Source organism: Pseudomonas sp. NFR02, from assembly GCF_900119375.1.
In the GTDB taxonomy this organism is placed as follows: Bacteria; Pseudomonadota; Gammaproteobacteria; order Pseudomonadales; family Pseudomonadaceae; genus Aquipseudomonas; species Aquipseudomonas paracarnis.
This window is the reverse complement of sequence record NZ_FPJJ01000006.1, coordinates 343846-387166: the sequence shown is the minus strand read 5'-3', so window position 1 is coordinate 387166 and position 43321 is coordinate 343846. Positions and strand designations below refer to the sequence as shown.

At 59.8% G+C, this 43321-nt stretch carries 39 protein-coding genes and 1 pseudogene (1 of these 40 cut by a window edge); 25 read left to right on the top strand and 15 right to left on the bottom strand.

All coding sequences use genetic code 11. The features are described from left to right. Positions 1 to 167 precede the first annotated feature (167 nt). Complete coding sequence (locus BT199_RS19870; protein WP_014716358.1) at positions 168 to 1388, bottom strand: CaiB/BaiF CoA transferase family protein; 1221 nt, start codon at positions 1386 to 1388, stop codon at positions 168 to 170. Positions 1389 to 1401: 13 nt separating this feature from the next. Then, on the bottom strand, positions 1402 to 2583 hold the full coding sequence (locus tag BT199_RS19865) for an acyl-CoA dehydrogenase (protein WP_072435331.1): 1182 nt from the start codon (positions 2581 to 2583) through the stop codon (positions 1402 to 1404). Between the two features lie 157 nt (positions 2584 to 2740). Here BT199_RS19865 and BT199_RS19860 point away from each other — a divergent pair, with 157 nt between their 5' ends. From BT199_RS19860 to lptE, 19 genes are all read left to right on the top strand, one after another. After that, a complete protein-coding gene (locus BT199_RS19860) occupies positions 2741 to 3640 on the top strand; it encodes a LysR family transcriptional regulator (RefSeq protein WP_032903964.1) in 900 nt (299 codons plus the stop codon). A 452-nt stretch (positions 3641 to 4092) separates the two neighbouring features. Beyond that, the gene (locus BT199_RS19855) at positions 4093 to 5214 is read left to right on the top strand and encodes a Re/Si-specific NAD(P)(+) transhydrogenase subunit alpha (protein ID WP_003187419.1); all 1122 of its coding nucleotides are present in this window, start codon (positions 4093 to 4095) and stop codon (positions 5212 to 5214) included. Positions 5215 to 5229: 15 nt separating this feature from the next. Beyond that, on the top strand, positions 5230 to 5550 hold the full coding sequence (locus BT199_RS19850) for an NAD(P) transhydrogenase subunit alpha part 2 (RefSeq protein ID WP_003187417.1): 321 nt from the start codon (positions 5230 to 5232) through the stop codon (positions 5548 to 5550). Next, complete coding sequence (locus BT199_RS19845; RefSeq protein ID WP_014716357.1) at positions 5550 to 6986, top strand: NAD(P)(+) transhydrogenase (Re/Si-specific) subunit beta; 1437 nt, start codon at positions 5550 to 5552, stop codon at positions 6984 to 6986. The genes BT199_RS19850 and BT199_RS19845 overlap by 1 nt, the downstream gene beginning before the upstream one ends. 236 nt (positions 6987 to 7222) lie before the next feature. Next, a complete protein-coding gene (locus tag BT199_RS19840) occupies positions 7223 to 8716 on the top strand; it encodes an acetyl-CoA hydrolase/transferase family protein (RefSeq protein WP_003187414.1) in 1494 nt (497 codons plus the stop codon). 318 nt (positions 8717 to 9034) lie between these two features. After that, complete coding sequence (locus BT199_RS19835; protein WP_003187413.1) at positions 9035 to 9250, top strand: DUF1127 domain-containing protein; 216 nt, start codon at positions 9035 to 9037, stop codon at positions 9248 to 9250. A gap of 330 nt (positions 9251 to 9580) precedes the next feature. After that, a complete protein-coding gene (locus BT199_RS19830; protein WP_020301396.1) occupies positions 9581 to 9901 on the top strand; it encodes a DUF2388 domain-containing protein in 321 nt (106 codons plus the stop codon). Between the two features lie 106 nt (positions 9902 to 10007). Beyond that, complete coding sequence (locus BT199_RS19825; protein ID WP_014716356.1) at positions 10008 to 10316, top strand: DUF2388 domain-containing protein; 309 nt, start codon at positions 10008 to 10010, stop codon at positions 10314 to 10316. A 39-nt stretch (positions 10317 to 10355) separates the two neighbouring features. Beyond that, positions 10356 to 10676 (top strand): DUF2388 domain-containing protein, encoded by a 321-nt coding sequence (locus BT199_RS19820; protein ID WP_072435330.1) that lies wholly within the window; start codon positions 10356 to 10358, stop codon positions 10674 to 10676. Further along, a complete protein-coding gene (locus BT199_RS19815; RefSeq protein WP_072435329.1) occupies positions 10673 to 12634 on the top strand; it encodes a DUF7844 domain-containing protein in 1962 nt (653 codons plus the stop codon). The genes BT199_RS19820 and BT199_RS19815 overlap by 4 nt, the downstream gene beginning before the upstream one ends. Positions 12635 to 13014: 380 nt before the next feature. Continuing rightward, on the top strand, positions 13015 to 14322 hold the full coding sequence (locus tag BT199_RS19810; RefSeq protein WP_003187405.1) for a CitMHS family transporter: 1308 nt from the start codon (positions 13015 to 13017) through the stop codon (positions 14320 to 14322). 67 nt (positions 14323 to 14389) lie between these two features. Next, the gene (locus tag BT199_RS19805; protein WP_014716354.1) at positions 14390 to 15157 is read left to right on the top strand and encodes a TerC family protein; all 768 of its coding nucleotides are present in this window, start codon (positions 14390 to 14392) and stop codon (positions 15155 to 15157) included. A 272-nt stretch (positions 15158 to 15429) separates the two neighbouring features. Continuing rightward, positions 15430 to 17088 carry a Na/Pi cotransporter family protein gene (locus BT199_RS19800; protein WP_003187402.1) on the top strand — a complete coding sequence of 553 codons (1659 nt, stop codon included), beginning with the start codon at positions 15430 to 15432 and terminating at the stop codon, positions 17086 to 17088. 58 nt (positions 17089 to 17146) lie between these two features. Further along, on the top strand, positions 17147 to 18529 hold the full coding sequence (locus tag BT199_RS19795) for a M16 family metallopeptidase (protein ID WP_072435328.1): 1383 nt from the start codon (positions 17147 to 17149) through the stop codon (positions 18527 to 18529). Between the two features lie 68 nt (positions 18530 to 18597). Beyond that, positions 18598 to 19629: a DUF5924 family protein gene (locus BT199_RS19790; protein WP_020301398.1), complete on the top strand. Its 1032-nt coding sequence runs from the start codon at positions 18598 to 18600 to the stop codon at positions 19627 to 19629. A gap of 54 nt (positions 19630 to 19683) precedes the next feature. Beyond that, entirely contained in the window at positions 19684 to 20832 is a 1149-nt protein-coding gene (locus BT199_RS19785) for an ABC transporter permease (RefSeq protein ID WP_014716352.1), read from the top strand. Further along, positions 20829 to 21632 (top strand): ABC transporter ATP-binding protein, encoded by an 804-nt coding sequence (locus BT199_RS19780; protein ID WP_014716351.1) that lies wholly within the window; start codon positions 20829 to 20831, stop codon positions 21630 to 21632. The genes BT199_RS19785 and BT199_RS19780 overlap by 4 nt, the downstream gene beginning before the upstream one ends. Before the next feature lies 1 nt (position 21633). Then, positions 21634 to 22572 (top strand): MlaD family protein, encoded by a 939-nt coding sequence (locus BT199_RS19775; RefSeq protein ID WP_003187394.1) that lies wholly within the window; start codon positions 21634 to 21636, stop codon positions 22570 to 22572. Beyond that, a complete protein-coding gene (gene lptE, locus BT199_RS19770; RefSeq protein ID WP_072435327.1) occupies positions 22569 to 23180 on the top strand; it encodes an ABC-type transport auxiliary lipoprotein family protein in 612 nt (203 codons plus the stop codon). The genes BT199_RS19775 and lptE overlap by 4 nt, the downstream gene beginning before the upstream one ends. A gap of 126 nt (positions 23181 to 23306) precedes the next feature. Here the strand turns inward: lptE and BT199_RS19760 are convergent, their stop codons facing one another. The 5 genes from BT199_RS19760 to BT199_RS19740 form a co-directional block, all read right to left on the bottom strand. Then, positions 23307 to 24536 carry a nucleoside recognition domain-containing protein gene (locus BT199_RS19760; RefSeq protein ID WP_014716349.1) on the bottom strand — a complete coding sequence of 410 codons (1230 nt, stop codon included), beginning with the start codon at positions 24534 to 24536 and terminating at the stop codon, positions 23307 to 23309. Between the two features lie 97 nt (positions 24537 to 24633). Next, positions 24634 to 25965 carry a glutamate/aspartate:proton symporter GltP gene (gltP, locus tag BT199_RS19755; protein ID WP_003187390.1) on the bottom strand — a complete coding sequence of 444 codons (1332 nt, stop codon included), beginning with the start codon at positions 25963 to 25965 and terminating at the stop codon, positions 24634 to 24636. Between the two features lie 712 nt (positions 25966 to 26677). Then, positions 26678 to 27145, bottom strand: coding sequence for an inhibitor of vertebrate lysozyme family protein (locus BT199_RS19750; RefSeq protein WP_072435325.1), 468 nt, complete (start codon positions 27143 to 27145; stop codon positions 26678 to 26680). Positions 27146 to 27147: 2 nt separating this feature from the next. Next, positions 27148 to 27312 carry a DUF1328 domain-containing protein gene (locus BT199_RS19745; RefSeq protein WP_003187386.1) on the bottom strand — a complete coding sequence of 55 codons (165 nt, stop codon included), beginning with the start codon at positions 27310 to 27312 and terminating at the stop codon, positions 27148 to 27150. A 77-nt stretch (positions 27313 to 27389) separates the two neighbouring features. After that, positions 27390 to 27674, bottom strand: coding sequence for a hypothetical protein (locus BT199_RS19740; RefSeq protein ID WP_072435324.1), 285 nt, complete (start codon positions 27672 to 27674; stop codon positions 27390 to 27392). A 389-nt stretch (positions 27675 to 28063) separates the two neighbouring features. Between BT199_RS19740 and algB the strand changes: the two genes are divergently transcribed. Continuing rightward, positions 28064 to 29410, top strand: a complete 1347-nt coding sequence (gene algB, locus BT199_RS19735; RefSeq protein ID WP_014716346.1) for a sigma-54-dependent response regulator transcription factor AlgB — start codon at positions 28064 to 28066, stop codon at positions 29408 to 29410. A gap of 10 nt (positions 29411 to 29420) precedes the next feature. After that, a complete protein-coding gene (locus tag BT199_RS19730; protein WP_020301401.1) occupies positions 29421 to 31208 on the top strand; it encodes a KinB sensor domain-containing domain in 1788 nt (595 codons plus the stop codon). Positions 31209 to 31321: 113 nt separating this feature from the next. Here BT199_RS19730 and BT199_RS19725 read toward each other — a convergent pair whose 3' ends face one another. From BT199_RS19725 to BT199_RS27545, 6 genes and pseudogenes are all read right to left on the bottom strand, one after another. Further along, entirely contained in the window at positions 31322 to 32098 is a 777-nt protein-coding gene (locus BT199_RS19725) for an N-acetylmuramoyl-L-alanine amidase (RefSeq protein ID WP_014716344.1), read from the bottom strand. Positions 32099 to 32187: 89 nt separating this feature from the next. Next, positions 32188 to 34248, bottom strand: coding sequence for a GGDEF domain-containing protein (locus BT199_RS19720; RefSeq protein WP_072435323.1), 2061 nt, complete (start codon positions 34246 to 34248; stop codon positions 32188 to 32190). Beyond that, positions 34245 to 35123: an endonuclease/exonuclease/phosphatase family protein gene (locus BT199_RS19715; protein WP_003187377.1), complete on the bottom strand. Its 879-nt coding sequence runs from the start codon at positions 35121 to 35123 to the stop codon at positions 34245 to 34247. The genes BT199_RS19720 and BT199_RS19715 overlap by 4 nt, the downstream gene beginning before the upstream one ends. 10 nt (positions 35124 to 35133) lie before the next feature. Further along, positions 35134 to 35769 (bottom strand): thiol:disulfide interchange protein DsbA, encoded by a 636-nt coding sequence (gene dsbA / locus BT199_RS19710; RefSeq protein WP_014716341.1) that lies wholly within the window; start codon positions 35767 to 35769, stop codon positions 35134 to 35136. 167 nt (positions 35770 to 35936) lie between these two features. Then, entirely contained in the window at positions 35937 to 36563 is a 627-nt protein-coding gene (locus BT199_RS19705; protein WP_014716340.1) for a c-type cytochrome, read from the bottom strand. Positions 36564 to 36596: 33 nt separating this feature from the next. Next, positions 36597 to 36804 (bottom strand): annotated as a pseudogene (locus tag BT199_RS27545) (cytochrome). Positions 36805 to 36996: 192 nt separating this feature from the next. On the opposite strand from BT199_RS27545, the gene yihA reads away from it, so the two are divergent. Then, a complete protein-coding gene (gene yihA / locus BT199_RS19695; RefSeq protein ID WP_003187369.1) occupies positions 36997 to 37638 on the top strand; it encodes a ribosome biogenesis GTP-binding protein YihA/YsxC in 642 nt (213 codons plus the stop codon). A gap of 271 nt (positions 37639 to 37909) precedes the next feature. Here yihA and polA read toward each other — a convergent pair whose 3' ends face one another. Beyond that, positions 37910 to 40705, bottom strand: coding sequence for a DNA polymerase I (gene polA / locus BT199_RS19690; RefSeq protein ID WP_038448371.1), 2796 nt, complete (start codon positions 40703 to 40705; stop codon positions 37910 to 37912). 74 nt (positions 40706 to 40779) lie between these two features. Here polA and BT199_RS19685 point away from each other — a divergent pair, with 74 nt between their 5' ends. Continuing rightward, positions 40780 to 41070, top strand: coding sequence for a DUF2782 domain-containing protein (locus BT199_RS19685; RefSeq protein WP_014716338.1), 291 nt, complete (start codon positions 40780 to 40782; stop codon positions 41068 to 41070). A gap of 56 nt (positions 41071 to 41126) precedes the next feature. Next, complete coding sequence (locus tag BT199_RS19680) at positions 41127 to 42080, top strand: homoserine kinase (RefSeq protein WP_014716337.1); 954 nt, start codon at positions 41127 to 41129, stop codon at positions 42078 to 42080. A 107-nt stretch (positions 42081 to 42187) separates the two neighbouring features. Here BT199_RS19680 and BT199_RS19675 read toward each other — a convergent pair whose 3' ends face one another. After that, positions 42188 to 43117 carry a zinc ABC transporter substrate-binding protein gene (locus BT199_RS19675; RefSeq protein ID WP_072435322.1) on the bottom strand — a complete coding sequence of 310 codons (930 nt, stop codon included), beginning with the start codon at positions 43115 to 43117 and terminating at the stop codon, positions 42188 to 42190. Between the two features lie 58 nt (positions 43118 to 43175). On the opposite strand from BT199_RS19675, the gene zur reads away from it, so the two are divergent. Next, positions 43176 to 43321, top strand: the beginning of a protein-coding gene (gene zur, locus BT199_RS19670) for a zinc uptake transcriptional repressor Zur (protein ID WP_014716336.1). The gene runs 337 nt beyond the window's last position; only the first 146 of its 483 coding nucleotides appear in the window; the start codon lies at positions 43176 to 43178; its stop codon lies off the right edge, out of view.

The window sequence follows — 43321 nt, the reverse complement described above, 5'->3', positions numbered from 1 at the left end:
TAACTCATTGTTTACCAAGGAGTTTTCCGTTTCGACTGCGCCGGAAGTGGGGCGAATTATAGACAGATATAATTCGCCGTCAACTCTTAATTTTGCTTTTCTATCAATAAGTTAGCTTCGGTTAAAAAACAGCCGGCATCCACTGCGCGTCTATATAGAAGGGAAGTTCAAATAACGCCCGCCTCCTTCAGTGCGGCCACATGAGCAGCTCCCAACCCCAAAACCCCCTGCAGCACCTCAAGCGTATGCTCCCCCAATAGAGGAGGCGCACTCCGGTACTCCACAGGCGTCTTGGATAAGCGTATCGGGCTCGCAACCTGGGGCACCGTCCCCGCCAATGCGTGAGGCAACTCAATCGCCAAACCCCGCGCCTGGACCTGAGGATCGGAGAACACCTGCGCCAGATCATTGATGGGCCCACACGGCACGCCCACTTGCTCCAGCTGCGACACCCACTCAGCGGTCGTCTTGAAGACCGTCGCCTGGCGAATCAAAGGAATCAGCTCCGCACGATTAGCTACCCGTGCGCGATTGGTGGCGAAACGCACGTCATCCGCCCATTGCGGTTGCCCAGCGACTTCAGCGAATTTACGGAACTGCCCGTCATTGCCTACGGTGAGGATGAAATCTCCATCGGCCGTAGGAAAATCCTGATAAGGCACGATATTAGGGTGAGCATTCCCCAGGCGCTTGGGCGGCGCCCCGGTTGTCAGGTAATTCATCGCCTGATTCGCCAGGCAAGCCACCTGCACATCCAGTAACGCCATATCGATATGCTGCCCACCACCATCGTGATCGCGATGAGCTAGCGCAGCCAGGATCGCGACGGTCGAATAAAGCCCGGTCAAGATGTCGGTCAAGGCTACGCCAACCTTTACCGGCCCGGCGCCTTCATCCCCTTCAGGCCGCCCGGTCAGGCTCATGAGCCCGCCCAGACCCTGGATCATGAAATCGTAGCCGGCACGCATCGCATAGGGGCCCGTCTGACCAAACCCCGTGATGGAACAGTAAATCAGCTCCGGGTTGACCTCTTTGAGGGATTCATAGTCCAGCCCATACGCTGCAAGGCCGCCCACCTTGAAGTTTTCGATCAGGATGTCCGACTTGGCGGCCAGATCACGCACCAGCTTCTGGCCTTCCGGCCGCGTAAAGTCGATGGTCACCGACTCTTTATTACGGTTGGCCGACAGGTAATACGCCGCCTCACTGGTATTTTCGCCATCCGCATCCTTAAGGAAGGGCGGCCCCCAAGCGCGCGTGTCATCGCCGCTGCTCGGCCTTTCGACCTTGATCACCTCAGCCCCAAGGTCTGCAAGAATCTGCCCGGACCAGGGGCCCGCGAGTACTCGCGACAAATCCAGCACTCGCAGATGCGAAAGCGCGCCCATGCCCATGCTCCTATTAATAGAACGCTTGAAGACCGGTTTGCGCGCGCCCCAGGATCAAGGCATGCACGTCATGGGTCCCTTCATAGGTGTTGACCACCTCAAGGTTGACCAAGTGGCGCGCCACTCCGAATTCGTCGGAGATACCGTTGCCGCCCAGCATGTCCCGGGCCATGCGCGCGATATCCAATGACTTGCCACACGAGTTACGCTTCATGATCGAAGTGATCTCAACCGCCGCCGTCCCCTCATCCTTCATCCGACCCAGGCGCAGGCAACCTTGCAGGGCCAAGGTAATCTCGGTCTGCATGTCTGCCAGCTTCTTCTGGATCAGCTGAGTGGCAGCCAGTGGGCGACCAAACTGCTGGCGGTCGAGTGTGTACTGGCGTGCGGTATGCCAGCAGAACTCAGCAGCCCCCAGCGCCCCCCAGGAAATCCCGTACCGTGCCGAGTTGAGGCAGGTAAACGGCCCTTTCAAACCCCGTACATCCGGGAAGATATTTTCTTCCGGCACAAATACGTTATCCATGACGATTTCACCGGTGATGGAGGCCCGCAGCCCCACCTTGCCGTGGATTGCCGGAGCACTCAGACCTTTCCAGCCTTTTTCCAGGACAAAGCCACGGATATCCCCAGCATCGTCTTTGCCCCACACCACAAACACATCCGCAATCGGACTGTTGGTGATCCACATCTTCGCGCCGGTCAGGCTGTAGCCGCCATCCACTTTGCGTGCACGAGTAATCATCGCACCTGGGTCGGAACCATGGTTGGGCTCGGTCAGCCCGAAGCAACCGACCCATTCACCAGAGGCCAGTTTGGGCAAGTACTTCTGTTTTTGCGCCTCGGTACCAAACTCATTGATCGGCACCATGACGAGGGAAGACTGCACACTCATCATCGAGCGATAGCCGGAGTCGACACGCTCCACCTCCCGAGCAATCAAACCGTAGCTGACATAGTTCAAGCCACTGCCACCGTACTGCTCAGGGATCATCGCCCCCAGCAAACCGGTCTCGCCCATCTCGCGGAAAATAGCAGGGTCTGTCTTTTCGTGGCGAAAGGCTTCGAGCACGCGGGGAGCCAGCTTGTCCTGAGCAAATTGCTCGGCGCTGTCACGCACCATGCGCTCTTCTTCGGTGAGCTGTTGATCCAGCAGCAGTGGATCGATCCAGTTGAAGCTTGCCTTGCCAGCCATGAATAAGTCCTCGCGGAAAAAATCAGAAGTCGTGGAACCAGACTAGGCGCGGTCAGCGCAGAGGGCAAACGAGGTTTTTGCATAGGCTTGTGCTAATTTCTCACTTCGTAACACTAAAAAAGCCCAGAAATGCGCTTTATCTGTGAGGGCAACGTACATGCGCAGGAAAATCCCCAGTACCACCGCGCTCATCAGCTTTGAGGCAGCAGCCCGGCACGAGAGCTTCACCAAGGCAGCCTTGGAGCTTTCCATCACCCAAGGCGCGATTTGCCGACAGATCGCCAGCCTGGAGGAGTTTTTGAGTGTCGAGCTGTTTCGCCGCTCACGCCGTGGGGTGAAGCTGACGGAGGCGGGGCTGTCTTATAGCCGCAGGGTTGCAACGCAACTGGACGCCGTAGAGCGCGACACCTTGTCGGTGATGGGCCAGCAGGGCGCCAATGTGATCGAACTGGCGGTGGTACCTACCTTCGGCACGCAGTGGCTGATCCCACGCCTGAAAGACTTTCAACATCAGCACCCGGAAGTCACGGTGAACCTGACGAACCGCACACGCCCCTTCCTGTTCGCCGATACTGAGTTCGATGCGGCGATCTACTTCGGGGATGCCGATTGGTCGGGTACGCAATCCCACAGGTTAATGGGCGAAAACCCGGTACCGGTATGCAGCCCGCGCTTACTCGGCGACCGCACGCACTTCACCCCTCAACAGATCGCCGAGCTGCCCCTGTTGCAGCAGACCACACGCCCCTACGCCTGGCGCCAATGGTTCAACGCCCAACACCTGAGCATCCCTCGCGACATGACAGGCCCTCGATACGAGCTATTCTCGATGCTGTCTCAAGCGGCCATGCATGACATGGGCATCGCACTGATTCCTCCCTTCCTCATACAGCGGGAGCTGAAGGAGCAACAACTGGTAATCGCGAGCACCGAAGCACTGACCAGCGAAAAGGCTTATTACCTGATGATTCCTGACAAAAAGGTCGAATCCGCCTCACTGCATGCATTCAGGGACTGGCTGCTCGACCAGTCAAGACGCTACAACCCATGTAAATAAAGGACAAATCGCAATTGCTGACTTTGTAGTCAGATAAATTAAGATCCTACAGATGTACGTATATGTCGCATTTAAACAGACTGTACTTGTCAGCCCAAAATAAGGCTAAAAGGCATGTATCTCATGGCTCGTAGCGACTCTTACCGGCCAATGCACGACTATTCACACTGGCAATGGAAAAACGGAGCGAAAACGCCTGAACACCTTTAAAGACCTGTATTTAAAGAGGTTATTTCAGCTTGTTGCGACAATCAGTCACAGGGTGACTTGTAGTTAATTTTTCGTCACCCGTCATAATCCCTTGATGGCCGTAAAGTTCGCCTGCAAAATGCCGCGCCCCGCTGTCATTTCAGCGGGATCGTGCTGATCGGCCGCCCCAGTTGCGCCACTCGCGGTGCACTGGCCTTTTTACAAAAAGATCAAAAGCAAAAAGATCATGCAGGAGATTTGACGTGCACATTGGTGTTCCTCTCGAAACCCAGACCGGTGAAACGCGGGTGGCTGCCACCCCGGAAACCATCAAGAAGCTGATCGGCCAGGGCCATAAGGTCACTGTACAAAGCGGCGCAGGCATCAATGCCAGCATCGTCGACAGTGCCTATGAAACGGCAGGCGCCACCATTGGCAGTGCCAACGACGCGTTTGGCGCCGAGCTGATTCTCAAAGTGGTTGCCCCAAGCGACAGCGAACTTGCGCTGATCAAAAGTGGCACCGTGTTGGTGGGCATGCTCAACCCGTTCAGCAACGAAACCATCGCCAAGCTCGCCGAGCGCGGCATCACCGCCTTCGCCCTGGAAGCCGCGCCGCGCACTTCACGCGCTCAAAGCCTTGATGTGCTGTCTTCGCAAGCCAACATCGCCGGTTACAAGGCCGTGTTGCTCGCCGCTCATCACTACCCGCGTTTCATGCCGATGCTGATGACTGCTGCCGGCACCGTAAAAGCCGCGCGCGTACTGATCCTCGGCGCCGGTGTGGCGGGCCTGCAAGCCATCGCCACGGCCAAGCGCCTGGGCGCGGTGATCGAAGCGTCCGACGTACGCCCGGCGGTTAAGGAGCAGATCGAATCCCTGGGCGCCAAGTTTGTCGACGTACCGTACGAAACCGATGAAGAGCGTGAATGCGCCGTCGGTGTCGGTGGCTACGCGCGCCCGATGCCCAGCAGTTGGATGCAACGCCAGGCCCTGGCCGTGCACGAACGCGCCAAACAGGCCGATATCGTTATCACCACTGCCCTCATCCCGGGCCGCAAGGCGCCGACCCTGCTCAGCGCCGATACCGTGGCGCAGATGAAACCCGGCTCGGTGGTCATCGACCTCGCTGCAGCCCAAGGTGGCAACTGCCCGCTGACCGTGGCCGACCAGGTCGTGGTGGAAAACGGCGTGATCATCTGCGGCCCGACCAACCTGGCGGGCGCTGTCGCCGCCGATGCGTCGGCCTTGTATGCGCGCAACCTGCTGGACTTCCTGAAGCTGGTCTTCACCAAGGAAGGGCAGTTTGAAATCAACCTCGAAGACGACATCGTCGCCGCGTGCCTGATGTGCCGCGACGGCCAAGTCATCCGCAAAAACGCCTAAGCAGGGATTCAGACGATGGAAGAGCTTATCTCCCCCGGTATCTACAACCTGATCATCTTTGTGCTGGCGATTTATGTCGGTTATCACGTGGTCTGGAACGTAACACCTGCATTGCACACGCCACTGATGGCCGTGACCAACGCCATTTCCGCGATTGTCATCGTCGGCGCCATGCTGGCTGCCGCGCTGACCGTCACCCCGTTGGGCAAGACTATGGGCACACTGGCCGTGGCCCTGGCGGCGGTAAATGTCTTCGGTGGCTTCCTGGTCACCCGCAGAATGCTTGAGATGTTCAAGAAGAAAGCCCCGAAAGTAAAAGAAGAGGCGCCCAAGTAATGAGCATGAATCTCGTGACGACGCTCTACCTGATCGCGTCGATCTGCTTCATCCAGGCCCTTAAAGGCCTCTCGCACCCGACCACTTCGCGGCGCGGCAACCTGTTCGGCATGCTCGGCATGGCGCTGGCGGTGCTCACCACCGTCGGCCTCATTTATAAGCTGGGGGCTGAACTGGCGACTGCCGGTATCGGCTACGTCATCGTTGGCCTACTGGTTGGCGGTACCGCCGGTTCGATCATGGCCAAGCGTGTTGAAATGACCAAGATGCCCGAGCTGGTCGCCTTCATGCACAGCATGATCGGCCTGGCAGCGGTGTTCATCGCCATTGCCGCCGTGGTCGAGCCGCAGTCCCTGGGCATCGTCAAGCACTTGGGCGATTCGATACCGGCCGGTAACCGCCTGGAACTGTTCCTCGGTGCCGCTATCGGTGCAATCACCTTCTCCGGCTCGGTGATCGCATTCGGCAAGCTGTCGGGCAAGTACAAGTTCCGCCTGTTCCAGGGCGCACCGGTACAGTTCGGCGGCCAACACAAACTGAACCTGGTGCTCGGTCTCGCAACCCTGGGCCTGGGCCTGGCGTTCATGTTCACCGGCAATCTCAGCGCATTTGCACTGATGCTGGCCCTGGCCTTCGTGCTGGGTGTGCTGATCATCATCCCGATTGGCGGCGCCGACATGCCCGTGGTGGTGTCGATGCTCAATAGCTATTCCGGCTGGGCAGCGGCGGGCATCGGTTTCTCGCTGAACAACTCGATGCTGATCATCGCCGGTTCCCTGGTGGGCTCCAGCGGCGCGATCCTGTCGTACATCATGTGCAAGGCGATGAACCGCTCCTTCTTTAATGTGCTGTTGGGCGGTTTCGGCAACGCGCCGGATGCTGGCGCTGCGGCGGGCTCCAAAGAAGCACGCCCGGTGAAGTCCGGCTCCGCTGATGACGCCACCTTCCTGCTGACCAACGCCGACACCGTAATTATCGTCCCAGGCTACGGCCTTGCGGTCGCGCGGGCACAACACGCGCTCAAGGAGCTGACCGAGAAGCTGACCCACCACGGCGTCACCGTGAAATACGCGATCCACCCGGTGGCGGGCCGTATGCCGGGGCACATGAACGTATTGCTGGCCGAAGCCGAAGTGCCTTACGACCAGGTGTTCGAGATGGAAGACATCAACTCCGAGTTCGGCCAGGCCGACGTGGTGCTGGTGTTGGGCGCCAACGACGTGGTCAACCCGGCCGCCAAGAACGACCCGAACTCACCCATCGCCGGCATGCCGATTCTCGAGGCGTTCAAGGCCAAGACCATCATCGTCAACAAGCGCTCGATGGCCAGCGGCTACGCCGGCCTGGATAACGAGTTGTTCTACCTGGACAAGACCATGATGGTGTTCGGTGATGCCAAGAAGGTCATCGAAGACATGGTCAAGGCCGTCGAATAACACTGCGCCAGCGCAATACCTGAAACCCTGGCCTCACGTAGGCTGGGGTTTTTTTATGATTCCCACGCTCTGCGTGAGAGCGCATCCAGGGATGCTCTGCGTCCCGCTTTGCACACACATGAAACCCGACCAAAGGCTCTAAATCGCGACCTGGCATTCGACCATGGTAGCGGGCCGAAACTTTTTGAAATCACTACACTGCCCACCTTGCTTTCCGTAGCCAGAGATAACAATTCATGTACCGTGATCGTATCCGCTTGCCTTCGTTGTTGAACAAGGTCATGAGCGCGGCAGACGCCGCTGCACTGATCGAGGACGGCATGACCGTCGGCATGAGCGGCTTCACCCGTGCCGGTGAAGCCAAGGCCGTCCCCCACGCCCTGGCCGAACGCGCCAAGACTTCGCCACTCAAAATCACGCTGATGACCGGCGCCAGCCTGGGCAATGACCTGGACAAGCAGTTGACCGAAGCCGGCGTACTGTCACGACGCATGCCCTTTCAAGTCGACAGCACTCTGCGCAAGGCGATCAATGCCGGCGAGGTGATGTTTATCGACCAGCACCTGTCAGAAACCGTCGAGCAACTGCGCAACAATCAGCTCAAATTGCCCGACATCGCCGTGATCGAAGCCGTCGCGATCACTGAGCAGGGCCATATCGTGCCCACTACTTCCGTAGGCAACTCGGCCAGCTTCGCGATCTTTGCCAAACAGGTGATCGTCGAGATCAACCTGGCGCACAACCCGAACCTGGAAGGGCTGCACGACATCTACATCCCGACCTACCGGCCGACGCGCACGCCGATCCCGCTGGTGAAAGTCGACGACCGTATCGGCAGCACCGCGATTCCGATCCCGCCCGAGAAAATCGTCGCCATCGTCATCACCAACCAGGCGGACTCCGCCTCCACGGTAACGCCGCCTGACAGCGACACCCAAGGCATCGCCAATCACCTGATCAACTTCCTCAAGCAAGAAGTCGATGCCGGGCGCATGACCAACAAGCTCGGCCCGCTGCAAGCCGGCATCGGTAATATTGCCAACGCGGTGATGTGCGGATTGATCGAGTCGCCGTTCGAAGACCTGACCATGTACTCGGAAGTGTTGCAGGATTCGACCTTCGACCTGATCGACGCCGGCAAGCTGAGCTTTGCCTCCGGCAGTTCGATTACCTTGTCGGAGCGACGCAATGCCGATGTGTTCGGCAACCTGGAGCACTACAAGGACAAATTGGTGCTGCGCCCGCAGGAAATTTCCAACCACCCTGAAGTGGTACGGCGCCTGGGCATCATCGGTATCAATACCGCGCTGGAGTTCGATATCTACGGCAACGTCAACTCCACCCACGTCTGCGGCACGCGGATGATGAACGGCATCGGCGGCTCCGGGGATTTCGCCCGCAATGCGCACCTGGCGATCTTCGTCACCAAGTCCATTGCCAAGGGCGGCGCAATTTCCAGCGTGGTACCGATGGTCAGCCATGTGGACCACACCGAGCATGACGTGGACATTCTCGTCACCGAAGTAGGCCTTGCCGACCTGCGGGGCCTGGCGCCACGGGAGCGCGCTCGGGTGATCATCGATAACTGCGTGCACCCAGCCTACCGCGATGCCCTCAACACTTACTTCGATGCCGCCTGCGCCATCGGTGGGCATACGCCGCACATCTTGCGCGAAGCACTGAGTTGGCACATTAACCTGGAAGAAACCGGGCACATGCTCAAGGCTTGATGAATACAGATCCGGGCTGATGCAAATACAGTTTCATCAGCTCGGTGAACCCACCCGCACTTATGGAAAAAACTGTACTGCTGTACTGGTCATTTCCTACCGAAATATCCCACACACCAACTCAAAAATGCCTATTTCGCACCTTTTAAGTGCGCACAGGTACAGTTGCCCCAATTTCGTACCGTACAGCCTCGCTAAACAGTTAACTGGCCTCTCACAATACAGGTGAACTGTATCTAGAGAGTCTTGCCTCGGAGGAGGATCATTGGCATCAGTTAAACCACTACCTAATCCCGCCACAAGCGGAAGGATGTCATCATGGAACGTACACTCAGTTCCGAACTGTTCTTCGAAGAAAAAGCTGTAAACACCCAGGCTTCCCTGCCTTTGCGCGTTCTCGCCAACCTGATGTTGTGGCAGCGCCGCATCTCCAGCCGCCACCAGTTGGCTCGCCTGGATTCGCGTCTGCTGGCTGACGCCGGTATCAGCGAAGCTCAACGCTACGAAGAGCTGAGCAAGCCGTTCTGGCGCTAAGTGGCGCCCGCTGGCCCTGACCTGACGGGTCCACTGCCAGCACCCTGATTTGTCAAAGCAAAGCCCGCCCCGGGTAACCGGAGGCGGGCTTTGTTGTATCTGCGATAGCGCATTGGATAGGCTCGATTCAAGCACACAGATACAGTTTCAAATTTATAAAATATGACAGGTACAGTTTAATTACAGGCTTCCGAATAGTCCTGCACACGCCTAATATCGGTTCACCACGTGGCGAACCCTGTAGAGCGTGCGTCTGATGCTCGACAGTCCCAGTCCGTTTCATTGTGGCCGTTTCGCGCCACCTTATTATTCGTCTACAGGAGTTACCCCATGTCCCGTCTTCGCCTGCTGTGCACTGCCGCTGTGCTGACTCTGGCTGCCAATGCCAACGCGAGCAGCCTGATCATGACGACTGACTCGATCGTCGGCGCTCTGAAGGCAACCTCCGATGCCACGTCTGATGCCACCTCATCCCTGCGCGACAACAAGGTCGTACAAGCGGCTCGTGACGACGCCGCCAGCTTTGTCGCCAGCCAAGGCGCCATCCGTGGCGTGAAACTGGAAAGCGCCCTGGCCCAGATCCGCCAACAAGCGCCGCAGTTGAATACCGCTACCGATACGCAGCTGGCACAGGCCATCCTGGCTATCTGACCCACGGCAACCAGACGGGAGCGCCTGCCGCTCCCGGATGGCTCGGCGCTGGCTCTCGCCCGGCCGTTGCGCTAGCCTTGGCGCTCGCTTTCAGTTGTCGAGTCCCATGGCTTTTTCATACCGTTTATTGATTGTTCCTGTACTGTTTTGCGCCTGCTGGTCACCCATGGCTTCAGCGTTGGATGTGTCCACCCAGAGCACGGTTGTCAGCGTGTATGCCACCAGCAAAGTGACCTCTGCGCCGTTCGACAATAAGTTGGTCCTGGCCGCTCGGGATGATGCTGCCGCTTTCATTGCCACTGACGGCCAATGGCGGGGCGCACGCCTGGAGTCCGCGCTGGACTATCTGCGCCGCACCCAGCCAAAACTTCATGCAAGCGACCTTGAACTGGCGCAAGCAATTCTCGTCCAATAATCATCGTTGTATTTCTATCTTTGTCATTGGAGTCACCCCATGCGTAGCCCGCTGATCGCCGCCGCCCTCGGCCTGCTGTTTTTGGCCGATGTCGCCCAGGCGCAAACCTTGAAGGCCACCAGCAACATCGTCGTGCGTGCCTCGGCGCGCACCATTGATTTCACCTCGGACACCACCACCTCCATCCGCGACTCCAAGATCGTGCGCGAAGCCCACGATGACGCCGCCAGTTTCGTCGCCACCAATGGCGAGATCCGTGGCGCCCAGCTGGAAGCCGCGTTCGATACCCTTCGCACCCGCGTGCCAGAAGCCCGTGATGCCAGCGACCAGACCCTCGCAGAAGCTATCCTCGCTCTGTGAGGCGCCTCAAAACCTGGCTCCTGGCCGGGGCCGTGCTGCTGTGCGCGAGTACGGCCCAGGCCGGCCTGCAACTGCGGCTCAAGACCGAAGGCTTGAGCCCGGCCGAACAGCAGGCCAGCCAGGCATTGCTGGATGAAGCGCTGCGCTCCTTGCCGCCGCGCTTTGTCGAGCAATTGGACCGACGTATTGATGTCGGCTGGACCGACAAGATGCCTGAGAACGCCTACGGGCAGGCATCCCTGGTGTCCGAGTTGGACCTCAACCAGAACCTGCTCGCCAGCCTGACTGACGGCAGCGCCGCCACCCAGAAAACCAATCGCCCCCACGGTACGGTGCGCCGGGAAATGCTCGCCACCGTGCTGCATGAACTGACCCACATTTACGACCGTGCGCGCCTGTGGTCCAAGGACGAGCGCACGCTGATCCAGCGCTGCAGCCGTCAGAACAACATTACCGGCTTGATCGGCTTGCCCGACCAGTGCCGTGGCCAGAACGACCGCCGCTTTACCCTCAGTGACGACCCACGCCTGTTGGATCTTGCCGGCTGGCCACAATATGTGGGTCGGCGCGGAGAGCGTGAGCAGCACAACCATCAGGTGGTGCGCAGCCCGGACATCTACGAAACCACCAGCCCGCTGGAGTTCGTGGCGGTCAACATGGAGTATTTCCTCCTGGACCCCAGCTACGCCTGTCGCCGCCCCGCGCTGTTCCGTTATTACAAGGATCACTTCGGCTGGGCCCCGCCTGAACAGGACACCTGCGCCAGTACCTATGCCTTCCTGAACGCGGGCAACGATTTCGCCAAGACGCCCCTGGGCCAGATCGATCCGGAGCGCGTGTATGAAATCGACTATCTGCTGGCCGAAGCCAACCAGAACCTGGTGAGCCGTTGGGGCCATAGCATGTTGCGCCTGGTGATTTGTGCGCCGGGCCGCCCGCGTGGCCCGGATTGCCGGCTGGACTTGGACCGGCATCTGGTGCTGTCCTACCGCGCCTTCGTCGGTGACGTCCAGCTGTCGAGCTGGGATGGCCTGGTGGGTAAATACCCGTCGCGGCTGTTCGTACTGCCGTTGGCCCAGGTCATTGATGAATACACCAAGACCGAACTGCGTGGCCTGGCGTCGGTGCCGCTGAAGCTCAGCCGTCAGGAAATCAACGACACCGTCGAACATGCGGCGCAGATGCACTGGAGCTATGACGGCAACTACTTCTTTATCTCCAACAATTGTGCGGTCGAAAGCCTGAAACTGTTGCGCAGCGGCAGCGCCAACCCGCAATTGACCGGCCTGGACAACATCACCCCCAACGGTTTGCTGGAAGTGCTCAGCGCCCGCGGCCTGGCCGATACCAGCGTATTGAATGACAAGCGCGAGGCACTGCGGCTGGGGTATCACTTCGACTCGTTCCGCGAGCGTTACCAGGCCATGTTTGATGTGCTGCGCAAGCAACTGCCGATCAAGCAGACCCAGGTCGAAGACTGGTTGTCCCTGGATGCGCAAGCGCGTCGCCAATGGTTCAGCCAGGCCGACCTGCGCACCAGCGCCGCGCTGTTGCTGCTGGAGCAGGCCAGCTATCGCAAACAACTGATGCTCGCCCAGGATGAGGTCAAACAACGCTACCTCAATGCCCGCGAGCTGAAATACGGCGGCATGGAGAAAGCCAACAACACGCTGCAGCAAATTCTCGCCAACAGCGGCTTCCTGAGTCGCCCGGCCGAGTTGCTGGACAGTGGGGGTTATGGCCTGCCGCAACCTTCGGAAGCCAAGCGCCTTGAATCAGAAAGCGCCGAACGCCAGAAACAGTTGCAGTCGTTGACCGGCGAGCTGGATAAGGAGGTGAGGGCGCTGCTCGATCTTTCCCGCGCCGCCGAGATCGCCGCGTGTGAAGCCAACCTCAAGCAGGTGGGTGAGCATTTGCGGGCCTTGCACAAAGCCGCCGGCGGCCTGGAACTACCCTGATAGTCTGGCAGCGACCACTATCCAAATGTGGGAGCAGGCTTGCCTGCGATGGCGGTGTCACAGCCATAAGAGATGTTGGCTGATACACCGCCATCGCAGGCAAACCAGCCCCCCACATTTTGTTCTGCACCAACCTGAAGAATGATGCCTGCCCTTCATCAGCTGTTTTCTCAGCGAAAGCTGGCTGAAAGCTTCCCCGTCTAGGATCGCCCTCACTGCCGGCAACAGACCGGCTGTTAACAACAACAATGGTGATTCCCGATGTCCGCTCGTACCCGCCTGTTCGCTCCGACTCCACCCGTACGCCTCGTGCCTTTCGTTCTGCGCTGACCGCCACTCGGTCCGCCATTCCCTAGCCGCGCTACGCCTGGAGTATTCCTATGCTGACTTTCCTTGGCTTTGCCATGGTCATCACGTTCATGTTCCTGATCATGACCAAGCGCCTGTCCGCGCTGATCGCCTTGATCATCGTGCCGATCCTGTTCGCGCTGTTCGGCGGTTTCGCACCGAAGATCGGCCCGATGATGCTCGAAGGCATCACCAAGCTTGCGCCGACCGGCGTGATGCTGATGTTCGCCATCCTCTATTTTGCCTTGATGATCGACTCCGGCCTGTTCGACCCGGCCGTGCGCAAGATCCTCAAGATGGTCAAGGGCGACCCGCTCAAGGTGTCGGTCGGCACCGCCGTGCTGGCCCTGGTGGTGTCCCTGGACGGTGACGGTGCCACCACCTACATGATCTGCGTCGCGGCCATGCTGCCGCTGTACCAGCGCATCGGCATGAGCCCAAGGATCATGGCCGGCCTGATCATTCTCGCCGGTGGCGTGATGAACATGACCCCCTGGGGCGGCCCGACGGCGCGCGCCGCCAGTGCGCTGCATGTAGACCCGTCGGACATCTTCGTACCGATGATCCCGGCCATGGCCGCCGGTGTTGTGGCGATCCTGGTGATTGCCTACATGTACGGCAAGCGCGAACGTGCGCGCCTGGGTGAATTGCACCTGCAGGGCGACGAGATCGACCACAGCGAAATCAGCGTGTCGCAATTCCCCGACGCCCGCCGTCCGAAATTGATCTGGTTCAACGGCGCCCTGACCCTGGCGTTGATGTGCACCCTGATTGCCGGCCTGTTGCCGCTGCCAGTGCTGTTCATGGTGGCGTTCAGTATCGCCATGATCGTCAACTACCCGTGCCTGCAGCAGCAGAAAGACCGCGTCGCGGCTCACGCCGGTAGCGTATTGGCGGTGGTGGGCTTGATCTTCGCCGCCGGTATCTTCACGGGCATCCTGTCGGGCACCGGCATGGTCGACGCCATGTCCAAGAGCCTGTTGGCAGTCATCCCCGAAGCCATGGGCCCTTACCTGGCGGTGATCACCGCGCTGGTGAGCATGCCGTTCACCTTCTTCATGTCCAACGATGCGTTCTACTACGGCGTACTGCCGGTACTGGCCGAAGCTGCCAGCCATTACGGCATCACCGCGGTGGAAATGGCGCGGGCGTCGATCGTCGGGCAGCCCGTGCATTTGCTCAGCCCACTGGTACCCTCGACGTACTTGCTGGTTGCCCTGGCGGGTATCGAATTCGGCGATCACCAGCGCTTCACGCTCAAGTGGGCAGTGCTGGTGTGCCTGTGCATAATGTTCGCCGCACTGCTGATGGGGATTTTTCCGCTGTTCAGCACTCTATAATCGTACCGACTCACTCACCGCGCGGCGCTACAGCTTGCGCGGTTAACACTTGCTCAAAGGAATACACATGGAATGGCTGACCAATCCGGAAATCTGGATTGCCTTCTTCACCCTGACGGCTCTCGAGATCGTCCTGGGCATCGATAACATCATCATGATTTCGATCCTGGTCAGCCGCATGCCCAAGCATATGCAGGCGCGCACCCGGATCTTCGGCCTGGCACTGGCCATGGTCACGCGCATCCTGTTGCTGCTGTCGATCACCTGGGTCATGCAACTGACCGCCGACCTGTTCGTCGTGTTTGGCCAAGGCATCTCCGGTCGTGACCTGATCCTGTTCTTCGGTGGCCTGTTCCTGCTGTGGAAAAGCTCCCAGGAGATGTACCACGCGCTGGAAGGTGAAGATGAAACCCACGACGAGCCCAAAGGCGCCGGTGGCAAGTTCATCTACACCATTATCCAGATCGCCATCATCGACATCGTGTTCTCCCTGGACTCGGTGATTACCGCCGTCGGCATGGTTTCCCACGTGCCGGTGATGGTTGCCGCCATCGTCGTTGCGGTATTGGTGATGATGCTGGCTGCCGGCACCATCAGCGAGTTCATCGACAAGCACCCGTCGCTGAAAATGCTGGCGCTGTCGTTCCTGCTGGTCGTGGGTACCGTACTGATCGCTGAATCCTTCGACGTACACGTGCCAAAAGGCTACGTCTACTTCGCCATGGCGTTCTCGCTGGCGGTGGAAGCGGTGAACATCAAGATGCGTACCGCCATCGCGAAAAAGAAGAAACAGCAGGACCCAGTGAAACTGCGCAAGGACATTCCGGGTCAGTAAATTTGACCCGCGAGTGATCGTTCCCACGCTCCGCGTGGGAATGCCCTCTCGGACGCTCCGCGTCCGCAAAGTGACGCAGAGCGTCACAGGATGCGTTCCCACGCCAAGCGTGGGGAACGATCTTCATGACAGTTTTGTTTCAATCCCAAGTTTAGCTATGCGATGCTGGCGCAGAGCCCATTCGCCAACTACAGCTTAGGTACAAGACGTAGAGCGGCACGCGGTAACTTTCCTTCGCTCCTGCTGGAGCGCACCCACACGGGGGGCCGAGCATGCTGACCTTGCTCAATCTGCTTTCCGCCGTGACCCTGCTTATCTGGGGCACGCATATCGTCCGAACCGGCATCCTGCGGGTCTACGGTTCCAATTTGCGCCAAGTCATCGGGCAGAACATGTCCAAGCGCTGGCTGGCATTTGTCGCCGGTATCCTGGTGACGGCCATGGTGCAAAGCAGTAACGCCACCGCGATGCTGGTGACTTCGTTCGTCGGCCAAGGGCTGATGAGCCTCACGCCGGCCTTGGCCACCATGCTTGGCGCCGACGTCGGTACGGCCTTGATGGCGCGGGTGCTGACGTTCGATTTGTCCTGGCTGTCGCCGCTGCTGATCTTCCTCGGGGTGATTTTCTTCCTGTCGCGCAAGCAGACGCGGGCAGGACAGTTAGGCCGGGTGGGGATCGGCCTGGGCCTGATCATCCTCGCGCTGCAATTGATCGTCGAAGCCGCCGGGCCCATTACCCATGCCCAGGGCGTGAAAGTCATCTTCGCTTCGCTGACCGGCGATATCTTGCTGGACGCCCTGGTGGGCGCGCTGTTCGCCATGATTTCCTACTCCAGCCTCGCTGCGGTGCTGCTCACGGCCACCCTGGCCGGTGCCGGCGTGATCGGCTTGCACGTGGCCATCGGCCTGGTAATCGGCGCCAACATCGGCAGCGGGGTGCTGGCGTTTCTCAGTACCAGCATGCAAAACACTGCCGGTCGCCAAGTGGCCCTAGGCAGCCTGTTGTACAAATTGATCGGTCTGTTGCTGATCATTCCGGTGCTTGACCCGCTCGTGGGCTGGATGGACGGCCTGGACTACAGCGTTCAGGGCATGGTCATCACCTTCCACCTGCTCTACAACGTCAGCCGTTGCCTGATCCTGTTGCCCACCATCGGGCCCATGGCACGCCTGTGCGAATGGCTGCTGCCGGAACGCCCCGAAACCAACGGCAAGGCCAAGCCACGCCATCTGGACCTGGCCTCATTGAATACCCCAAGCCTGGCCCTGGCGAACGCCGCCCGCGAAACCCTGCGCCTGGGTGACTTGATCGACAATATGCTCACTTCGATGCAGGAAGTGCTGCGCGGCAACCAAACCGCCGTTACCCAAGAAATGCGCAGCCTGAGCGATGACGTCGAAGCGCTCTACAGCGCGATCAAACTCTACCTGGCGCAAATGCCCCGTGAAGACCTGAGTGAACAGGACAACCGCCGCTGGGCCGAGATCATCGAGCTGTCGATCAACTTGAAATTGGCCGGTGACCTGATCGAACGCATGCTGCGCAAGGTCCAGCAACAGAAGACCTCGCAACGCCGGCAATTTTCCGAAGTGGGCCTGGAGGAACTCAGTGGCCTGCACAGCCAGTTGATCGCCAACCTGCGCCTGGGCCTGTCGGTGTTCCTCAGCGGCGACCCGGAAAGCGCCCGTCAATTACTGCGAGAAAAGCGCCGCTTCCGTGCCCAGGAACGCCGCCTGGCCCACGCCCATGTCAGCCGCTTGCAGCGCAAGATCGTGCAGAGCCTGGAAACCAGCTCCCTGCATCTGGAACTGATTGCCGACATGAAACGCTTGAACTCGTTGTTTTGCAGCAGTGCTTATGTAGTGTTGGAAACGTCCGACACCGGCGCGCTCTCTGCCGAAAGTATTGCCGACATCACCCATTCGCCCTGAACGTACGCCCGCGAGCGAAGTCAGTTAACAATGGACCTCATTCGCCAGGAAGCTTGTTATGCGTCGCCTGTTACTCGCCTGCCTGCTCTTGGGCTCGGTACACACCTTTGCCTTTGACCGCCTGCAAGTCGAGGGCTACACCTTGCCCAACGGCCTGCAACTGCTGCTCAAACCGGGCACCGAGCGTGGGCACGTGGCTATTCGCCTGGTGGTTGGGGTGGGCCTGGACGACTTCGGTTGCGAAGAAAAAGAACTGCCGCACTTGTTCGAGCACTTGCTGTTCAGCGGCATCGATGGCGGCGGCGAAGGCGACCTCGAAGACCGCATGCAAGCCCTGGGCGGCGAGTGGAACGCCTACACCAGCAACGCCGACACTACTTTCGTGATCGAGGCGCCCGCGCAGAACCAACGCAAAGTACTGGACCTGCTGCTGGCAATCCTCACGCGCACGCAACTGACCGACGCTCATATCAACGCCGCCAAACAGGTGGTGGAGCGCGAAGACGGCGGCCATTATTCACACTTGCAACGCCTGCTGGATCGCCAAGACCTCGGTCACAGCGCCAGTAACCAATTGGCCGTGGAGTTGGGCCTCAAGTGCGCCGAACGCGCCGAGGTCAGCCACCTCACCCGCGACTCGTTGGAGAAGCTGCGCAAAGCATGGTACGCGCCGAACAACATGACCCTGATCGTCGTCGGCGATCTCGACAAACTGCTGCCCGCCTACCTGGAACGCACCTATGGTCAACTCGACCCAGTGGAGCCGAGCGAACATCGCCCCCTCCCGGAAATCCAGCATACCGCCGCCAGCCACCGCGACCTGATCCGCGGCTGGGTGGGCGATGGCGCCAAGCTGCACTGGCTGTTCCCAGAGCCTGTGCTGGACGACCAGCATGATGAAACCTACAACCTGCTCAAGGACTACCTCGACTGGGCGCTGTACCGGCAACTGCGCCTCAAGCACGGTTTGTCCTACGGCCCGTGGGTAGAACGCGAAGTGCTCGGCGGCGTTGGGTTCCTCAGCCTGAATGCCGACCTTGAGCGAGAAAACCTCGCTGAAGCCGAGCAGGTCTTGCAAGACCTCAAGGCCCAACTGCTCAAGGATGGCCTCGACCCAACAGTATTCACACGCCTGCAACAAGCCGCCATTGCCCGCCAAGCCTGGGCAGTGCAGGGCAACAGCGCGTTGGCCGACTATTACTGGAGTGCGGCCGGCGACTACTCCAATGGACGTTTCAGCGACCCGGTCAAACGCATCAAGGCCGTGAGCCTGGCGCAAACCAACCAGGCCATGCGCGAAGCGTTCCAGCAGCCGGGCTACTGGCGCATCGAAAAACCGCTGTTGAGTTATGACGCCTTGACCTGGATCGGTGCGGGCGTGCTGGGCCTGATCATCATGGGTTTGATCGGCCTGAGGCTTTATCGCAAACCTGTTGAGTAATGAGGCACAGAATATCGGGCCAAGGCGTTATTCTGTCTGAGATTTTTCCCACAACCAGTGAACCGCCCATGCCGAACTTGCCGCCCCTCATCCAGCGCGTTATAGAACTGATCAAGCGCTACCCAGGGGTGATTGCACTCGGCGGTTTCATCTCGGGGGTGGGCAGCTTCATCCTGGTAGACCGCCAGCAGGGCATGGCCAGCTGGATCGCGGTGATCATGCTGGTGAGCTGGTTGTGGCTGATGCTGGAGAACAGCTTTACGCAACTGTTCACCAAAGTCTTCAATCGCGAGATCCCTGAACCGCTGCTGCGCTACGCCACCCAGATGATCCACCAGGAAAGTCTGTTTTTCGTCCTGCCCTTCTTTTTCGTCACCACCGCCTGGAACAGCGGCCAATCGTTGTTCACTGGCCTGCTCGGCGCAGCGGCGCTGGTGTCGATCATCGACCCGCTGTATTACAAATGGCTGGCGCCCAAACGCTCGCTATTCCTGGCCCTGCACACCCTGACCCTATTCGCCGCGTTGCTGACCGCGCTGCCGATCATCATGCACCTGACCACCGCCCAGAGTTACAAACTGGCGTTGGGCGTGGCCATGGTCCTGTCGATCCCGAGCCTGGCCGTCAGCCTGCCGCTGCGTAGCCTCAAGGGCTGGGCGATGCTGCTGGGGGTAACGGCCGCCATCGGCTGCGCCGGCTGGTTCCTGCGCAGTTGGGTACCGCCCGCCACCCTGTGGATGACCGAAGTCGCCATCAGCACCCAACTGCAAGACCGCACGCCGGGCGACGACCTCAAGCAAGTCACCTCCGCCCAATTGCGCAGTGGTGGGCTGTATGCGTACACCGCGATCAACGCGCCACGCGGGCTGGATGAGCGGATTTACCATGTGTGGAAATTCAACGGCCAGGAAGTCGACCGCATTGCCCTGGACATCCATGGTGGGCGCAAGGAAGGCTATCGCGCCTGGACCCACAAGCAGAACTTCCCCGGTGACGCCGTAGGGCGCTGGCAGGTGCAGGTGCTCACCGAAGACGGGCAAGTCATCGGCGTTCTGCGCTTCAAGGTGATAGACACAGCACAAGCGGACAACCCAAAGTAAGCCGGATCGTGCTATTACGTAGCAATTGTGGATAGCCAAACAAGCTCGGAGCTTATGACCACTCGCACGACGGCCGGCGCGGCCCATCTAGATACGTCCAGCACCCCGCCTTCGCTACGGATTACCGGCGACTGGACGCTGGCCCACTACGCCGACCTGAAGAAGCTGTCGGCCGCACTCGACGGCCAATACGACGCCGGCGCCCGCATTGACCTCAACGGCCTCGGCGCGCTGGATACCGCCGGCGCCTCGCTGCTGGTAGAGCTGCTGGGCCCTGCACGCATCGAACACTCTGCCGAACAGACCGATTGCACCCTGGCAGCCGCCGACCGTGCACTGCTCAAGACCGTCTACCGCTCCCTGAATGACTTTTGCGTACCGATCAAAGAGCCGGAAGAGGCCGCCGGCATTCAAGTGTTGGCTCGCATCGGCCGTGCAGTAGACACGGTCTGGCAAGACGCAATGAAGCTGTTGGGCTTTATCGGCCTGATCCTCGAAACCTTCGCCCGCGGCATTTGGCGGCCCAAACGCTGGCGCCTGACGCCCATGGTCGCCCACATCGAACAGACCGGCCTGGATGCGGCGCCTATCGTCGCTCTGCTGACCTTTCTGGTCGGCGCCGTCGTGGCCTTCCTCGGCGCCACTGTGCTCAAGAGCTTCGGCGCGACGATCTTTACCGTGGACCTGGTGGCCTTCTCCTTCCTGCGCGAATTCGGCGTGTTGCTTACCGCAATCCTCATCGCCGGCCGTACCGCCAGTGCGTTCACCGCGCAAATCGGTTCAATGAAGGCCAACGAAGAAATCGACGCCATCCGCACATTGGGCCTGGACCCTATGGAGCTGTTGGTATTGCCCCGCGTGTTGGCGCTGCTGGTGGCGTTGCCGATGCTGACCTTCCTGGCGATGCTCTCGGGGATCGTCGGCGGTGGTGTGGTGTGTGCGGTGGCCCTGGATATTTCGCCAGCGATGTTTCTTTCGCTGCTGCAATCGGACATTGGCGTGCAGCACTTTCTGGTGGGCATGGTGAAGGCGCCGATCTTTGCGTTTTTGATCGCGGCCATTGGTTGCCTGGAAGGTTTTAAAGTCAGCGGCAGTGCCGAGTCGGTCGGCGCGCACACCACGTCCAGCGTGGTGCAATCGATCTTTGTGGTGATCGTGCTGGATGCGGTCGCGGCGATGTTCTTCATGGAGATGGGCTGGTGAGTCGTCTACACCGTGCGCCCACTGAGGCGGTGATTGAAGTACGTGGCCTGTGCAACCGTTTCGGCAGCCAAAGCGTGCATGAGAACCTCGACCTGGATTTGTACAAGGGCGAGATCCTGGCGGTGGTGGGGGGCTCTGGCAGCGGTAAATCCGTGTTGTTGCGCAGCATCGTTGGCCTGCGGCGCCCCAGCGAGGGCGAAGTGCGGGTGTTCGGCAAAAACCTGCCGAGCCTGCCTGAACATGAACGCTCACTGGTAGAACGCCGCTTTGGCGTACTGTTCCAGAAGGGCGCGCTGTTTTCCTCGCTGACGGTGACCGAGAACGTGGCTCTGCCATTGATCGAGCACGCCGGCCTCAGCCGCGCCGATGCCGAGCACCTGGCGGCGGTCAAGCTGGCCCTGGCGGGGTTGCCGCTGTCGGCGGCCGACAAATACCCGGCCTCGTTATCCGGCGGCATGATCAAGCGCGCAGCACTGGCCCGCGCACTGGCCTTGGACCCGGACATCCTGTTCCTGGACGAACCCACCGCCGGTCTCGACCCGATTGGCGCGGCGCAGTTCGACCAACTGATCCTCACCCTGCGCGATGCGCTGGGCTTGAGTGTGTTCCTGGTCACCCACGACCTCGACACGCTGTACACCATCACCGACCGTGTGGCGGTGCTGGCGCAGAAGAAAGTGCTGGTGGCCGACGCCATCGATGTCGTTTCGGAAACGGACGACGCCTGGATTCACGAATATTTCCACGGCCCCCGGGGCCGCGCGGCATTGGATGCCGCTCAATCGCTCAACGAGGTATGACATGGAAACCCGAGCCCATCATGTGATGATCGGACTGTTCAGCGTAATTGTGGTGGTCGGCGCGATGCTGTTTGGCCTGTGGCTGGCCAAGTCCAGCGTCGATACCGCCTTCCAGGATTACGAAGTGATCTTCAACGAAGCGGTCAGCGGCCTGTCCCAGGGCAGTGCGGTGCAGTACAGCGGCATCAAGGTGGGCGACGTGATCAGCCTGCGCCTGGACCCCAAAGACCCACGCCGCGTCCTGGCGCGCATCCGCCTGGCCGGGCAAACGCCAATCAAGGAAGACACCCAGGCCAAACTGGCCCTGACCGGTATCACCGGCACCTCGATCATCCAGCTCAGTGGCGGCACCCCGCAGAGCCCGGAGCTCAAGGGCAAGGACGGCAACCTGCCGGAAATCATCGCGTCGCCATCGCCTATCGCACGCCTGCTCAATAACAGCAACGACCTGATGACCAGCGTCAACCTGCTGCTGCACAACGCCAACCACCTGTTCTCGCGGGAAAACGTCGAACGCCTGAGCAACACCCTGGACAACCTGCAACAAACCACCGGCGCCATTGCCGAGCAACGCGGCGACATCAAGGTGGTGATGCAGCAATTGATGCAGGTGAGCAAACAGGCGGGCGCGGCGCTGGAGCAAACCACCGTGCTGATGCGCAGCGCCAATGGTTTGCTCAGTGAACAAGGCAAGCAAGCCTTCGGCAGCGCCGAGCAGGCGATGAAATCCCTGGAGCAAAGCACCGCCACCATCAATACCTTGCTGACCAATAACCAGGACTCGGTGAACAGCGGCATGCAGGGCCTCAACGAACTGGCGCCAGCCGTGCGCGAGTTGCGTGAAACCCTCGGCTCGCTGCGCGCCATCTCCCGCCGTCTGGAAGCCAACCCCAGCGGTTACCTGCTGGGCAGCGACAAGAACAAGGAGTTCACGCCATGAAGCGTGCGTATCACATGATCGTCCCCATGGCCCTGGCACTGGTCAGCGCGTGTTCGATCCTACCCAAGCCGGACCCTTCGGACGTGTACCGCCTGGCGTCCACCCAGCCGGCCAGCCAAGGCACGCCGGTGAGTTGGTCGCTGCGCGTGACCAAGCCGCAGACCAGCGAGTTTCTCGACAGCCCGCGCATCGCCGTGGTGCCAGATGGCAACTTGATCAGCAACTACGCGAACTCGCGCTGGAGTGACCCGGCGCCGGTGCTGCTGCGTAATCGCCTGCTGGATGGCTTCCAGCGCGACGGGCGCGTGACATTGTTGAGCACTGACGAGACCAACCTGCAAGCCGACTATGAACTGGGCGGGCAGTTGCAGGCGTTTCAGAGCGAGTATCGGGGCAAGACGGTGGAGGTGGTGATTCGCCTCGACGCGCGATTGGTGCGTGGGCGTGATCAAAGGATTATCGCCAGCCGTCGGTTTGAAGTGAGGCAGCCGGTGAGTGACACCCAGGTGCCAGCGGTGGTGGCTGCTTTTGGCCAGGCTGGGGATCAGTTGAATAAGCAGGTGGTGGATTGGGTAGTACATCAGGGTAATACTGCGCCGAAAAAATGATTCCACCACCCTGTAGGAGCGAGCTTGCTCGCGAAAAACCTGAGACCGCCTCGGGGAATCTGATGCCCCGCGTCATCGTTAACGTTTTTCGCGAGCAAGCTCGCTCCTACAGGGTGCGGCTCATGCTTAACCGAAGAACCAGTAGCACACCGAAATAGCCGCGACCACACCAGCAAACTCCGCGAACAACGCACACCCCACCGCATGCCGAGCCCGCTGGATCCCCACCGAACCAAAGTACACCGCCAACACATAGAAAGTGGTTTCCGTACTGCCCTGAATCGTCGCCGCCACCAAGGCCGGGAAGCTGTCCACACCCTGGGTCTGCATGGTCTCGATCAGCATCGCCCGCGCCGCGCTGCCGGAGAACGGCTTGACCATCGCGGTCGGCAGCGCGTCGACAAAGCGCGTATCCAGGCCCGTCCAGGCCACCACATGGCGAATCCCTTCCAGGCCGAACTCCAAGGCGCCCGAGGCACGCAACACGCCAACCGCACACAGCATCGCCACCAGATAGGGCAACAGATTCTTGGCCACGTCGAAGCCTTCCTTGGCGCCTTCGACAAAGGCCTCGTACACCTTGACCTTGCGCAACGCGCCGATCACCAGGAACAGCATGATCAAGCCAAACAGCGTGAGGTTGCCCAGGATCGAAGACAAACCGGCCAGCGCTGTGGCAGACAGGGTCGCCAGCAGCGCCATGAAGCCGCCCAGTACCAGCGCGCCGGGGATCAGATAGGCCAGCACCACCGGGTCCCACAAACGCAGGCGCTGCATCACCGCCACCGACAGCAGGCCCACCAGCGTCGAGGCGCTGGTGGCCAGCAGGATCGGCAGGAACACCAGCGTCGGGTCCGCAGCGCCTTGCTGGGCGCGGTACATGAAGATGGTCACCGGCAACAGCGTCAGCGAGGACGCGTTGAGCACCAGGAACAGGATCTGAGCGTTGGTCGCCGTATTGGGGATGGGGTTGAGCTCTTGCAGCGCCTTCATGGCTTTCAGGCCGATGGGCGTGGCGGCGTTGTCCAGGCCCAGGCCGTTGGCGGCAAAGTTGAGGGTGATCAAACCGATCGCGGGGTGCCCGGCGGGCACTTCCGGCATCAGGCGGCGAAACAGCGGGCCGAGGGCCTTGGCCAGCCAATCGACGATCCCGGCTTTTTCGGCGATCCGCAGAAAGCCCAGCCATAACGTCAGGGTACCGAACAGCAGCACCATGACTTCCACCGATAATTTGGCCATGGCGAAAATGCTTTCGACCATCGCCGCGAAGATCCCGGCGTTACCGCCCACCAGCCATTGCGCCAGCGCTGACACCATTGCCACGACAAAGAAGCCAAGCCACAGGCCATTGAGCATCAGATAAATCCCCCGAAAGATGGGGCGAATGATAACGGGGCTGGCAGAAACGACAAACCCCGGAATTCTCCGGGGTTTGTTTTCGATCAATCTGCAATCAGCTACGGGTGGCTTGTGCCGTAGGCAGGGCTTCCTTGCTGCGCCAGTGCGGCAAGGAATTCCAATAGCGCTCACCCTTGGCGTCGTCGTACATGCCTTCCCAACGGGAGATAACCAGTACGGCCAAGGCGTTGCCGATCACGTTCAGGGCGGTACGCGCCATGTCCATCACACGGTCGACACCGGCGATAAACGCCAAGCCTTCCAGTGGGATGCCCACGCTGCCCAGCGTCGCCAGCAACACCACGAAGGACACGCCCGGCACGCCGGCGATGCCTTTGGAGGTCACCATCAGGGTCAGTACCAACATCAATTGCTGGCCGATCGACAGGTCGATGCCATACAGCTGGGCAATGAAGATTGCTGCGATGCTCTGGTACAGGGTCGAACCGTCGAGGTTGAACGAATAACCGGTCGGCACCACGAAGCTGCAGATCGCTTTCGGCGCGCCGTAGGCTTCCATCTTTTCGATCACACGCGGCAGCACGGTTTCGGAGCTGGCGGTGGAGTAAGCCAATACCAACTCATCTTTGAAGATGCGGATCAGCTTGAGGATCGAGAAGCCGAACAGGCGGGCGATCAAACCCAGGACCGCGAAGGCGAAGAACAGGATCGCGACGTAAACCAGGATCACCAGCTTGGCCAGCGGCAGCAGCGAGGCGAAGCCGAAGTTGGCGACCGTCACCGCGATCAGCGCGAATACACCGATAGGGGCGTACTTCATGATCATGTGGGTGACTTTGAACATACTCTCGGACACGCCCTGGAACATGGTCACCAGCGGCTCGCGCAGCTCAGGCTTGAGGCTCGACAGCCCCAGGCCGAACAGCACCGAGAAGAAGATGATCGGCAGCATCTCGCCACGGGCAACAGCGGCGAAGATGTTCGAGGGGATCAGGTTGAGGATGGTTTCGATGAACGCATGTTCATGCTGCACTTCGGCGGCAGTCGCCTGGTACTTGGAGATATCCACGGTACCCAGGGTACTCATGTCGATGCCAGCGCCTGGGTGGAACAGGTTGGCGAGCAACAGGCCCACCACGATGGCGATGGTGGTGACGATTTCGAAGTAGAGGATGGTTTTGACGCCGATACGACCGAGCTTTTTCGCGTCGCCTACACCGGCGATACCGACGATCAGCGAAGAAATCACAATCGGGATCACGATCATCTTGATCAGGCGGATAAAGATATCGCCCGCCGGCTGCAACACATTGCTGATCCACCAGGCCTTTTCAGCACTGAAATGGTTGAGTACTGCACCGATTGCAATGCCCAGTACCAAACCGATGAGGATCTGCCAGGCGAGGCTTAGCTTTGCCTTCTTCATGTCATTACCCTTGCTTCAAGTGGACTTACGGCAAATGCGCCAGCTGCAACGCTCGAAAGCGAAAAAGTGTGTGCATCTGCCTCCATGGAAGGTCACCGCAGCGTGGCCGAAATGGCTTACTGGCAGGCGAAAAAAGGCGCAACTATTCCCATGCAAGGGAGCGACGTCTAATGCCGTAAACGCCTACCCCATGCCGAATCGGCATGGCTTTTTTTGAAATAATTTGTCCAAACGGTCAGTTCGTATCTGCCATTCCGGCGGGTGAATATGCCGTTGAGCGGCTAAATCAGGCTCGCGCAGAGATACTGGACGACTCGGATTGATTGGCAGAAATGTCTGAGAAATCCATCACCTAGCGCCAGAAAGATCCTATAGCGCCGATGAAAAATTCTCGATAGATGGTCACACCGACATACCCGGTAATGGTTGGCCAGAGGCAAAAAGCAAAACGGCGGCTATGAGCGGCATGAAACGCGGGGATGAGAGTCGTAAGCCCGCCGCAAGTTCAGCAAGCTTGAGGTCTTGTGAACTTGCGTCGCAGCTTTTCGCCTGACCCGGCCCTTGCGCAGGTACTCCCTGTACCCGTAGGTCACGCCGATCCTGATCGATCAGAGCAACCCGGCCCCCTGGTCATGCATCACTCAAGGAGCGATGCAAACAGAAAGAAGCACAAGGGCTTCCTTCTATGGACGCCAGCTCCGTCAGACGGAACCTAGTACCAATTCGGGTCTTTCTTGAGCTGCTCCATCAGCAGCTTTTGCATACCCTCGTCCGGCTTACCGAGAAAACGGTAATCGGCGTGCCGTGTCGGCGACTTGTCCGCTGGCAAACCAGCCGGGACTTCCACCAACATGGCGTAGGCATCTTCCTTGTCGAGGCTGAAGGCGACGATCAGGCGCTTGTTCAGGCAGGTGTCTGCGGTTTCGCAGAGCGGCCCGACCAAATACTTGTCGCCATCTTCCTCAACGGCATTCATTTGCTCGGAAGTGCCCGACAGGTTCATCACCCATTCGGGCAGGCGTTCCTCTTTCTTCACCACGTCTTGCCAGGTTTCACGGTACTGCGGATCCGCGCTGAGCAATTCGTTAGCCCGGGATTGGCCGTCATTGGCGGCCAAGGCAAGGCCACTGGCGCCCAACAGCAGGGCAGCAGCAAGGGCTTTAAAAGGCAGGCTGACCATATTCAACCTCGGCCTTTGCGACCAAAGAAGAACGAAGCGATAAACATCACCAGGAAGACCACAAACAGGATCTTGGCGATGCCGGTGGCGGTGCCCGCGATACCACCGAAGCCCAGGACTGCGGCCACAATGGCGATGATCAGAAATGTGATTGCCCAACTCAACATGGTGATTCTCCTTATGCTTCTATAGGGGTAACAGCGGTGATGCCGTGCAGTCGCTCAACATAAGCGACGTTTTTTGCCTAGAACACCCAACGGTCATGGGCCGGCAGTTCGACCAGAGTGGAACCCTGATCTACCAGGCTCAATTGCGGGGCAGTCACATCGGCGCTGGCGCTGCCAATGGAACGGAAATGGGTCTGGGTCATGACGGGACGTTCAAATTGCGGGGCTGGCTGCGCACGCTCCTGCCAATGCTGCAACTGCTGGCCGGCAATCAACGTGACCATCAACGCCAGGCTGGCGAACAGGCCCTGCTGCAAGCGCAGCGGCGATACACGCAATTGGCTGAAGCTTTGGCGAGTCATACAGCATTACTCCCGCATTCTGATTATTCGTTCATTACGCTCTTGGGGGAGATATTGCAGAGTGCATGCCAGCTTTATTGCAAAATAAAACCTAATAAAATCAATAAGTTATACTTGATCGATGGAATCATCGCCTAGCATCCTGCACGATGCCTCGGTATAGGCCGTGCGAAATGCACGATGCCCAGTAGACGGAACCAGACACTTGGCGCACACATCGAAGGGTCGAAGAGCAATAAGCCCTGAAAATGTCCGCAAACCACGTCTGCAGGAAGGCGCACAGATAGCTGCACGAAGAAGCCTTTTATGAATCAGAATAAACCATGCAACTTGCCCGATTATTCCGGGACTAAACACCATCACATTTATAGTTAAGGAGTGCGGGACAGATGGATTCAGCCAAGGAACTTCAAGGCCGCATTCTTTTAGTGGATGACGAATCCGCGATCCTGCGCACCTTCCGCTATTGCCTGGAAGATGAGGGCTACACCGTCGCCACCGCGAACAGCGCCGCACAGGCCGATGCCCTGATGCAGCGTCAGGTGTTCGACCTGTGCTTCCTCGACCTGCGGCTGGGCGAGGACAATGGCCTGGACGTGCTGGCCCAGATGCGCGTGCAGGCTCCGTGGATGCGCGTGGTGATTGTGACCGCCCATTCGGCTGTGGATACCGCCGTGGACGCCATCCAGGCTGGCGCCGCCGACTACCTGGTCAAACCTTGCAGCCCAGACCAATTGCGCCTGGCTACCGCCAAGCAACTGGAAGTGCGTCAGCTCTCAGCGCGGTTGGAAGCACTGGAAGGCGAAGTGCGCCAGCCCAAAGACGGCCTCGACTCCCATAGTCCGGCCATGATGGTGGTGTTGGAAACCGCGCGGCAGGTGGCCGGAACGGACGCCAACATCTTGATCCTCGGCGAGTCCGGCACCGGTAAAGGTGAGTTGGCCCGGGCGATACACGGCTGGAGCAAACGCTCGAAGAAGTCCTGCGTGACCATCAACTGCCCCTCACTGACCGCCGAACTAATGGAAAGCGAACTGTTCGGCCACAGCCGCGGCGCGTTCACCGGCGCCAGTGAAAGCACCTTGGGCCGAGTGAATCAGGCGGACGGCGGCACGCTGTTTCTCGACGAGATCGGCGATTTCCCCCTCACGTTGCAACCCAAGTTGCTGCGGTTTATCCAGGACAAAGAGTATGAGCGCGTGGGCGACCCGGTCACTCGCCGCGCCGACGTGCGCATCCTCGCAGCCACCAACCTGAACCTGGAAGACATGGTGCGCGATGGCCGGTTCCGTGAAGACTTGCTCTACCGCCTGAATGTCATCACCTTGCACTTGCCGCCGCTGCGCGAACGCAGTGAAGACATCCTGACCCTGGCTGACCGCTTCCTTGCCCGCTTCGTCAAGGAATACGCACGCCCGGCACGCGGCTTCAGTGATAATGCCCGCGAAGCGCTACTCAACTATCGCTGGCCCGGCAACATCCGCGAACTGCGTAACGTGGTGGAACGCGCCAGCATCATCTGCCCTCAGGAAAAGGTGGAGATCAGCCACCTGGGGATGGCCGAGCAACCGGCCAACAATGCACCGCGTATCGGAGCGGCTTTGAGCCTGGACGAGCTGGAAAAAGCTCATATCGGCGCCGTACTTGCGACCAGCGACACGCTGGACCAAGCGGCCCGCACACTCGGCATCGATGCGTCGACGCTGTACCGCAAACGCAAGCAGTACAACCTTTGAACAGGACTTTATGAAGCTCGCGATGAAACTGCGCACCCGGTTATTCCTGAGCATCTCAGCGTTGATTACCGTGGCTTTGCTGGGGTTGATCCTGGGCTTGGTCAGCGTCATGCAAATGGCCAAGACCCAGGAATCGTTGATCCGCAGTAATTTCATCACCCTGGACCTGGGGCTCAAGTTGCGTCAGAGCCTGGGCGACCAGTTGATCATGATGCTGGAGAAGCGTCCCGACCCAGACGCCCTGCAAGCCTCAAAGCAGCATTATTTCGATCTGTTGGACCAGGGCATCGCCCATGAACAGGCCGACGGCAAAAACCATGGTTTCAGCCAGGCACGCTCGGATTACCAGAATCTGCTCAATGCGTTTGACCAATCCCAACAGGCATCACCGCCTGCGGGCAGCAAGGAAAAGCTCACCGAAACCTTCAACATACTGCGCAACGGCTTGATTGCCGAACACAAGCGGGCGCTGGAAAATATCAGTACCAGTGAGCATAAATCCCGTGAGCGCGCCTTGTTGATAGCGGGCCTGCTCGGGCTGGTGGGGCTCGCGGTGCTGATCATCGGTTTCGTCACGGCCCATGGCATCGCCCGGCGTTTCGGTGGTCCCATCGAGGCCCTGGCCAAGGCCGCCGACAAGATCGGGCAGGGCGACTTTGAAGTCACGCTGCCGATCTCCTCCGCAGCGGAAATGAACCTGCTGACCCGCCGTTTCGGCATCATGGCCGAAGCGTTGCGCCAACATCAGGCCACTAACATCGATGAGCTGCTGGCCGGCCAGCAGCGCCTGCAAGCGGTGCTCGACAGTATCGATGACGGCCTGTTGATGATTGATCGCCAAGGCTGCCTGGAGCACCTCAACCCTGTGGCGCAGCGCCAATTGGGCTGGGATGAGGAGCGGCTGGGTCAAGGGCTTGGCGAAGCCATGGGTCGCGCGGAAATGGATGAACAGCTGCAACTGGTGCTACGCGGCGGCAACCTGGAGCGGGCCCCGGATGATCTGGAGGTGGAAGTCGAGGGTGAGTTACGCCTGCTGACCTACAGCCTGACCCCGGTTAGCCATACACAGGGGCACATTCTCGGGGCCGTGATGGTGCTGCATGATGTGACAGAACAGCGCGCCTTCGAACGGGTGCGCAGCGAGTTCGTGTTGCGCGCCTCCCATGAGCTGCGCACCCCGGTTACCGGCATGCACATGGCCTTCGGCTTGTTCCGTGAGCGGGCCAAGTTCCCACCGGACTCCCGCGAGGCGGACCTGCTGGATACGGTCAATGAAGAGATGCAGCGCCTGATGCAGTTGATCAATGACCTGCTCAACTTCTCGCGTTACCAGAACGGCCTGCAAAAACTCACCCTGGGGACGTGCGATGTCACTGACTTGCTGGAGCACGCACGGGCCCGATTTGCTGAGCCTGCGAACGCCCAGCACATTGAGTTGCTGGTAGAAGCTCAACCTGAATTGCCACGGCTGTATGCCGACCAAGTGCAACTGGAGCGGGTGCTCGACAACCTGCTGGGTAATGCCCTGCGCCACACCGCCGAAGGCGGGCAGATTCGTCTGCAGGCACGACGGCATGGTGAGCGGGTGATTATCAGCGTCGAGGATAACGGCGAAGGCATTGCCTACGGCCAGCAAGGGCGGATCTTCGAGCCCTTTGTACAGGTGGGCCGCAAGAAGGGCGGTGCGGGCCTGGGCTTGGCACTGTGCAAGGAAATCGTGCAATTGCACGGCGGCCGCATGGGTGTGTACTCGCGGCCGGGGCAGGGTACGCAGTTCTATATGGCATTACCCCTGTAGGAGCGAGCTTGCTCGCGAAAAACGTCAACGATAACGCTGTGCTGTCAGGCAGCCCGCGTCGTCTATGCGTTCTTCGCGAGCAAGCTCGCTCCTACATTATTATTTTTACACCATCAGCGGTGATTCAAGGCCCGCAGGATTGCGGCACTTTCAGCATCCGGAGTGCCATCAAACAGCGATGGCCGGAAGCGCATCTGGAACGCGGCGATGACGTGCCGCGTGGCCACATCCAACTCGCCAGTCTGCGGCGTCTGGTAGCCCAGGCGCGCCAGCTCTTCCTGGAACCAGGTAATGCTTGGTAACTGCGCGGCGTACTGCACCTGGAACCGGGCCACTGCCTGGGCATCCGGCCACACGGCCAGACCTTCTGCCGCCAAGCGTTTCCAAGGGAACAACGGGCCTGGGTCCAGCTTGCGCAGTGGGGCGATGTCGCTGTGCCCGATGATGTTCTTGGGGTCGATGCCATTGCGCTTGCTGATGTCCTTGAGCAGCACGATCAGCGACTGCACCTGCGCTTCGGAATACGGGTACCACACACGCCCCGTGGGGGTATCGCTGAACCCTGGGTTGACGATCTCGATGCCGATGGAGCTGGAATTGAGCCAGGTGCGCCCCATCCACTCGCTTTCCCCCGCGTGCCAGGCGCGCTGGCTTTCATCCACCAGCTTGTAGATGGTGCCGGAGGCGTCGTCGCCGATCAGGTAATGACTGCTGACCTGGCCATGGGTCAACAGCGCCAGGGAACGTTCAAGGTTGGTCGAGGTGTAATGCACCACAACGAACTGCACGCGGTTGTCGTGGTTAACCGAAGGATGGCTGGTGTTCAGGCGCGGGCCACTGGCGCAGCCGGCGAGCAGAAGAAACGCTAAAGCGATATACAAGGATTTCATGGCGAGAGGCATTACACTGAAAGACGATAATGCAACAGTGTAACGTACGACTCACGGCCAAGCGGTCAAATTACAAAATGGAACATCTTTTATGCCGCCTGCACCTGATTACGTCCTGCAGCCTTTGCCCTGTAGAGCGCCTCGTCGGCACGCTTGAGCGTCAGGTCACTGCGCTCGCCGGGTTGAAACTGCGCCACGCCCATGGACACCGTGATCGTTACCGGTTCACCCTTGAAGTGGAACGGGCACGCGGCAATGGCCTCACGCAATACTTCACCTACGGCCAGGGCATCCGCCAAAGCTGAGTCGGGCATGAGCAGCACAAACTCTTCACCGCCAAAACGCGCGATGAAGTCCGTCGGCCGCAGGCGCTTGCTCAGCACATTGGCGATGATCTTCAAGACTTTGTCCCCTGCCAGGTGACCGTAGCCGTCGTTGATGCGTTTGAAGTGGTCCAGGTCGAGCATGGCCAGCGACAGGCTGTTACCGCGCTGATGCCAGGCGTTGACTTCGTAATCGAGGCGTTCGCTCCACGCCGCACGGTTGGGCAACCCGGTGAGCGGATCGAGCAAGGCCTTCTGGCGTTGTACCTCCAGGTGCTCGCGGTAGCCCTGGGCCTCCTGCTCCATATGGGCCACGCGTTCAGCCAGACCTTTGAGGCGTGCGGCCACTTCCTGTTCGCGCAGGTCACGCTGTTGCTGGTGTTCATCCATGGTGCCGAGCAAGCCTTCAAGATGGCTTTCGAGCACCTGCTTGAGGCTGTCCAGGTCGGCAGCGTCCTGCACGCTGCTTTGCAGGCCGTCGACCTGCTCGCGAATCTGCGTGTCCAACTCCCGCGCGGCCAGGCTGCTGTCGGCGTGGCCCTCGCTGGCGACCTGCAGATGACCCTGGAATGCCTCGAGACGCTCGTTGAGCTGCTTGAGATAAGCCTCGAACTCATGCTGGCCACTGTCGGTGACCGCCAGCATCAGCACGGCCAGGTCATCCAGGATCGGCAGCAGTTCGTACCAATTCAAACCATGGGCGAGACGCTCACGCATCGCCTCGGCCTGGGGCTGGTGACGTTCAGGCAGGGAAAGGTCTTCCAGCAGGCCGAGCAAAGTGCCTTCAATGTGCTTGGCCACCGAACTATAGGACGGTTCAGGCGAATCAGGCAGAGCGTAGGTGCCGTCCGGTTGCAGTTCGTCGGGCTCGGGACCTTCCAGCACAGGGGGCAGCGACAGGCTGCCGATGGTGGTTTCATCCGGCGTTTCGACTGGAACCGGCGGCGGTTCGATAAAGGCGGCGAGTGCGCTTTCTTGAGCAGGCTCCGCAACCGGAGGCGCCTGCACGTCGGGTTCAGATAATTGCGCAGGCGCCGCAATCGACGGCAGCTCTGGAGCGTCGAATAACGGCGTGTCGCTGGCGACCTCTTGCCCTCCGGCCGCTGCAACAGGCGCAGGCTTCAAGGCCACGGGCGTAGGTGACAGCGGTGCAAAGGCACGCAAGGCTTGGGTCAATTCTTCCGATTGCGCAGGTTCTTCCGGTTCGGGCGCGGGTGTGGGCGCTGCAGGCTTTGGCGGTGCCAATTGCGCTGCCGGCAGTGGCTCCGCGTCAACCGGGAGCGCTTCACTGGCGGCCTCTTTACTACCGAACAGGCGTTGCAACAGACCCGGGCCTGGGCGTGCGGGTTCGCCTTCAGGCTCCAGATTATTCAGCGCCTGCCCCTGCAGGCTGCTCAGCTCACTGAGCAGCAGCGGTATCTCCCGCGCTTGCGCCACGCGACCATCGAGTTGCTTGGCGAAGGTTTTCAGCGGACGAGCCACCTCGCGGGGCAGCGGCAGCTTTTGCAACTGGGTGACCAAGGCGGTGAGCGCGGCGCTGATCTGGTCGACGCGGGTTTCGCGGCGCTGCTCCGAATCCAGCACGGCCTTTTCCAGGCGTGGCAGTAAAGCGGCGAGGGCAGCATCCATGTCGTCCGTGCGCACGACATCGCGCATTTCCTTCATGCATTGGTCGACAGCTCGGTCGGTGCCTTCGGCGGCCAGCGTGCTGCGCACTAGCCCGCGGCGCAGCAAATCGAGGCGGGCAGCCCAGCGGCGTTCGAGTTTGTCTTGTTGCTCGATGCTCTGGAGGTATTTCTCTTTCCAGCGCTGGGCGTCGTCGCTCATGCAAGGGGTCCGCGAGGGCCTGGGCTCAACGCGGGTAATGCATCAGCCGTGAGCGAACCCGGCAGACGAATCTCTACCGCGACCGGCAGGTGATCGGAAATGGGCTGCGCCAGCACTTGCACACTTTCCAGTGTGAGGCTTGGGCTGAGCAGGATATGGTCAAGACAGCGCTGCGGGCGCCAGCTGGGAAACGTGGCTTCGACTTGCGGCGCCAATAACCCAAGGTCGCGCAGCGGAGAATTCTGCAGCAGGTCGTTGGCATGGGTGTTCATGTCACCCATGAGCACCTGGTGCTTGTAGTTACCAATCAATTCACGCACATAGGCCAGTTGCAGGTTGCGCGTACGCCCCCCTAGGGCCAGGTGCATCATCACCACCACCAAGGCTTCCGGGCCTTCGCCAAAACGCACAAGGATCGCCCCGCGCCCTTTGGGGCCTGGCAAGGGGTGATCTTCAATAGCCGTGGGTTTGAGGCGGCTGAGTACGCCATTGCTGTGCTGCGCCAGGCGCCCCAGGTTGCGGTTGAGTTGCTGATACCAGTACGGGAAGGCGCCCAGCTGAGCCAGGTGTTCCACCTGGTTGATATAGCCGGAGCGCAGGCTGCCGCCGTCGGCTTCCTGCAGCGCGACCAAGTCGAAGTCGCTGAGCAGGTCGCCGATTTTCTGCAGGTTACCGGTACGCCCCTTGTGGGGCAGCAGGTGCTGCCAGCCACGCGTGAGGTAATGCCGATACTTCTCGGTACTGTTGCCCACCTGGATATTGAAACTGAGCAGGCGCAAGCGGCTATCTGCCGGCAGGCCTGTGGACTCCAGGTGATGCTCGTTGACCTGCGGTTCATGCAGGCCAACGACACGCTCGGTACCCCAGCGGCGCATGGCGAGCCCCTTACTTGGCAGCGCGTTCTTTGGCAATCAGTTGGTCAGCAACGTTGAGGGTCGCTTCAGGACCACCGGTGCTGCCCAGGTCGAAACGGTATTTGCCGTTGACGATCAGCGTGGGAACGCCTTGCACGCCGTACTTCTGCGCGAGTTCCTTGGCCTGTTTGATCTGGCCCTGGATAGCGAAAGAGTTGAAGGTCGCCAGGAACTTGTCCTTGTCGACACCTTGAGTAGCAACGAAGTCAGCCATTTCGTCCGGTTTGGTCAGGCGCTTGCCCTGTTTCTGGATCGCTTCGAAGACGGCGTTGTGGACCTTGTGCTCAACACCCATGGCTTCCAGGGTCAGGAACAGTTGGCCGTGGGCGTCCCATGGGCCACCGAACATGGCGGGAATGCGACGGAAGTTAACGTCCTTGGGCAGCTTTTCAGCCCATGGGTTGATAGTCGGCTCGAACGCGTAGCAATGCGGGCAACCGTACCAGAACAGCTCCACCACCTCGATCTTGCCGGGTACCGCAACCGGAACCGGATTAGACAGCTCAACATAGGTTTTACCGGCTTCAAGCGGCACATCGGCAGCTTGTGCGGTCATGCCGAAGAGGCTGGCAGTGACGAGAGCGGCGCTGAGGATCAGATTACGCATGCTTTACTCCTGGACAAATAAAGTCGCCTCACGCGACCTTTGTTGTGACAGGTCTACGCGGACATGAGTTCGTTAGTGTAACGGCAGCGGCCACAAAAAAGGGCGGCCTGAGCCACCCTTTTTATGCTTGCATCGCGGGATTAATCGAGCGTTAACGCCCAGCCCCGTCAGTGCAGGCCCTGGATATAACTGGAGAGGGCTGCGATGTCTTCGTCGCTCAGCTTGCGAGCGATGGTGCGCATAGTCATGGCGTCCCCATCGTTGGCCCGGCCGGCTTCTTCTTTGCGAAAGTCGGTCAACTGCTTGGCGATGTAGGTGGCGTGCTGGCCGCTCAGGTGCGGGAAGCCTGCGGCAGCGTTGCCTGCGCCATTGGGCGAGTGGCAACCGGTGCAGGCAGGCAAGCCTTTTTCCAGGTTACCGCCACGGAACAACTGCTCTCCGCGGGCGACCAGTTTAGGATCGGCAGCTCCCACGCTGCCCTTCTGGCTGGCAAAATACGCCGCGAGGTCCGCCAGGTCCTGATCGTTGAGATTGGTCAGCAGGCCGGTCATTTCCAGCACCGTGCGCTTGCCGTCCTTGATGTCGTGCATCTGCTTGCTCAGGTAACGTTCACCCTGGCCGGCCAGTTTGGGGAAGTTCGGCGCCGGGCTGTTACCATCCGGCCCGTGGCAGGCACCACACACGGCGGCCTTCGCTTGACCGGCAGTGGCATCACCTTTGACGGGGCCCTCTGCAGCGACGGCAGCGCCTGTGATGCCCAAGGTCAACAGCAGACTCACGATCAGTTTGTTCATCAGCTAATCCAACTACGGCTAAGGGTTTAAGAGTTATCTACCGGGTTTACTCACCATCAAATCAATGACGGCCTGGTAATCCTCAGTACTGCAGTCCATGCACAAACCACGCGGCGGCATTGCCTTGAAACCCTGGGTCACGCACTGCGTCAGCCTGACCATGCAAACTCGGTTGATCCTGTGTAGCCTGAGCGCCGTAAAGCGGAATCAGGGCAGCAGAAGCGAGCAACCGTCGGTCCATACATCGACCTATTCAGGGTTTGAGAGCGTTTTGCGTTCTAATGCGCAATAAAGGTCTTTCGCTCCCGTGAACCTCATCCTTCGCTGGGACAAAGCACACACAAAATCTGCGGCATTATATACTGGCGCTACTGAAACGGAAACGACACCGCTTGCCGCACCCTTTCTCGGCACCGCCCACATCGGAAATCTCATGCAACTCAAGAACCCCATCCTCGGCCTGTGCCAACAGTCCACCTTCATGCTCAGCGCCGCCAAAGTGGACCAATGCCCCGATGACGAGGGCTTTGAAGTCGCCTTTGCCGGCCGTTCCAACGCCGGTAAATCCAGCGCACTGAACACCCTGACTCACGCCAGCCTGGCGCGCACCTCGAAAACCCCGGGCCGCACGCAACTACTCAATTTCTTCAAGCTAGACGATGATCGGCGTCTGGTCGACCTGCCGGGCTACGGTTATGCAAAAGTACCTATCCCGCTGAAGCTGCACTGGCAGCGTCACCTTGAGGCTTACCTGGGTGGTCGCGAGAGTTTGAAGGGTTTGATTCTGATGATGGATATCCGTCATCCAATGACCGACTTCGACTTGCTGATGCTCGACTGGGCTGTCGCCAGCGGCATGCCGATGCACATTTTGCTGACCAAGGCCGACAAGCTCACCTACGGCGCAGCCAAGAACACCCTGCTCAAAGTTCAGTCCGAAATCCGTAAGGGCTGGGGCGATACCATTACGATTCAACTGTTCTCCGCCCCCAAGCGCATGGGCCTGGAAGAAGCCTACACCGTACTGGCCGGCTGGATGGAGTTGGCGGACAAGGGCGCAGAAATCGCCGAATAACTTTTCTGCGGGCAAAAAAAACCCCGGACTTCTTTTGGGGAGGGGAAGTTCGGGGTTCAAGTTCCGGACCGCTAGGGCGGGGTCCGGAATTATCTGCCAACACTTAACACAACATAGGAGCATTGAAGGGCTTCACCACCCATTCAGTAACTCTGAGTGGCAGTTCACAGGTTAAGTTCCGACAGGCTCAAAAAACTATTGGAAATAACTGACCCCCGTTTGCGCTCTAAACCGCTTCGCCACCACTCGCGATGATGGCAAAGCCGCAGAATCAGTGCGCCTCGTCCCAGTTATCGCCTACGCCTACGTCCACCACCAAAGGCACGTCCAACTGCGCCGCCGCGCTCATATGCTCGCGAATCTTCTCGCTGACCTGCGCGACCAAGTCTTCACGCACCTCCAGCACCAATTCGTCGTGCACTTGAAGGATAACCTTGGCATCCAGGCCCGACTCGGTCAGCCAGTTATCCACCTGCACCATGGCTTTCTTGATGATGTCCGCCGCCGTGCCCTGCATCGGCGCGTTGATCGCCGTGCGCTCGGCCGCCGCGCGCTCTTGGGGCTTGTTGGAGTTGATATCCGGCAAGTACAGCCGTCGTCCGAAGAACGTTTCGACATACCCCTGATCCGCCGCCTGGGCGCGGGTGCGCTCCATGTATTCGCGCACCCCTGGGTAGCGGGCGAAGTACACATCGATGTAAGCCTTGGCGGTCTTGGTATCGACGCCGATGTCCTTACCCAGCTTCTGGGCGCCCATGCCGTAAATCAGGCCGAAGTTGATCGCCTTGGCGCTGCGGCGCTGGTTGGACGTGACCTCATTCAACTCGACCTTGAACACTTCGGCCGCCGTGGCCGTATGCACGTCCAGGTCATTGCGGAAGGCGTTCATCAAGCCTTCGTCCTTGGACAAATGCGCCATGATCCGCAGCTCGATCTGCGAATAGTCCGCCGCTAGTAGCTTGTAACCCTTGGGCGCGACAAACGCCTGGCGAATGCGCCGCCCCTCGGCGGTGCGCACCGGGATGTTCTGCAGGTTCGGATCGCTGGAGGACAAGCGCCCGGTCGCCGCGACGGCCTGATGGTAGGACGTATGAATACGCCCGGTACGCGGGTTGATCTGTTCCGGCAGGCGGTCGGTATAGGTACTTTTGAGCTTGCTCATGCTGCGGTACTGCATCAGTACCTTGGGCAGCGGGAAATCATCCTCGGCCAGTTTGGCCAGTACTTCCTCAGCCGTGGATGCCTGGCCCTTGCCGGTTTTCTTCAGCACCGGCATGCCGAGCTTCTCGTACAGGATCGCCCCGAGCTGCTTGGGCGAACCCAGGTTGAATTCTTCACCGGCGATCTCGTACGCCTGGCGCTCCAGCTCGACCATCTTGTTACCCAGCTCGATGCTCTGGATGCCGAGCAGGTCCTTGTCTACCAGTGCGCCCTGGCGCTCGATGCGTGCCAGCACCGGCACCAGCGGCATCTCGATGTCCGTCAGCACACTGGCCAGGGTCGGGATCGCGGCCAGTTGCGCGTACAAGTGCTGATGCAGGCGCAAGGTCACGTCGGCATCTTCGGCCGCGTAGGGGCCGGCTTGCTCAAGGGCGATCTGGTCGAACGTGAGTTGCTTTGCACCTTTGCCGGCGATGTCTTGGAAGCTGACCGTGTCGTGGTCCAGGTACTTCTTCGCCAGACTGTCCATATCGTGCCGCGTCGCGGTGGAATTGAGCACGTAGGATTCAAGCATGGTGTCGAAGGCAATGCCGCGCACGGTAATGCCCTGGGCAGGGTCGCCGCCAATGGCGCAGTTGGCCAGGATGTTCATATCGAACTTGGCGTGCTGGCCCACCTTGAGTTTGGTCGGGTCTTCCAGCAGCGGTTTCAGGGCCAGCAGCACGGTGTCGCGGTCCAATTGATCCGGCGCGCCGATATAGGAATGGGTCAGCGGGATGTAGGCGGCTTCATGGGGCTGCACAGCAAACGAGACCCCGACCAATTGCGCCTGCTGGGCGTCGATGCCGGTGGTTTCGGTGTCGAAAGCAAACAACGGCGCATCGTGGAGTTTTTTCAGCCACACGTCGAAGGTGGCCTGGTCCAGAATGGTGGTGTAAACGGCCTCTACCGGTACCGATATAACAGCCTCGACCGGCATTTCGGCGGCAGGCGCAACTTCGCTCGCCGATTTGAGCTCGACACGCTTGGCATCGCGCTGGATCTCGTCGTACCAGCTTTTGAACTCAAGCAGCGTGTACAGCTCCAGCAGCTTTTCGCGATCCGGTTCGATCAGGTGCAAATCATCCAACCCGATATCCAGCGGCACATCGATCTTGATCGTCGCCAACTGATAAGACAGGAATGCCATCTCCTTATGCTCTTCCAGCTTGGCCGGCAGGGTCTTGGCCCCACGGATGGGCAGGGTCGGCACAATATCCAGCTGCTCATAAAGCTCTTTGAGGCCGCCATTGACCCCTACCAGCAAGCCAGAGGCGGTCTTGGGGCCAATGCCCGGGACGCCGGGAATGTTGTCGGACGAATCCCCCATCAACGCCAGATAGTCGATGATCTGCTCCGGAGCGACACCGAATTTCTCCTTAACGCCCTCGATGTCCATCGAGCTACCGGTCATGGTGTTGACCAAGGTAATGTGGCCGTCCACCAACTGCGCCATGTCTTTGTCACCGGTCGAGATCACTACCGGGCGGCTGGCGGCCGCGCTGCTGCGGGCCAGAGTGCCGATCACGTCATCGGCCTCAACGCCCTCGACGCACAGCAACGGGAAGCCAAGAGCGATCACGCTTTGATGCAGCGGCTCGATCTGCAGGCGCATGTCATCGGGCATGCTCGGGCGGTTGGCTTTGTATTCGGCGTACATCTCATCGCGAAACGTCCCACCCTTGGCATCGAAAACCACGGCAAATGGGCTGTCCGGGTACTGCTTGCGCAGGCTTTTGAGCATGTTCAACACGCCCTTGACCGCACCGGTGGGCAGGCCTTTGGAGGTGGTCAGCGGTGGCAGCGCGTGGAAGGCGCGGTACAGATAAGAAGAACCGTCCACCAGGACGAGGGGCGCTTGGCTCATGAGCAGGATCAACCTTTTCGGCGGGTCAGGCGCTAGAATAGCCGGACCAATGAAAACAAAGGGACAAGGTTATCATGCGTACATTCAATCGCCTGCTGTTGACCGGTTTGATTGCACTCGCTCCGATGGCTGCCACGGCGGCAGACAGTGCCCCTGGAGGTGATCCGGAAGTTACCATTCGCACGGAAGGCGACAAAACCATCCAGGAATACCGCCAAAACGGCTTTCTGTACGCAATCAAAGTCACCCCGAAGGGCGCACCACCGTACTTTCTGGTACGTGCGGACGGCACCGACGCGAACTTCATCCGCTCTGACCAGCCGGATATGCTGATCCCGTCATGGAAGATCTTCGAATGGAAATGATTTCTTAATTTTAACCGGCGCTGCCCACCGCAGCGCCCGTAACGGCAGTTTTAACCATGTCTGTGTTCACCCCCCTGGCTCGGCCCGAGCTGGAAACCTTTCTCGCCCCTTACGGGCTCGGCCGCCTGCTTGATTTCCAGGGGATTGCCGCCGGCAGCGAAAACACCAATTTCTTTATCAGCCTGGAACAGGGTGAATTCGTCCTGACCCTGGTTGAGCGTGGCCCGGTGGCAGAAATGCCGTTCTTCATCGAACTGCTTGACGTGCTCCACGACGCCGATCTGCCTGTGCCGTACGCCCTGCGTACCACCGACGGTATCGCTTTGCGCGAACTCAAGGGCAAACCGGCCTTGCTGCAACCGCGCCTGGCGGGCAAGCACATCAAGGAGGCCAATGCGCAGCATTGCGCCCAGGTTGGCGAACTGCTCGGCCACCTGCACTTGGCCACCCAGGGCGAAAAGGTACTTGAACGCAAGACCGACCGCGGCCTGGCGTGGATGCTCAGCGAGGGCGCGCAGCTTATTTCGCACCTCAACGAGGCCCAGCAACGCCTGTTGCGCGATGCGCTGGCCGAGATCGACGCTCACAAGGCTGACATCCTCGGCCTGCCACGAGCGAATGTGCACGCCGATCTGTTTCGCGATAACGCGATGTTTGAAGGCACGCACCTGACGGGCCTGATCGACTTCTACAACGCCTGTTCGGGGCCGATGCTCTACGACGTGGCAATCGCCTTGAATGACTGGTGCTCGGATGCCGATGGCGTGATTGACGGTCACCGTGCCCGGGCGCTGCTGGGCGCTTACGCGGGGCTACGAGCGTTTACCGCGAAGGAAGCCGAGCTATGGCCGACCATGCTGCGCGTGGCGTGCGTACGGTTCTGGCTGTCCCGGCTGATCGCGGCCGAGTCATTTGCCGGGCAGGATGTGTTGATTCACGACCCGGCTGAGTTCGAGCATCGCCTGGCGCAGCGTCAGCAGGTCACGCTCCATCTACCGTTCGCGCTTTAAAAGACCGACTCGGTCAATGTGGGAGCTGGCTTGCCTGCGATAGCGGTATCAACTGAGCCAACGCTATCGCGGGCAAGCCCGCTCCCACAGGAGTTTTGTGTTACCTGTTAGAGCGACTCCAGGCAACCGGCCAGATCATTGCCGAGTTTTTCCAGCACCTGCTCATAACCCTGCGCGGTAGCCGGCGTATAGCCACCCAACGCATCCAATTCCGCCAACTTCACCGGCAACCCGGCCACCAGGGTTTCGGCCAAGCGAGGTCGCAACGGCGGCTCGCTGAACACGCAAGTCTTGCCCACGTCCTGCAAACGCGCGCGCATCGCCGCTACGTGCTGCGCGCCCGGCTGCACTTCGGCGGCCACGCTGAACACGCCAGCATGCTTCAAACCGTACGCCTCTTCGAAGTAATCAAAGGCTTCGTGGAACACGAAATAAGGTTTGCCATCAACGCCCGCCAAACGCTGCTTCAGGCGCTCATCCAGCGCGTTCAGGCGTTCTTCGAAGGCCTTCGCATTGCTCTGATAACGCTCGGCATTGGCTGGGTCGGCAGCGCTCAGATCGGCCGCCATCCGAGCGGCGATCACACGTGCATTGACCGTGGACAGCCACAGGTGCGCATCCACACTGCCTGGGCGGTGATCATGGTCATGTTCGTCGGCTTCATCGGCATGTGAATGGCTATCTTCGCCGAAGATGCGCAGTTTCATGCCTGGCAGGTCCTGCACGGCCACCGTTGGCGCCGTACGGCCTTTGAGCACACGCGGCAAAAACGTTTCCATGTCCGGCCCGATCCAGTACAGCAGGTCCACCGACTGCACACGCCGTACGTCGGATGGGCGTAAAGCGAAGTTGTGCGGCGACGCCCCCGGCGGCAGCAATACCTCTGGAACAGCCACGCCGTCCTGCACGGCAGCGGCAATCAGTTGCAACGGCTTGATGCTCGTCAGTACCTTGACCTCGGCCTGAGCGGCACCCGCAACGAACAAACTGGTGACAAATACGACAAAAACGGGAAAAAGTCGGGACACGATGACCACTCGATGGCGTAGGAACGGGTAACATAATAACGTCTCTATCAAATATCTGTCGCCGCTCATGCCTAAAACACCGCTTGCCAGCCGTCCCCACGACCACTCTCACTGCGTGCACACCGCATTGTCAGAGGCCGACACCCTGTGCGCAAAGAAAGGCTTGCGCCTGACTGCCTTGCGTCGCCGGGTGCTGGAGCTGGTGTGGCAGAG

What these genes read in the sequence shown, in the direction of transcription:
- BT199_RS19870 (WP_014716358.1), bottom strand. Translation starts at nt 1,388, where the DNA reads ATGGGCGCGCTTTCGCATCTGCGAGTGCTGGATTTGTCGCGAGTACTC.
- BT199_RS19865 (WP_072435331.1), bottom strand. Translation starts at nt 2,583, where the DNA reads ATGGCTGGCAAGGCAAGCTTCAACTGGATCGATCCACTGCTGCTGGAT.
- BT199_RS19860 (WP_032903964.1), top strand. Translation starts at nt 2,741, where the DNA reads ATGCGCAGGAAAATCCCCAGTACCACCGCGCTCATCAGCTTTGAGGCA.
- BT199_RS19850 (WP_003187417.1), top strand. Translation starts at nt 5,230, where the DNA reads ATGGAAGAGCTTATCTCCCCCGGTATCTACAACCTGATCATCTTTGTG.
- BT199_RS19845 (WP_014716357.1), top strand. Translation starts at nt 5,550, where the DNA reads ATGAGCATGAATCTCGTGACGACGCTCTACCTGATCGCGTCGATCTGC.
- BT199_RS19840 (WP_003187414.1), top strand. Translation starts at nt 7,223, where the DNA reads ATGTACCGTGATCGTATCCGCTTGCCTTCGTTGTTGAACAAGGTCATG.
- BT199_RS19835 (WP_003187413.1), top strand. Translation starts at nt 9,035, where the DNA reads ATGGAACGTACACTCAGTTCCGAACTGTTCTTCGAAGAAAAAGCTGTA.
- BT199_RS19830 (WP_020301396.1), top strand. Translation starts at nt 9,581, where the DNA reads ATGTCCCGTCTTCGCCTGCTGTGCACTGCCGCTGTGCTGACTCTGGCT.
- BT199_RS19825 (WP_014716356.1), top strand. Translation starts at nt 10,008, where the DNA reads ATGGCTTTTTCATACCGTTTATTGATTGTTCCTGTACTGTTTTGCGCC.
- BT199_RS19820 (WP_072435330.1), top strand. Translation starts at nt 10,356, where the DNA reads ATGCGTAGCCCGCTGATCGCCGCCGCCCTCGGCCTGCTGTTTTTGGCC.
- BT199_RS19810 (WP_003187405.1), top strand. Translation starts at nt 13,015, where the DNA reads ATGCTGACTTTCCTTGGCTTTGCCATGGTCATCACGTTCATGTTCCTG.
- BT199_RS19805 (WP_014716354.1), top strand. Translation starts at nt 14,390, where the DNA reads ATGGAATGGCTGACCAATCCGGAAATCTGGATTGCCTTCTTCACCCTG.
- BT199_RS19800 (WP_003187402.1), top strand. Translation starts at nt 15,430, where the DNA reads ATGCTGACCTTGCTCAATCTGCTTTCCGCCGTGACCCTGCTTATCTGG.
- BT199_RS19795 (WP_072435328.1), top strand. Translation starts at nt 17,147, where the DNA reads ATGCGTCGCCTGTTACTCGCCTGCCTGCTCTTGGGCTCGGTACACACC.
- BT199_RS19790 (WP_020301398.1), top strand. Translation starts at nt 18,598, where the DNA reads ATGCCGAACTTGCCGCCCCTCATCCAGCGCGTTATAGAACTGATCAAG.
- BT199_RS19785 (WP_014716352.1), top strand. Translation starts at nt 19,684, where the DNA reads ATGACCACTCGCACGACGGCCGGCGCGGCCCATCTAGATACGTCCAGC.
- BT199_RS19775 (WP_003187394.1), top strand. Translation starts at nt 21,634, where the DNA reads ATGGAAACCCGAGCCCATCATGTGATGATCGGACTGTTCAGCGTAATT.
- lptE (WP_072435327.1), top strand. Translation starts at nt 22,569, where the DNA reads ATGAAGCGTGCGTATCACATGATCGTCCCCATGGCCCTGGCACTGGTC.
- BT199_RS19760 (WP_014716349.1), bottom strand. Translation starts at nt 24,536, where the DNA reads ATGCTCAATGGCCTGTGGCTTGGCTTCTTTGTCGTGGCAATGGTGTCA.
- gltP (WP_003187390.1), bottom strand. Translation starts at nt 25,965, where the DNA reads ATGAAGAAGGCAAAGCTAAGCCTCGCCTGGCAGATCCTCATCGGTTTG.
- BT199_RS19750 (WP_072435325.1), bottom strand. Translation starts at nt 27,145, where the DNA reads ATGGTCAGCCTGCCTTTTAAAGCCCTTGCTGCTGCCCTGCTGTTGGGC.
- BT199_RS19745 (WP_003187386.1), bottom strand. Translation starts at nt 27,312, where the DNA reads ATGTTGAGTTGGGCAATCACATTTCTGATCATCGCCATTGTGGCCGCA.
- BT199_RS19740 (WP_072435324.1), bottom strand. Translation starts at nt 27,674, where the DNA reads ATGACTCGCCAAAGCTTCAGCCAATTGCGTGTATCGCCGCTGCGCTTG.
- algB (WP_014716346.1), top strand. Translation starts at nt 28,064, where the DNA reads ATGGATTCAGCCAAGGAACTTCAAGGCCGCATTCTTTTAGTGGATGAC.
- BT199_RS19730 (WP_020301401.1), top strand. Translation starts at nt 29,421, where the DNA reads ATGAAGCTCGCGATGAAACTGCGCACCCGGTTATTCCTGAGCATCTCA.
- BT199_RS19725 (WP_014716344.1), bottom strand. Translation starts at nt 32,098, where the DNA reads ATGAAATCCTTGTATATCGCTTTAGCGTTTCTTCTGCTCGCCGGCTGC.
- BT199_RS19720 (WP_072435323.1), bottom strand. Translation starts at nt 34,248, where the DNA reads ATGAGCGACGACGCCCAGCGCTGGAAAGAGAAATACCTCCAGAGCATC.
- BT199_RS19715 (WP_003187377.1), bottom strand. Translation starts at nt 35,123, where the DNA reads ATGCGCCGCTGGGGTACCGAGCGTGTCGTTGGCCTGCATGAACCGCAG.
- dsbA (WP_014716341.1), bottom strand. Translation starts at nt 35,769, where the DNA reads ATGCGTAATCTGATCCTCAGCGCCGCTCTCGTCACTGCCAGCCTCTTC.
- BT199_RS19705 (WP_014716340.1), bottom strand. Translation starts at nt 36,563, where the DNA reads ATGAACAAACTGATCGTGAGTCTGCTGTTGACCTTGGGCATCACAGGC.
- yihA (WP_003187369.1), top strand. Translation starts at nt 36,997, where the DNA reads ATGCAACTCAAGAACCCCATCCTCGGCCTGTGCCAACAGTCCACCTTC.
- polA (WP_038448371.1), bottom strand. Translation starts at nt 40,705, where the DNA reads ATGAGCCAAGCGCCCCTCGTCCTGGTGGACGGTTCTTCTTATCTGTAC.
- BT199_RS19685 (WP_014716338.1), top strand. Translation starts at nt 40,780, where the DNA reads ATGCGTACATTCAATCGCCTGCTGTTGACCGGTTTGATTGCACTCGCT.
- BT199_RS19680 (WP_014716337.1), top strand. Translation starts at nt 41,127, where the DNA reads ATGTCTGTGTTCACCCCCCTGGCTCGGCCCGAGCTGGAAACCTTTCTC.